This is a genomic window from Paenibacillus sp. NPDC058071 (assembly GCF_042885235.1).
Classification (GTDB): Bacteria; Bacillota; Bacilli; order Paenibacillales; family Paenibacillaceae; genus Pristimantibacillus.
In genome coordinates this window covers 1-57,671 of record NZ_JBHVSK010000007.1, presented here as the reverse complement: position 1 = coordinate 57,671, position 57,671 = coordinate 1, and the positions used below count along the sequence as shown (strand labels likewise).

Here is a 57,671-nt window from a genome sequence, read left to right as displayed (position 1 = left end):
GCTTCGTAATAGACCGCGCCTCCCGGCCTTTTGCGCAGCTTGATTTGAAGAACCCCGTTCTTGACCAGCGCGCGGCAAATTTTCGGCTTAACCGGCTTTGGAAGCTTGACCGTTTCTTTGCGGTCCCCGGGCAAGCCGTCTATCCGAATCCGGTCCTCCCTAACGAACAAGCGGAGCGAATCGCGCTCCACCCCGGACGGCAGCGGAAACTTTACGAACACAAAATGATGCGTTTCGAACACCGACGGCCCGTCATCCTGCTGCTGCATCATGCCGGCGGCTTCGGGAAGCGATTTGGTCATCATTTTACGGACGAATTGCTCGACCCAATCCGGCTCGCGCAGCACGTCGAAGCCTTTCGGAAGCTTTTGCCCTTCCATCCAACGCTCCAGCTCATCCCATTTCGACGTCATCTCTCTGCGCTCACCTCCCGCCGCTTTTTTTCAGCATATGCGTTTCTGGGCGCTCCCGACACTTTAACAGAGACCATCGTCCAACAGACGGCCTCAGTCAGGGAACCTCTGGGCGAATGCCGCATACGATATACCATTAATTCATCAAAAGGAGGGTTTCGCATGCCTTCCATTGTCGGTTTTGTGAAAATCGTCAGCGTAGGTTCCAGCTCCATCGTGCAATTCGGCGACGCCGTACAGCTCACGCCGACCAGCACCTCTAAGACGTATGCCGGCTCGGGCTCTTTCCTAACGGGCAGTCTCGCCAACTCCAACAATGCCGTCAGCGCCACAAATACGCTTGATCCTGATGTGCAGGACAGCTCGCCGAACGAGGTCAATGTCATATGAGTTGGACCGTTCATCAGACGATTACGATTCATGTTCTACGGGTGGACAGCGTGTCGAACAGCTCCGTTCTGCAGGTCGGCAGCGCCGGCTCGATCCGTTCCCTTTCCCAGCTGTACAACACTGGCGGATTTACAAGACCCGCAGCCCAACTGGTCGAGGAAAGTCCGCTCTCTCTCGTTCCTCTGCCTAATCCTTCTTAGAAGGCGGGGTATATACCGATACGAAACAGGAGGCGACCGTCATGCAGCAGCAACCAAACAACCCATCCCCATGGATCGCCTGGTCTCAAGACGTACAGGCGAAGCTAAGTAGACAGGAAGCGCAAATCGCTCAGCTCGAGGAACAACTCGCGGCTATGTGCGCGCAGCTTAAGACGCTGGAGTCGAAACCGACGTACCATATTGACAATTTGCAATATCATTTCGATCAATTAAAGGTGGAAAAGCTGGAAGGGACGCTCAACATCGGCATGACGCCGCCGGGAGCTCCCGAGGCGAAGGGCGAGATCGAGCAGGCCAGCGTCTCTAAGCCGCTCGTCTTTCCAGCAGCCAAGCCCGGCATGACGCCGCCGGAAGGTCCTTACGGCGATATCCGCCAGGAGCTCGATCGTTATCTTGATAATGAGGCAAGCAAGAAACTGATTGAAATGGAGAAACAGGTGGGTATTCCTCTCGATCCGTATCATCGTCGGATGATTATAGAGGATATTCGGAAGCAGCTGCCGACCCGCATCCAGTTTTATGTGAAAAGCGCCGCCGACGGAACGGGCAGCGGCGAGCTGCCAGGCGACAGCAGTAAAGCCGACGTTATCGCCAAAACGCAGCGGGACGCCGATGCCGCTCTGATGCAATATTTGCAGCAGCTGAAAGGCCCGAATTCCAATCCATGAGGTGATAGTGAATGTTTCAGTTTACCGTCCACAATGGACAGCTAACCGTTGGCTCGATTGAAGTACTTGGCGTATCGGCTTCTTCGTCACTGCAAATCGGCGACACGGATCGCATGACGCTTTGCTCCATGTTCGACACGCCGCCCGAATCGGTCATCGTCGGACCGTTAGCGCCTTTTCCGTCGCCCGAGGGCGCAAGCTCGGCGCTTGGCGAGTCTCCGCCATCCGAAAGAGACAATGAGGAATGACCTCCTCCCTGCCCTCATCGGTTAACCGCGCTGACGAATATCCGATCCGCACCGCCGAGATCGGATTTCTTTCCGTCACCGACGTTTCTCTCGCTGCTACCGTTCAGCTCGGAGATCGCGGACTGTATACGCCCAAGCTGTTTGCACTAGCCGTGCAACGGCAAGAGGATCATGCGAAAAGCGGCTCTGTCTACTTCGAATCTTATTCCATTTTTGAGCGTTCGTTCCCCGTTTTTTCCGAGACGGAAGAGGAGGCCGATGAGACGGCATGCCCTGTAATCGTCCGGCACAATCATTGCCCCAGAATCAGCGTCGGCTGCGTTAGCGTCATTGCGCTTGGCGCAGACTCTAGCTTGCTAGCGGGCAATATGATGGAAATGAATGCGGAATCCCGCATTAAACACATTAGACAATACAAGCGTCCTTCCGGTTTGCCGGCAATCGGCTGCTAGATGGTGTGGCAAAGATAGGCATTCGCTGAAAAGCGTTTATACCGGTACAAACGTCCAATACTCTTCACCGCCCGCCTCATACATTATGGATGTGGTCGAATATCACAACTCTAACCATTCAGGAGGTATGAACTGTGGGATACCCTGTAGCAGGCGCTAATGTTGGTTGCGGCGGACCGGTAGGAGGTCTCTGGACGAGCACAGGTGTGATTCTCGTTCTGTTCATCTTGCTCGTAATTATTCTCCGCTCTTGCTTCTTGTAAGAAGCAAAGCAGATCAACCAAAAGAGAACGGGAGTGCATGATGCGCTCCCGTTCTTAATTCCATATTCACCTATCGGACCCTTGCATGACCGCAGCAAATCTAAGCAGCCTTGCCTTCAAGGACTCAGCCGCTTTGGCTACCGGGAGTCTTCTCCTCTATCCTGCTGCTCCAGCAACTGCTTATACTTTGCAGTATATTTGCTGACGCTTTGCACGAATGTCGCATGCGACCATGTGAGAGGAGCCACTGACAACGGCGTGCCGTCATGCGGATTTAGCTGCTCCGGCAGCACGCCGCTTGGCAGCGCATGATCGACGACCCATTGCAAAGTTCGCTTCGGCCCTTCCAGATCGGCCAGCGTCGAGGCGGAATCGATCTCGAAGTTGGCGACCCATAGCGTACATATGATCCACGGATTTCCCGGCACTTTCTCGATCTCGCTCGATTGCTGAAAATAGTAATCGTTTGTGTAGCGAGCAATGCCGCCGATATCAGTCCGAATTTGCAGCCCTTCTTTAATTGCCCGCATCGTCCGAATGACCTTGTCGTCATGAACGGGCAGCACGCCGAACTCCCAGATGCCGAACATGCTGCTCTCCAGCGTCATATCCTTTACCCACCGGTTGTCTTTCTGAATCAAACCGCGGGCGAATCGGCCCGTTTCCTCGTCCCAGAGATGAGTCAGCATACCTTGCTTGATCGTATTAGCCGTATTTTTGTAATGATCGCTTCGCTCGTAATCGCCGAACAATTCGGTGAAGAAAGCGGCCGCCATCAGCCCTGCGTACACCGAAGAGGCCGTATACGTCCAAATTCCGTAGCGCTCCTCCCAGAGATCGTAGCTCGGCAGCGGCAGCGCAAGCGACGGCTCGATATATTCGCTTAGAAACGAAGCCGCTTTGCGGATCAAGTTGCTGTACAGCGATTGCGGCAGCTCAATTACCTGATTGCGCGAGTAGTCCTGCCAGAGCGCGAACAGAACGAGCGCCGTCTCGTCCTCCTGAATCGGCAGCCGTCTGCTTCCCTGTACGATGTATGGATGCCAACTGGAACCAACCGTTCCGTCCGGATTGTACTTGTGGTACAAGTAGCCTTCTGGAGACAGCGCCTGCGCGCAAAAGGTGAAGAACGGCGCGATTACGCTTTGGTAGCCCGCCAGCGACATCGCCTCCGCGATCAATGCCCCGTCGCGCGGCCACATGTAACTGTAGTGATCGCGGTTGTATTGCAAAATATCGGTGTCATTCGCCGCCAGTATCGCTCCTCTTTCGTCCACTTGCGTCCGGACAAGCAGCAAACTGTGTTTAAACATGCGTACGACGCCCTTCGGCAAATCGTACGTGTCCTGTTCCGCGCGGCGCAGCCAGTGCTTCCAGTAAATGACCATCCGGCTGAGCAGCTTTTCCGGATGATTTTCCTGCACATACTGGTTCAGCGCTTTGACTTCCTCCAGGTTGCTGCCGATCGACATCCAGTAATAAACCGTCTTCTCGCTGTTCGGCGGCACAATGGTACGCAAGCTGATCGTGCTGTCGACCGAGCCCTGCGCGATCGTGTTGCCCATCAGCGCCCCGTCCTCTGCGTCCCGCCAGGTTCCTTCCGCCGAGTGGAATCGCTTAATGCCTGTAGAATATTGCATAATGCCGCCTTCGTCGGTTGAGCCGCTGAACATAAAGTAGTTTGAGCGCTTGTAGTGAAACAGCGTGTTATTTTCAGGATAATACGCCGCCGTATCGCCGACTTCCGACCCTTCGATCATCAGATCCTGATGAAAGAACAAACGTGCTTCCCGCGGCTCGTTCCGCCGGTTGCGGATGACGACCCGTTTAATATAGATGCATTCACGTTGATGAATACCGTCGTTGATATGAAGCTCGACGTCCAGTCCTTCGTGCTTCGCAATAATGTTCGTAACGAGCGAGTCCTCGATGTAATCCATCTCGAATTTCCATTCCGGCTCGTCAAGCCAGGAGAACGCTCCTCCGATCCAAATGCCGAAGCGGCAATAGTGGCCGCCAACGTGATTCAATTGACCGACGTATGGATAATAGATATCCCGAATAAAACAGTGCTGATCCAAATTGACCAATAGCTTGCCGTTGCCGATTACGAGATGACGGGCCATGGCTCATTCCCCCTTCGATGAGACAGAAGTTGATCGTATAAGGCGATATAAGCTTTCGCCGACCGATTCCAGCTGTGATCCTCTTTCGCGCCGTTCGCAACGATTCTTTTCCACGTCTGCGGATCACGGTACATCGCTAGCGCGCGCTGTACCGTGTACCAGTAATCGTCTGCGTTGTAGTACGTAAAGCTGAAACCGTTGCCTTCACCCGTAAATTCATTGTAAGACTGGACCGTGTCTTTCAAACCGCCGGTTTCCCGCACGATCGGCACTGATCGGTAACGAAGCGCCAGCAGCTGGCTTAAGCCGCAAGGCTCGAATCGCGATGGCATTAAGTACATGTCGGAGCCAGCGTATATCCGGCGAGCCAGACGGTCGTTGTATCCGAGCCACACGGCCGCCTTGTGCGGATAACGGCCGGCAATCTCGTTCATCAGCTCTTCATAGCGGCGCTCGCCGGAGCCAAGAACGACAAACTGCAGATCTTCCTTCATCATCGACTCAAGCTTGGCTGCTATGAGGTCAAAGCCCTTTTGCTCCACAAGCCTTGTGACGATGCCGATTAACGGCGTCTCTTCCGAGACGGGCAAGCCCATTTCCTGCTGTAAATCGGCCTTGTTTTTCCGCTTTCGAGCCAGCGAATTGCGGTAAGGCGTATGCAGCGCCGCATCGTTCATGGGATCGAACAGCTCCTCGTCGATGCCGTTCACAATGCCGGACAAGTCGCCGGAACGGTAGCGAAGCAGCGCGTCCAGCAATTCGCCGTGCTCCCAGCCCTGTATTTCCTTGGCATACGTCTCGCTGACCGTCGTCAGCTTGTCCGCGTATACGAGACCGCCCTTCATGCAGCTCGCCGCGCCGTGGAATTCCAAGCCGTCGGACCCGAACAGCTCGTCTCCAGCGCCAAGCAAATCCTTCAGCAGCTCGATGCCGAACAGCCCCTGATACTTCAAATTATGAATCGTAAACACCGATTTGACTCCCGACCAAGCCGGATCGTGAGCGTACCTCGTCCGCAGCAGGAACGGGATCAGTCCCGTTTGCCAATCGTGGCAGTGGACGATATCCGGGCGGAAATCGAAGTACCGCGCCGCCTCCATAACGGCGAAGCAGAAAAAGACAAACCGTTCGGCGTCGTCGCCATAGCCGTACAGCCCTCTTCGCTTGAAATAAAATTCGTTATCGATCAAGTAATAGACGGTGCCGTCGATCTCGCCCCGCAGCAGGCCGCAATACTGGTTGCGCCAGCTGAAGTTGACCGTAAACTCCGCCAGCCGCTCAAATTTCTCCAGATACGAAGACGGAATTTCCTCGTATTTAGGCAGAATGACTCTGGCGTCCGCGCGATGCTGCGCGAGCGCCTTCGGCAAAGCGCCGGCAACGTCGGCAAGCCCTCCTGTTTTGGCAAGAGGAACGGCTTCAGACGTTGCGAATAACAGATTCATCGCATTCACCTCGTTGTCGCTCTATCGTATGGATCGCACCTACCGATAAGCCGATGTGCTAGACTATATGATTTTTCTTTTCCCGGCCAGAAACGGACTGTCCGACGAACCTCGTATATCCCGCTCGTTTTGCACATGCACGTCCTTATCCAAAATGCTGTACTGGATCAAGCTGTTCTCGCCGACATCGCCGTTCTGCATGACGATGCTGTTGCGAATAACTGCTCCCTTGCGAACGTGAACGCCCCGGAACAGAATGCTGTTCTCCACCGTTCCTTCGATTCGGCAGCCGTTGGCGATCAACGAGTTGCTGACTTTCGAAGAGGCGGTGTAGCGCGCTGGCGGCTCATCCTTGCCCTTTGTAAAGACGGAGTTTGGCTGAAAGAACAACTCCCGCCATACATCCGGCCGCAGCAAGCTCATATTGCTTTCATAGTAGCTGGCCAGCGTATTGACGACGCTCAAATAGCCTTCGTACATATAGCCGTAAATTTGCAGCTTGTCGATTCGCGAGAAAATCGCATGGCGAACCAAATGATCCTGGCCTTGAGCAAGCGACGTCTCGACCAGTTCCATGAGCAGGTCCTTCTTCATAATGTACATTTCCATCGATGAAATCCGGCTTTGCATTCTGCCATAATGATCCTGGATGGCGGTAATGCGGCCGTCGTCATCCATTTTTACTTTGCGTGCTTTTCCGAGCAGCGCTTCCGTTTGCTCTTTGCATACGACCGTAATGTCGGCGCCCTTTTCCTCGTGAAAATCAATTACCGGCCCAAAATCGAGGTTGCATACCATATGGCTTCTTGTAATCACGACATATTCCAGTGTCGACCGGTTGAAGTAATCCCGGTGCTGATAAAAGTGATACAAGTCGCCGCGGCTAATTTCCTGAATATCGTCGGTCGCCGGCGGCAGCAGGAACAGACCGCTCTGACGATTGCTCAAATCCCAGTGGCTGCCCGAACCCAAATGATCCATCAGCGAGCGGAATTTCGTATGGGCGAACACTGCCACCTTGTTAATGCCGGAATTGACCATGCTGGACAAAACAAAATCGATCAGCCGATAACGAGCTCCGAACGGAACGGTAGCGAGGCAGCGGCTTTCCGTCAGCCGCTCCAGCTCATCCGTTTCGTGGATCAAATTGACGACGCCCATAACGCGATGCTTCATGGCTGCTCCACCTCCAATAAAACAGGATTGCGGCCGACCCGCTCGCCGATCGCGACGACCGTAATGTCTTCGCCATCCGGGTCGCCAACCGTCGCCCCGTCCTCGATCACGGCCCCCTCGCCGATAATAGATCGATATACGCGAGCTCCCTTGCCGATTTTAACGTTCGGCATAACCACCGATTCACTGATCTGGCTTCCTATTTCTGACTCTACGCCGTAGAACAACACAGACCGTTCGACCGTGCCCTCGATAAAGCAGCCTTCTGTCACCATCGAGGAGGTCAGTTCGGCGCCCGGCGCCGCGTACTGGGCCGGACGATTCGGGCTGACCGAGTAAATGCGCCAGTTTTTGTCCGACAGGTCAAGCGACGGCTCGTCTGCCAGCAGATCCATATTCGCTTCCCACAAACTTTCGATCGTGCCGACGTCCTTCCAGTAGCCTTTAAAGGAATAAGCGCTAATGTGCAAGCCGTCTTTCATCATCGCGGGAATAATATCTTTTCCGAAGTCATGGTTCGACGTCCGGTTTGCTTCATCCAGCGACAAATAGTTTTGCAGCGCCGGCCAGGAGAAAATGTAGACGCCCATTGAGGCGATGTTGCTGGTTGGATTTTTCGGCTTTTCTTCAAAGGCCGTGATCCGGTCTTCATCGTCGACATGCATAACCCCGAAACGGCTCGCTTCCTTCCAGTCGACCTCGATGCCGGCAATTGTCAGGTCGGCCCCCCGCCGCTTGTGATGCTGCAGCATCAGCTCGTAATTCATTTTGTAAATATGATCGCCAGATATGATAAGCACATAGCTTGGATTATACCGTTCGATAAACGCCATGTTTTGATAGATGGCATTCGCCGTCCCTTTGTACCACACGCCGCCCTTTTGCTTAACGTATGGAGGCAGTATAGCCATTCCACCGTCCTTCCGGTCCAGCCCCCACGGCGTGCCGATGCCGAGATAGCGATTCAGCTCGAGCGGCTGGTATTGCGTTAGCACGCCAACTGTATCAATGCCCGAATGTGCGCAGTTGCTGAGCGTAAAATCGATAATGCGATACTTTCCGCCGAAATAAACGGCGGGTTTGGCCAAATCCTTCGTCAATACGCCAAGCCTTTTCCCTTCGCCGCCCGCCAGCAGCATGGCGATCATTTCTTTACGGCCCATAGACACCAACTCCTTCTTAGTGTGTGTCCCCCGTTTCAAGGATGAGCAGTTGGAAGGATAAGGGGGGAATCAATAACGAAATGCTTTGGTTGCAGCCGTGCCAAGCGGTAGCTTCGCTTGCCACATGGCGCTGCCTCGTGCCGCGGCCTCCGTAGTGTTCCTCGTCGCTATGCATCCGCACGCGATAGAGACCTTGCTCGGGAACGCCTATCCGGTAGCTGTCATAGCCGGAACGCGAAAAATTCGCGACGATGACCGAAAAACTTTTAGTTCCATAACGTATAAAGGATATGATAGATTGGTCGGCATTATGAACGTCGATCCAACGAAAACCGCCCGATTCGGCGTCTTTCTCCCAAAGCGACGGAAGCTCAGTATACAGAGCGTTCAGCTCCCGCACGTATTGCTGCGTTTTGCGGTGCAGCTCGTAATCGAGCAGCAGCCAGTCAAGCTCTTCGGCATCCTTCCATTCGTCGAACTGACCGAATTCGCCGCCCATGAACAGCAGCTTTTTGCCTGGATGCGTCATCCAATAACCGTAAAACAGCCGCAGCTGCGCGAATTTTTCTTCATATGTGCCTGGCATTTTGTTGAGGAGAGATCGTTTGCCGTGAACGACTTCGTCGTGCGACAACGGTAAGACGTAATTCTCGGAAAAAGCGTATACGAGAGAAAACGTGATTAAGTGGTGGTAGTGCTTGCGGTCGGAAGGATCGTACGACATATAACGCAAAATGTCGTTCATCCAGCCCATATTCCATTTGAAATTGAAGCCCAGCCCGCCTAAGTAGGTAGGAGAGGTGACTGCGGGCCAAGCGGAAGAGTCTTCCGCCAGCATTAGAGCTTCGGGGTAGTAGTGAAAAACCGTTTCGTTCAGCCGCTTCAGAAAGCGCAGCGCATCGAGGTTATCGATGCCGCCAAGCTTGTTCCAAGTGTAAAGCTCCTTCGGCTTATCCATATGAAGATTGATCATACTGGCGACGGCATCGACGCGAAGTCCGTCGATATGGTACATTTCCATCCAATAGACGGCGTTCGAAATAAGAAAGCTGACGACTTCGTTTTTGCCGAAATCGAAGGCTAGCGTACCCCATTGCGGTTTATCCGCCAGCTTCTCGTCCGGCCCTTCGAATATCGGCGTGCCGTCGAATAGGCGTAAGCCGTGATCGTCGCGGCAAAAATGGCCGGGCACCCAATCAAGAATGACGCCAAGACCGCGCTCATGGCAGCAATCTACGAAATGCATCAGCTGCTTTGGCCTTCCATAACGGCTCGAGGGCGCATAAAAACCGGTAATCTGATACCCCCACGACTGATCGAGCGGATGCTCGGCAAGCGGCAGCAGCTCGATATGGGTGTAGCCCATTTCGACGGCGTACGGCAGCAGCTGTTCAGCCAGTTCGTCGTAGGTCAAATAGACCTCTTTCCCTTTCACTCGCCATGAGCCCGCATGAGCCTCGTAAATGAGCAGCGGATTCGAATAAGCATGCTTGCTCCGCTTCTCTTCCAGCCAATTGCCGTCCCGCCAAGGGAAGCCGTTCAGCTCGGTAATGACAGAAGCGGTCAACGGACGCCGCTCGGCATAAAATGCGTACGGATCGGATTTCAGCCGACGCTCGCCCGAAGAGGTGAATACTTCATATTTGTAAAGATCTCCTTCTCCGATACCGGGAACGAACAGCGCCCATATGCCGGTCGATCCGGCTTTGGTCATACTGTGCGATGCGCCGTCCCAGCCATTAAAGCTGCCGGTTACCCGAACCTGCGTCGCATTGGGCGCCCATACGGCGAAACGGACGCCGCTGACGCCCTCCCATTTCATCGGATGAGCCCCCATAAAGCGATAGCTGTGGTGAGAGCTCCCCTCATTGAACAAAAACAAATCAGACATCGACAAGCCGAAAGGCGCCGTTTGCATCAAAATGAACGTTCACCTCCACTGGTGGGATGTATGCCGCAAATGATGGAACGCCTGCTGTTTTGTGGGCGGCGGCGCTTGCTTAATCCTATTATACATATTCCCCTGAAAAATGACACCCCATTTTCATCGGATGTCAAAAAAGCTTACATTAGTGCATTTATTGTTCCTGTCTACTTGCCGATACGCGTTGTATGTAGTAGTGCTTGGAGCAGTAACCTTTCGTCACCGAATCTTTCGTACAATGAATCCATTTGCAAGTTTCTCTCTTTTTTTCTTTCGCCGGCCTCACCGTGAGCGGATCGCCGTGCCGAAGCATCCGTTGATGATGCATAGCGCAAAGCTGCTTAGCTTTGACCGGCCGAGCGCAATCCTCTACGATGCAAATATTCATGATGTACGTTACCCCCTTGTATGTTACGCAAGCAAACCTCTGCATCTTATTATATTAGTAGTAAAAGGCTAGGAAATAAAGTTTGTATAAATAAGATTAAAGCATTCCTTAGCGGCACATTCCCTGTCGTCCGCGCGTTACATGGTTCTCCAGCTTTCAAGTTTAATTAATTAAACAAAAGCCAAGAAATTATTGTAAATACGTCTAAATTATACATGAACTTGTTTGTAAACGAAAGTTTCTTTATACTCGGTTGAGTAACTTTCAGTCAGTCTTCTCCGTCTATACACCACCAAAGTTATCAAGGAGGCAATTAGCTTTGCAGCAACAATTGTTCCATCATATCTTTCAAGAGCTGGAGCAGCCGATGGTCATCGTTCGCGTAACGAGAGACGTTGTCGTATTTTACGAGGTGAATTCCGCCTTTGGACGATTGACCGGGTACACCGGCGAACAATTGAGAAACAAACCGGTAAAAAGCGTAATCGGCCCCTACTCGGATCGGACGGCTGCTCGGCCGTTTAAACGGGAAGGCGCTCTGACAACCGCGCGTAAGCGCATAGTCCCGGTGCGCATGGAAAACAAGCCGCTCGACTACGGTAGCTCGGAAAACGGCCTCACCTTGATGCAGTTCGAAGATTTGAGCGCGCAAAAGTGGATCGACCGGCAAGCGGAGCTCCATCAAGTGCTCGTAAGCGGCGTCGTTGATACGACGTATCATATTCGGTATTTAAGAGATACCCGCACGCGCTCTCTGCTGCAACCGGAAGTGCCTCTGGAAGATGAAACATTTTTCCAATTCATTACGGAATCGGAACTGTCGCGCATTACGGATCTCATACCCGAAACGAACCAAATCAAAAAACTAAATACGATTATCATCCGTACGGTAGAGCTGAACGGCATCCAGTTGGAGCTTACCGTCTCGTTCACGCCGCTTTTCGACGGCTTCGGCAAGCTGAAGGAATATGCGTTCGTTATTTTGGATTACAAACCGGTAAACGATTTCATAGACTCGGCAACTAAGCTGAAAATATGGATGGCGAAGCGGGACATTAGCGCAAATCAGCTGTCCGCTGCCACCAACATTTCACTGCAAACGATCTCGAAGCTGCGCAACGGCAAAATCGAGAAGCCGCAGCGTCTTACCGCCGAACTTATCGCCTCCGAGCTTAGGATAGACGTTAGCGAAATTTGGCCGGAAGTGCGAAAGAGCCGCTAACCATCGGTTAGCGGCTCTGGGCCGGACGATTGCAATCGTCATCTTGCTTTCTGCACGGTCAACCGCCCGAACGCGCCGGACGCCGCTCCGTCAGAAACATCGTCGGCTCCCCGCAATAGAACAGATGCAGTTCATGCATCGCTCTCGTGCAGACGGTATAAAATAGACGCCGCTCGCTTTCCTTGCCGTACGAAGCAGCGGAAGCGTCGCTAATGACGACAGCATCAAATTCGACACCTTTAGCCAAATACGATGGAATGACAACCGTCCCTTTCTCGAAGGTGACGGTTTCTTTTTCGATCAGTCGCAAATCAGCGTAAGCTGTCTTTAACGCGTCGAACAGAGCTTTGCTTTCTTCCGCCGTCTTGCCGATGAGCGCGATCGACGGAACGCCTCTGCTTCGCAATTCGTCCAGCTTAGCCTTAATAAGCAATAATAGTTCCTCTTTATTGCCGGCCCGCTCGACGGTTGGCTCCTCTCCGTTCCGGTTGAACGGGATGATCTCTGCGCCGTTCTCCACCATATCGCTAGTGAATTCGACGATTTGCCGAGTTGAACGATAGCTTCGATGCAGGACGATCTTTTCCGTTTCTTCAGGGGAGAACAAGCCCGAAAGCGGTTCGAATCCTCTGCCATCCGCCGAATGGGCGAAGATCGATTGGTTCAAATCACCGAGCACCGTCATTTTCGCCATCGGAAAAATCCGCTTTAAGTAGTGGAACTGAAACGCCGAATAATCTTGCGCTTCGTCGATGAACAGGTGGCGAACGGACGTATTGGTATGAAAGCCTTCCAGCGATTCCGCCAGATACAAATAAGGCGTCGCGTCCTCATAACCCATTTCCCCTCGATTCAGCCGCTCTTCGGTCAGCTCGCATATCCGATTCCAGTCTGCAGGAACGTCGTCTTCCGTCAGCCGGGCCAGCAGGCCCGCATCTGTGAACAACGCGCGATAAATAGCAGGCATGTCGATGTATTTCATCTTTTTCACGCGCGACCGCAGCCGCTTGAACCGCTCCTGGACAATCATTGCCGACAGCATCTCCTGCTCATGGCGGAAATCGTCAAACGAATCTTCGGTAAATTTATTTTTTCGCTGCAGCTCGTTATAGGCATGGATATAGGCTTCCTTGTCGAGAAGCTCCATTTCGTCCTGCACCCACTTCTTGCTTCGCTCTTCCTTGCCCAGCCGCGTCAATTCCTTCAGCAGCCATTCCGACGTCATGCGCATCCGATTCGGGATCGACAGCGAATCATGGAGGCTGTAGAAATATTCGCTCGTTCGCTCCGCCGGCACAATCGTCCTTCCGCGAAATCGGATCGGCTTGAACTTCAGACCGGATTCGCCGAGCGATTTGGCGTAGCTTTGGACTGCTTCCATGAACGGCACTCCTGATTTATAGCGGATAGAAGCGATTTTCGCCTCATAATCCGGATCGTCCAATGCCCCCAGCGTGTATTCCATTTGTACGAACGGATCCTCAAGCGCAAACGACTCCCCGAGCCTATGCTCAACATACTGCTGATAAGTCGTCTGCTGCATATTTTGCTCGCCCAGTTCCGGAAGTACGGTCGATACATAACTGTTGAACATGGGATTCGGCGAGAACAACACAATTTGATCGGCATTCAGCGTATCGCGGTATCGGTAAAGGAGATAGGCGACCCGCTGCAGCGCCGCAGAAGTCTTGCCGCTTCCCGCAGCTCCTTGCACAATCAGGAGCCTGGCTCGCTCATTGCGGATAATTTGGTTTTGCTCGCGCTGGATCGTCGCGACAATCGTTTTCATCTGCGCGTCGGATTGCTGGCCCAGCACCTCTTGCAGCAGCTCGTCGCCGATGGTTACGCCGGTATCGAACATGCTGGCAATGACGCCGCGCCGTATGACGTACTGCCGCTTCAGCGTCATTTCCCCTTCGATCGATCCTCCCGGTGTCGTATACTCGGCCGGCCCCGGCGGGTAGTCGTAATAAAGGCTTGATACGGGTGCCCGCCAATCATAAATCAAATAATGCGAGCCTGTCTCGTCTAACAGCGACCCGACGCCCAAGTAAATATGCTCCGCACGACCGTCGCTATCGGCCGTGTCTGGGATGAAATCCATTCTGCCGAAATAAGGCGACTGCTCCAGCTTGATGAGCACCTTCAGCTGCTGCTCCGCACGGCCGTGCGCATGTTCGCGCTCCAGCAGCACTTCCGCTTGCTGCTTCATGCTGGCAGCCGTCTCCGCAGCTTCCGCCGCGTCTTCGAAATTGACCGTTACGTCGTCCCAGAAATTTCGGCGAATGTCGACGATCTCTTGCCGCACTACGCCTGTTTTGTCCTGCAGATGGTCGATTTGCTTTCGTATCAGTGCGGTTACCCGGTCTACTCTTTGCTGCTCCAACCGTTGCTCTTCCTGCATGCTTTCATCCACTCCTTCGCAACCGTGATTAGCGCCCTCTTCCTGAGGGTAGGCCTCCCGCCTGTGCAAGCGGCAGAAAAATCGCTTGCCTGCTACCCGCGCAAGGCTTATAATGTCAAAGTCAGAAATACAATAATACACCTTGCAGCTATTCCGCTGCAAGCCGCGGTTCGAAAACTCCCGCGTTATCAAAACTAGGAGGTTGTTTTATCTATGTTTAATTTGTGGCTGGGCATTATTTTTATGCTCGTACACTTCACGCTCTTCTTGCTGTCCTACCGATTTTTCGGCCGGATCGGCATCTATGCCTGGATCGGCATGGCTACCGTACTCGCTAATATTCAAGTCGTCAAGACCGTAGACATGCCGCTCGGCATCGTTATTACGCTTGGCAATACGATGTACGGCACGATCTATCTCGCTTCCGACCTGCTGAACGAGCGATACGGCGAACGCGCGGCCAAGAAAGCCGTTTGGTTCGGCTTCTTTACGCTGCTCGCATCCACCGCCATCATGCAGCTCGCCCTTCTGTTCGAGCCTTCCTCCAACGAGGTTGCCCAGCAGTCGCAGCAGGCGATGAACGCTCTGTTTGGACTGCTTCCGCAAATCGCTTTAGGCAGCCTATGCGCCTATTTTGTCAGCCAATTTCTGGACGTCAGGTTATATTCGCTGCTTATAAAGTGGTTTCCTGCGCGTAACCAGCTCTGGATTCGCAACAATGGCAGCACCGCGGTCAGCCAATTGGTCGACTCTCTTATCTTCTGCACGATCGCTTTCTATAATCTTTATGAGTTCGACATTTGGCTGTCGGTCTTTTTGACGACGTATCTTATTAAATTTATTGTATCGGTATGCTCGACGCCATTTCTATATGCGGCTCGAAACTTTACGTTCAAAGACGAGGACTAACGGATAAAACAAGGTCTCCGGCACAAGCCGGAGACCCTTTCTCGTTTAAATCAATTCCTATTTATTCTGAAAATCCGATATCGTCGAGCATAATTTTGCCGGGGCCTCCGGTGAAGTGGAAAATCACTTCGGTCGGCACCGTCTCGCTCGGGCTTCTATCCCAATCGAAATAACGCAGCGGCAAGCGGAACGTCTGGAAGACAGGCTCGGCGCTTTCCTCGTATTTTCCGTCCTTGATTCGTTTCTCCAGCCAAGGAATTTTCAAATAATCGGCCTCGAACGGCGCCGGCACACTCATCACTTCGCCGAGAGGAAGCTGACCGCTGCTGCCGTCTTCAAGCACAAGCTCTACCTTGATCTCCGGCAGCGAACGGGGAGATGTCTCCGCTCCATCCGCATCTTCTGCCGGCGACTCGGCTTCGGCAGCGTCTTTTTCCGTTTCAAGCTCTGACGTTAAATCGACGAGTGAGAAGGACAGCACGTCCTGCTCCAGATCGAGCTCAGACAGCCGTTCGCCGTACGATTCGGACAGCGATAACGAGTAGGAGCCTTCCTCCTCCCATTGCAGGACGGCGCCTTTCGTTCCTTTATCGACGCTGTCACGATTCTCGGCATCCTCTTCCGTCCATTCGGCGAGCCCTTCGGCCTCCAGCTTGCCGCCTTCCGGAAGCGTTGTTTTTTGCGTATCCTCCTCATATCGCGCGGCGGCCAAAAATGTGGCGTCCTCATAGCGGCTGATATATTCAGTCGAAGATGGAAGCCAAGCCAACCCGCTTCGATAATCGTGAAAAAGCGGCAAATATTCAGCCTTATCGTTCAAGGTCGCTTCGAGAAAGGCGGAAACATACACTTGCGCGATTGATCGTTGTTCTTCCCCAGTCAGCATACCTCGCTGATTCAGCAGCAGGCCGCCCGGCATGCTTTCATCCATCGTTCCCCAATCCGTATTGAACCGGCTGTGATTGGCTTCTGCAATATAGAGCGAAGCTTTGAAATAACCGGCGGCCGGCGTAAAAGAGGTCCGAATATATTGACGATCGCCGTAAAAGCTGTTGACGTCAGCGTCGCGCGCGCCCTGCAGCGTTAAATAATTGACGTCTTGCAGCTCGGCGGATTTGTCGTTCACCTTCCGATCGGTCGGCGCGAGCGCGATAACCGACTTGATTTTCGGCTCAAAGCCGGTTAGCGACTTATCGTCCGAGAACCATTTATCGGCATCGGCGGCCATCGCCACTGCCTGACCTCCCCGGGAATGGCCGAGCAAAGCGACGCGGTCCCAGTCAATACGGCTGTATAGCGCATGGCCCCCCGTTTCACTGAATACATTTAACTGCTGCAAATGCTTAAGCAGCACCCAAGAACGAACCAGCATATCGTTGTCCGGAATGCCGGACCATACCGAATAATTCAAAAAATTTTCATCGACCGATACGGCAATAATGCCCTTGCTGGCCAACAACTCGCCCAAATAACGATAACCGCCGTCCGAGAAATCTTCCATCAAATGATTGCCATGCACCATCAGCGTTATTGGAAAAGGGCCGTCGCCTTCGGGCATCCATACCGTTCCGTTAATCGGCAGCTGCTTCTGGTTGAAGCCCCAATACCATTCCTTCAGCTTATTCCACCGTTTAATGTAGGCGGAGGCGTCAGCAGGCTCAGAGACATAGTCGACCGCTTTGCCAAAACCTTCGCGGTGCTTGTCGGAGCCGCTGCCGTACGTAAATTCCGTATACGCGTAATCGCCGTCTCTCGAAGGATCGAGAACGCTCGGCAAGGTGGACGCCGACGCCAGAACGGTCACCTCGCTGCCGTCCGCACTGTCCGCCTCCGTAATCGAGCTTTGCCCCGGCTGCTGCGGTCCGAACGTTACAATCAACAAAGCGGACAACAAGCCGGAAGCAAAAACGGCGGCGGTCATCAGGGCGATCCCTTTTCCATTCGAGCGCAATAAAAGCCGGATGCCGATACCGGCGAATGATCCCATTACACTCACAATCAATGCAAACGCAATAGAGTCAATTACTCCAAAATTCATGTAATAGCATATCGAATAAACAAGCAATGCCGTGTAAGAAAAAAAGCCAATAAATTGCCGTGGCGCCGGTAAACGAAACATCGAGAGCAGTACGGCAATCAGCTGCGAGACAAGTAGAAGACCCATAGCATTGGCAAGCACGAAACCGCCCACGTCTATTATTTTGCCGAGACCGGTCGGCATGCCCAGAGCAACGAACGCCGCTAAAATCGAACTTAGCACGAGCAGTCCGGCGGAAGCGTAACGCCAAGCTGCATGGTCATATTCAAGCCGAGCGAGTGTCCGCGCCTTCACCCATCGGGCAAAGCGTCTTTTTCGGCTTATCGTTAGTTCGAATTCCATAACGATGGCTCCGTTTGTTTGACAAACAGCCAGTTCCGGCCGTCGCGCCGCTCAATCTCAACCGGGACGTCGAAAAAGCGGCTCATCCTCTCCGATGTCAGCACATCGCTTGTAGCGCCCGATTCGAATACTTCTCCTTTTTTCAACAACAGCGTGCGGGTAAAGCAAGGCAATATTTCTTCTACGTGATGTGTAACGTAAATAACGGTTGGAGCATCAGGACGAGAGACAACCCGGTTGATCATCCCCAGAAGCTGCTCGCGCGCGAATACGTCCAGGCCCGTGCATGGCTCGTCCAGAATGAGCAGCTTCGGATTGGCCATAAGCGCCCGCGCGATCAGCACCCGCTGGCGCTCGCCTTGCGAGAGCGTATCGTAGGTCCGCTCGGCCAAAGACTCGCAGCCGAGACTTTTCATAAGCGCAAGCGCCTGCTCGCTGTCCTCGCTATCAGTCGAATCGTATAAACCTATCGTCGCGAATTTCCCGCTAAGTACAATTCGAAAAGCTGTCTCGCTGCCGTACAATTTCTGCTGCAACGAAGTACTCACCCATCCGATCGTCTTGCGCAGCTCGCGCAAATCGACCTCGCCAAACTTGCGGCCGAGCACCGAAACCGTTCCCGATGTCGGCCATATATATCCGTTAATCATATTAAGCAAGGTTGTCTTGCCTGAACCGTTCAGCCCAAGCAGACACCAGTGCTCACCCTGTGACGCCTGCCAGTTGACTTCCTGCAAAATCCGGGAATCATTTCGTTCCCACGATGCGTTGCGTATATCCAATATCATTGCGAACTTCCCTCCCATTTCCTAAAGTATAGAAAAAATCGGGCGTCGGTTCAATGCTAAAATGTTGAATAAACGCTGCAAGCCGGAAAAAGAGGCATCCTGCTGGATGCCTCTTTTTCCGGCTTGCGCCCTGTATAAGCTATGTGAGCGCATAATATAAGGGAACTACAACGAGCGACAGCAGTACGGCAATTAGTCCAATTGCTATCGCCCATCCACCGATCGTTCTGGCGCCTTGCCAAAAAGCGATGCCGCCCAGCGCAATCGACGTCAGCCCGAGCAGAACGGGCCATACGAACCAGGACGCGACGGCGAATGCCAGCGCCGTCCAGCCGAGGGCCGTTCCTCCCCAGTCCCTGCTGCGCTCCACGGCTTCTGTTTCGTCGCGCGGAACGTAGGAGACAGTGCTGCCTACAGCGAAATCTTGCGCCATTTCTTCATTTAAATCGTTATAATTGCTTTCGGTCATTTCCGGCCGCCCGAATGGAGCCGCTACATTATACGTTGGAGTATCGATTTTATCCGCTTCGATATGCTCAATTTTTTGTTCACGCTCATTTCTTCGATCAATAGCCATCGCTCGCTCACTCCTTCGGTTTGAACGTTTGGCAGCAGGTCGCCGACGATTGGTTCGCAACGTCCTGATGATACAGTCCGAGATCGTCGGCTGCAAACTCTTCACGGAACGATGCGCTCGCATGCTGGTCAATATCAACACTGATGGATGTTGCGGCGCAATTGTTTCCTTCCTTCCAGAACGAACAATTCGACACGCTGCAGGATACGCCGTCAGGCATAAAAAAATCACCTCCGATATCAAGTTTCCCTGATCGGAAGTGATTCATTCCGTCCTATTTTTGCCCTTGCATCCGGCGCTGGGTCATGTAGTCGTTCTCGTAGTAAGCCAGCTCGTCGCGAAGCTCTTCGAAAATTTTCGACATGCCGAGCACGATGTTGCGCGCGTCTCTCGTCGGCTTAAACCGGAAGCGAATCGCGTCTTGGCCTGTGTAGGCATAACGTCCGTCTTCGGAATAGCACTCGTTCTTCGGATAAAAGAATGCGTTCACGCATTGATGATACACTTCATACAAAGCTCGTTCTGCAAAGTCGATATCGAAATTGGGTCTTCTGAGCAGCACTCCCAGTTTTTCTACGGAAACCTCAGAGAACACCAGCAAATGGCGCAAATCGGACAACAGTCCTTTGTAGAACGCTTCCGCTTCTTCCCCCGTTTCTTCACCAAGCAGACGGTTCAGCGAATATTCGTTCAGAAACGGCTCCAATTGTTGAATGGCATCTTTTAATTTGTTGCGTGCAGCTTCGCTTAACGGTTTCACATTAGTCGATGGCATCGATCGTGGTTCCCCTTTCTTCATCCAAAAACAAAAAACTCAGGCATCAACATAGTACCACAAATTGCTTTCGGATGGTACTGGCGTTTCCGACTTCTTTTTCGCATATTTTAATCGGCGCAATCGGAACCTACGGATAAGCGTTTATCCGCTCAATTCCTACGGGAGGTTATTAATGATGAGAAGAAAATGGATCGGCATCTTTGCCGTATTGGCAGCAGCGACGGTGCTTATTCTGGTCGCGCCTCTATTTATCCCAGACAGAGGGCCTTCCGCGCCTAAAATCGCCAGTCTGCAGGCGGACCATGAAAAAGCGCAAAAACTGAAAGTGCTCAATCAAGACATGGATAAGACTTCTTTCCTCTGTACCACGGAGTGCTCCCGCGATTTTTCTAAATTGATGACGGACGGGAGCAAGGGTGAAAAATCAGAAAAAATCGACCGGATGATGGCCGAGCATAAGCATATGTCTTATATCAGCTGGATCTCGGGCGACCGCAGCGTAAATAAAGGCTCCCTTCCGCACGATAAAGACAAGACTTCCGCGAAGTACGTTGCTGAGGCTAAAGCTGCTATTCAAAAAGGGGAAAAGTACGTCTCTAAGCCTTACGTTGCTGCGAACGGCAGCCGATACATCGTGCTTGGCGTGCCGCACGACAAGCATCACGGTATCGGCGTAGCCGGTATCGTCAAACAAGATATCGTAACGCAGGTCGAACGCCATCAGAAACGGAATTTGCGGCTTGTACCGTACCCGGCGGAAGGCAATTACCGAATCGAATCGGTCGTGCCGAATTCGACGATCGACACGACCGTACGAAACGGCGAAGACAACGGCAATGCCAGCCACTATCATAATCGCGACGTTGTCGTTCATTTTGCCGATAAAATGACGGACAAGCAATTGACCGACATTAAACGCAGCATTAACGCTTCCTCCATGCAGCGCATCGGCGATACGTATGTGTTCCGTTCCCACTCCATGGAAGCGGAGCAGATGATGCATTACTTCCAGAAATCGTGGAAAACCGAATATGTTGAACCGCATTACCTGTACATGACGAACGAAAGCATTCCGAATGACGCCCTTTACAAGCAGTACCAATGGAATTTGCCTTCCATTAAGACAGAGCTCGGTTGGGATGTATCCAAAGGCAGCGATCAAGTAACCGTCGCCGTTCTCGATACCGGCGTTCAACTCGATCACCCTGATTTAAAAGGAAAGCTGATTCAAGGCATGAATATCGTCGACACAGCCGCGAAGCCGAGCGACGATGTTGGGCATGGAACCCATGTGGCCGGCATCGTAGGTGCGACGGTCAATAACGGCGAAGGTGTGGCCGGCTTGTCATGGTACAACAAAGTGATGCCGGTCAAGGTGCTTGATTCAAGCGGAGCCGGATCAACCTACTCGGTCGCGCAAGGGCTGATCTGGGCGACGGATAACGGAGCGAAGGTGATCAATATGAGCCTCGGCAACTATGCACAAGCCGATTTTCTGCACGATGCAATCAAGTATGCTTACGATCACGACGTGGTCCTAATCGCCGCCAGCGGCAACGATAACACGGAGCGTCCCGGCTTCCCGGCTGCTTATCCCGAAGTATTTGCCGTTGCCGCAACGGATGCGAACAAAAAGAAAGCCAGCTTCTCGAACTATGGCGATTATATCGACGTGGCGGCGCCGGGCGACAGCATTGCCAGCACCTATCCTGGCGGACAATATGCCGCCTTGTCGGGCACATCCATGGCAAGTCCGCATGTTGCTGCGCTTGCCGGTTTGATCCGTTCGGTTAATCCGGATTTGACCAATGTGCAAGTCATGGACATTATGCGCAGCTCGGCTGCCGATCTAGGCGATCCCGGCAAAGACATTTATTATGGCTACGGATTGATCGACGTCGATAAAGCGCTCAAAGCCGCCGTCAGCGGAGCTACAACGCTTCAGAATTATCCCGGTCAAGTTAAGCGGCGGTTAGAGGCTATTTCACGCCTGCATGCAAAGTGAGGCCGGTTAAGCGTCATAGATCGCACACTGCCAATATGGTCATGTATGAATAGCTGGGAGCTTACGCCAGCTGAATGTTATAAAGAAGGAAAAAAGCTTCCGGCCGAAATGGCCGGAAGCTTTATTTTTCATTCGTATTTAGAATCGTTGCGGAAAGTTTGCCTTAAGCCGGGTTCTGTACTTTCGGTGGTGCGAACGGGAACGACCCTCCCACTATGAAAGCGACAATCATCTATCTAGGCCGCCTATTGCTAGACGGCTCCAGCAACCAACCCGAACGCGCCTCAGGCGAAGGCTGCAGCGCGAAGCTGCCGCGTTCTCTCGGTCTTGCTCCAGATGGGGTTTACCAGGCCTGCAGTCACCTGCACGCCTCGTGGTCTCTTACACCACGGTTCCACCCTTGCCTGTGCCGGCGCGAAGCCGGCCATCGGCGGTCCATTTCTGTGGCACTATCCTTCAGCTCGCGCTGACTGGACGTTATCCAGCATCCTGCCTTGCGGAGCCCGGACTTTCCTCTCGCGGCTTAATACCGCCAGCGATTGTCTGTCAAACTTTCCGATGCACGAATAAGTATACAGGGTCTGGCGCGAAAGCTCAACCCTAATTATCGTTCCAGTCGAACCTAAATGCTCCAATTCTTCTAAAGGAATTGAAATACTTCCGTATTTATCGTAGAAGAGACCGCCTTCGTTTCGCTTTTGCGCTCCTGAAGCTCACGGTTCAACCACTCCGCTACGCGGCTCTTCATAATTTTCTCGACGTTATGGCCAGGATCGATAATCGCTAGTCCCGCCGCCAGCGCGTCATGCGCCGTATGGTAATCGATGTCCCCGGTGATAAGCACGTCCGCCCCTGCGAACATCGCATGGCGAATATACCGGCTTCCTGAACCGCCGAGCACGGCCGCCTTCTTGATCGGTGCGGACAAATCGCCTACGACGCGCAACGCAGGCACATCGAATGCATCCTTAACCCGCTCCGCCAGCTCTCCGAGCGTTACCGGTTCTGTCAGCTTGCCCGCTCTTCCGAGTCCGTAAGAACGTCCTTTCAAATCGACGGCATACAAATCGTAGGCCACCTCCTCGTAAGGATGAGCCTTTAGCATCGCTTGCACAACCTTGCGATGCACGCTGTGCGGCACAATCGTTTCGATGCGCACTTCATCAGCCCGCTCAAGCTTGCCTTGTTCCCCTATAAACGGCTTAGTCCCTTCTCCCGGCAGGAATGTCCCCGTTCCTTCGATATTGAAGCTGCAATGGCTGTAATGGCCGATCGCACCAGCTCCGGCTTGGAATAACGCTTGCAGCACTCGTTCGTGATGATCCTTCGGAACAAATACAACCAGCTTGTAAAGCTTATCGGTATGTACATCCTCCAAGCTTTGGCGGTTATCCGCTGCGATGCCGACCATATCAGCCATCCAATCGTTAATGCCTCCGTCTGTGACGTCCAGATTGGTATGCGCAATATAGACCGCGATATCGTTCTTAATCAGCTTCTCATACAGCTTTCCCGCTGGCGTCGTCGTATCCAGCTTGGCAAGCGGACGGTATATAATGGCGTGATGCGCAATAATGAGCTCTGCTCCGCCAGCTATCGCTTCGTCTACAACGGCGTCCGTAACATCAAGCGCAATGAGCGCTTTCGTTATCGGCTTGTTAAGCGTACCTAGCTGCAAGCCGATTTTGTCGTTCTCCACGGCATAATGCTTAGGTGCCAGCTGCTCGATTAATTGGATGACGGTTTGACCGTTGGCAAACAATTCAGCACCTCCTCAATCGCTTCCATTTCCTTACGGAATTGTTCTCTTCGTTCTTCGCTTTGCGGCTGGTCCGACTGGGAAAGCTGCTGCTCGATCCTTGCCAGCTTGCTCAGCTCAGACCGCCATTTTTTCTCGAAAACAGCTTCCGGCTGTTGGCGCAGCAGATACGGTCCCATTCGAACAAGACGGCTGCGTCCCTCTTCCGGTTCCAGTACAAGCGGCAAAAAGGAACTGCTATACAGCTCCGCGTTACGCCGCTCAAGCTCGGCGGCATCGCCCATTTTCAAGGCATGCAGCACCTCGTAAATTTTACCGTCTTCCTCCAAAATCGTCTCGCCTTGCAAAAACCAGTCTCTGCGCAGCAGCCAGCCGCGCACCAAATCTTCGCCTACATTCGGCTGCAGCACCAGTTCTTTGACGCCTTCCAGCTTTCCGGCGGCAAAGCCTGCTTCCAATATGTCGCTCATCAAGCTGCCGCCCATACCCGCAATCGTCACCGTATCGGCTTCGCCAGGCTGCAGTACGGAAAGTCCGTCTCCTCTTCTGACATTAAGCCTGGACGTCATTCCGGCATCGGAAGCCTGTTTGCGCGCCGCTTCATACGGTCCTTCATTCAGTTCGCCGGCAATTGCCGACGATGCGGTTCCCTTTTGCAGCAAATAGACCGGCAGCAGCGCATGATCGGAACCGATATCGGCTACGCGCGAACCCGGTGTAACGCAATCCGCAATTGTTTGCAGACGTTTTGATAATTTCAGCATATTAAGCAACCCACTCTATCCATTTTTTACGGAAGGAGAACAGAACGGCTCCCCCTATAGCGAATTTGACCAACAATTGCAGCTGCAGCAGTATTGGACCTGCTTGATCGACAAACAGCTGAGCATAAAGCTCTGGCATAAACCAGACTAATCCGGCGGCAATGAACAGCACGGCCGACACTTCCTTGGACCAGCGATGTACGAACCAACTGCTCCAGCCGAACAAAATCGACAGAGGCATCCAGTACAGCTGAACTTGGTACCAAGTCGGAGGCGCGATAAACTGCGACATTAACCACGCGTAAACGAGCAAGGCCGCGATCCAACCGCATAAATGCAGGATTGGAATCCGTGCCGCGATCCCGTATACGATCCAGAAAATCGCGCAAAGTCCGAGTAAGCCCGTTTTCCAGCCCCAATCCTCCAAGCCGTGAAGCTGCAGCAAATATAAACCCGACCCGATGAAAAGCAGCATGCCTCCACCGGAAAAGGCAATTCCCGCCGATGCGTTCCGCTTTTTGAACCGCCCGCCAAGCCAAAGCAAAATAGCCGTTCCCGCGACGCAAATCGCAATTTGCAATACCGGATGAAAAGCGTTAAAATAAAGCACAACAAAGGAAATTAAGGTAAATAATCCAAATGTAAGGAGCCAATGCTTGCCGGATGCCCGTTGAATGGCGGCAACCGCTTTGGCGACCGCATAATTGGATTCCCGCTTCGCGCTTTTTTGTTCCCGATCTTGATCCGCATACAAATTAAGCAGAAAATCGCAATATTGGTCAGGCAGCAATCGGCTGCGCCGCCAATATTCGATCTCTCGTACGATGGTCTGTCTACGTTCTTCGTTCATGATCGTGCTTCCTTTCGGAGGGCGATAATTAATGGAAACGCAGTTATTGTGGAAAAAAAGACCTTGCTGCACGCGCAGTAAGGTCATGATTGAATAACGCTTATTCTAAGAAATCTTTCAGACGTTTGCTGCGGCTCGGATGACGAAGCTTGCGGAGCGCTTTCGCCTCGATTTGACGAATACGTTCGCGAGTGACACCGAACACCTTGCCTACTTCTTCAAGCGTTCTCGTACGTCCGTCGTCCAGGCCGAAGCGCAGTCTCAGCACGTTTTCCTCGCGCTCGGTGAGCGTGTCGAGAACGTCCTCGAGCTGTTCCTTCAACAATTCATACGCTGCTGCGTCAGCTGGCGCCAGCGCCTCCTGATCCTCGATAAAGTCACCCAAGTGGGAATCGTCTTCTTCGCCGATCGGCGTTTCGAGCGATACCGGCTCTTGCGCAATCTTCATAATTTCACGGACCTTATCGGTGCTAAGCTCCATCTCGGCTGCGATTTCCTCCGGCGTCGGTTCGCGCCCGAGCTCTTGCAGCAACTGGCGGGATACTCTTATCAGCTTGTTGATGGTTTCCACCATATGAACAGGAATCCGGATCGTCCGAGCCTGATCGGCAATCGCCCGCGTAATCGCTTGACGAATCCACCATGTAGCATACGTACTGAACTTGAAGCCCTTTTGATGGTCAAACTTTTCAACCGCTTTAATAAGACCCATATTGCCCTCCTGAATCAAATCCAGGAATAGCATTCCTCTTCCCACGTAACGCTTGGCAATACTGACAACGAGCCGCAAGTTCGCTTCGGCCAATCTGCGTTTGGCTTCCTCGTCTCCGTTCTCGATTCTTCTCGCCAATTCAATTTCGTCGTCCGCTGATAGGAGCGGAACGCGGCCGATTTCTTTCAAATACATTCTAACCGGGTCGTTAATCTTAATGCCCGGCGGCAATGCCAAATCATCGTCGAAATTGAAATCGTCCTGCTCTCTATCTTGATCTTCTCCCCGGCCTCCGAGCGGATGATCGCGTTCCTCGTCCCTTTCGTTCAGAACCTCAATCCCCAAGTCGTCCAGCTGTTCGAAAAATTCATCGATCTGTTCGGGGTCTTGATCGAAAGGCGAAAGCTTCTCCATAATCTCTTTGTAAGTTAAAGAGGCTCTCTTCTTGCCTTGCTCGATCAATTGATCCTTGACATGATCCAGTTTTTGTTCGGTTTCTAGTTCAGTATGCTGATCATTCGCCATATTCCGACTCCCTCCTCCCTAGAACCGATCGTCGTGTCGACCTTTCAGCTGTCTTTCTAGGGTAATAATCTCACTTAACATTTGCGCAGCAAGCAGATGATCGCCAGCTCGTTCCGCCTGTACCATTTCTTCTTTTTTCCGATCGATTTCCTTAAACCTCGGAACTTTGACGATATCTTCAATATCGGCATCCAATATTTCCGGGTTAAACGGGAAATCTCCGTCCATCATCAAGATAGAGGCGGTCGCTCTCTCCAAGCGTTCGTCTTGAAGAGTCGAGATGAACCGACCGGCATCCGGATCGTAGCCCTGCGCGTAATAAGCATATAAATAAGCAGCAAGCGCTGCGTGATCCTCACTATTGAACGCTTCGCCCAGTCTCTCATGCACCGTTTGCGCCACTTCCCTGTCGCGAATCATGACGTGAAGCAAACGCCTTTCCGCCTTCATATAGGCAGGCAACAGCGCAGGAGGGCCCGATCTGCGGCGATTTTCATTCCTACCATTATTCCACGAAATATCGTTATTATCCCTTCGGGGATTGTTTTTTTGCAGCTCCTGCCGTTTGTTCAGCACATCCTGCTTGAGTGCTTCAAGCGGAACCTCGAACTCCCGGGACAATTCCTGCAAATGGATTTCGCGTTCAATGGCCGAATCCAACTCCGCAACGATTCCGGCGGCTTGCAATAAATAATTTTTGCGCCCTTCTTCTTTTAGCAGTATATGGTTTTTCCGCGAATATATAAGCTTAAATTTTGTAACGGATACCGGCTCGTCAATCGCTTCCCTGAGGAATGCTTCCGGTCCGTACTCGGCAATATATTCGTCCGGATCCTTGCCCTTTGGCAGTATGGACACCATCGTTCGAATGCCCGCGCCTTCCAGCATCGGAATAGCTTTCATCGCAGCTGCTTGTCCGGCGTCGTCGCCGTCATAGCAAACGATAATCTCTTCCACCTGCCTGGCCAAAAGTTTGCAATGATCGTCCGTAAGAGCAGTTCCCATCGTCGCAAGGCCGTTCTTGACGCCGGCGCTCCACGACTTGATCACATCCATATACCCTTCGAACAGCACCGCCTGCTTGCGCTTGCGAATAGCGGGCCGCGCTTGATGCAAATTGTAAAGCGTACGGCTTTTCGTAAATAGCATCGTCTCAGGGGAATTTAAATACTTCGGCTGCCCATCGCCGATGATGCGCCCCGCGAATGCAATCACTTTGCCGTCTTTATCCCAAATGGGAAAAATAATGCGCGAGCGAAAACGGTCGACGTAACCGCTGCCGTCGCTTTTGGCCGATAAAAGGCCGCCCTTCTCCATCAATGCAGGATCGAACTTCCGGTTCTCAAGAAACCGGCTGAGCGTATCCCATTGTTCCGGCGCGAAGCCGATCATATATTGATCGATCAGCTTGTCCCCCAGACCGCGGCTTTTCAGGTAATCCTTCGCCGCTTTGCCGTGCTGGGTATTGTTCAACAAATAATGATAGAACTTAGCGGACAGTTCGTGAGCTTCCACAAGCAGCGAACGCTCCTTGTCGGCAGCCGACGTTCTAACTCCACCCTCCGGCATCCATGTAATCGGTATGCCAGCTTCCTCCGCCATCACGCGAACCGCTTCGGGAAACGAATAGCCTTCGATCTCTTCCATGAAACGAATGACGTTGCCCGTCTTTCCGCAGCCGTAGCAGTGAAAAATCTGCAACTCCGGCGTCACGGTAAAGCTTGGCGTTTTCTCCGAATGGAAAGGACATAGCCCCTTCATATATTTGCCTTGTTTCGAGAGATGAACGTATTTACCAACCGTATCCACAATGTCGTGACGGCGGCGAACCGCGTCAATTACATCCTCCGGTATTTTACCGTTCGTTGTCATCGTTCATCACCTCTAGTAATCCTTAAATAATATTCGCTATATGTCATCTTTCTCCTGCATGTCTAGCAAAACTTTTGTCAACTTTTGTTGAAACCGGTCCCGGTCTGCGTCGCTCATCGGCTTCGGTCCTTTGGAACGGCCTCCGGCGCGCCTTCTTTTGGCGCTTTCGTGACGCCTTTCCATCAAATACTCGATGTTGCCGTTGGTATATTGCTCGCCTCTCGGAGACAATACGACGGCTCCTTTGCCAAGCGCGATGCTGGCCAGACCGAAGTCTTGCGTGATGACAATATCGCCTTTGACGATATGATTGACAATGTACAAATCGACGGATTGGCTGCTCCGGTCCACTTGCACGACTCGGACGCCCTCCACCGGCTCGATCCGGTGATCGTAGGACGATACCATGACGACCGGCACCCCGCCGGACTTTGCGACTTTCACAATCTCGGCCTTGACGGGACAAGCGTCTCCGTCAACCACAATCGATGAAGATATAGCGCGAATCTCACATCACCGCTCATTCTTTTCACAACGTCCACGTTCCTCGTGAACTCTTGTGCCTGGTTCCGTATATTATATACGGCATGCGATTAAAAAATCCTTCCGCGGCGCCCGTATTGGTATTGATTGGTCGCTCGAGCGAACGTCAATCACAATTCCGGCCGCACGGACCGTACATGTTCCATAATGAGACTGGCGGTTTCCTCCACCGCCCGATAAGAGACGTCGTAGACCACGCAACCAAGCCGCTTCATGATCGATTCGGCGTACTGCAGCTCCTGTTCAATTCGGTCAGTTGCGGCATATAGCGCGCTGTCCGGCAAGCCCAGCGCTTTCAGCCGTTCCTTACGAATGATGTTCAAATAAGGAACTCCAATGGTCAAACCGATAATTTTATGCTTCGGCAGCGTGAACAGCTCTTGCGGCGGCTTGATTTCCGGTACGAGCGGAATATTTGCCACCTTGTATTTTTGATGAGCAAGATACATCGATAACGGCGTTTTGGACGTGCGTGAGACGCCGACCAGCACGATATCCGCTTTCAGTACACCGGACGGATCCTTCGCGTCGTCATAGCGGACAGCAAACTCGACTGCATCGACTTTTTTGAAATAATCCTCGTCCAGCACATGATTCAGCCCCGGCTCCTGCCGGGACTGCCTGCCCGTCCGCTGCTCGAGGCTTTCGATCAACGGACCGAGCAAATCAATCGCCACCACGTCCTCCTCGGCGGCGAGGCGCTTCATCGCTTCCCGCAAATGAGGAATAACTAGCGTATACATAACGATTGCCCCGCATTGCTTGGCATGCAGTACGAACCGTTCAAGCGTTCCTTCGTCGGTGACGAAAGGAGCGCGTCTAATTTCCGCTTGCACCGGGTGAAACTGAGCGACCGCCGCTCTGACGACAAGTTCGCCCGTATCTCCCGCCGCGTCGGATACGACATAAATGATGACTTCCGCCGGTTTGTTCACTGCCAATCAACCTCCGTTTCATATCCCTCATTCAGACTGACGAAGTTGAGCAATGCCGCCGCCGCAAACTGCCGCGGCACGGCAAAAGGCTGTGTAGGTCTTCCTACCAAACCAGCTTCGAGAAATCAGCTACGAGCGCGATGTCATCGGCAATCGCGGCCAACGTTGCCAGACGGTTGATCCGCACGTCGTCCTCTTTCGCCATAACCATCACCGCATCGAAATAGCCGTTAACCGCCTGCTTCAGCGATGAAAGCTGCGCGACAGCCGCCGCGATATCGCCGTCTGCGATCGATTTGGCAATAGCCGGATGAGCCTGCTGCCATTCCGCATAGAGCTTGCTTTCCGCTTCAACCGCGAACAATTCCGGATTCACGCTGCGGCTCTCCGCCTTGGCAGCCAGATTCGATACCCGGTTGAACGCATCAACCGTCAGCTTGAATTCGTTCCGTTCTTCGCCCGCTGCAAGCGATTGGATAACTGCCGCCCGCTCTACCGTTAAGCCAAGATCATCGTAACCAGTTACCATAACAGCATCGACTACGTCGTAACGAATCGCCTGCTCGGACAAGACGTTTTTCACGCGCAGTCCGAAGAAGTCATTCATTTCTTGGCGTACTTCATCGACGTTCCGCTTCATGCCGCGCTGCTGATGAACAGCCAGCGCCGCTTCGAACAGCTGGCTCAGCTTCAAGCCGAGCGACTGCGCAAGCACAATCTGTACAATGCCCGACGCTTGGCGACGCAGAGCGTAAGGATCTTGCGAGCCTGTCGGAATAATGCCGATCGAGAAGCAGCCGGCAATCGTATCAATTTTATCTGCCAAGCTGACGATTGCGCCTGTGAGCGTCGATGGCGCACGATCGCCGGCAAAGCGAGGCTGATAGTGCTCGTTGATCGCTTTGGCGACAACCGCGCTTTCTCCCGCTTTATTGGCGTAATCCTCGCCCATGATGCCTTGAAGCTCAGGAAACTCGTAAACCATTTGCGTAACGAGGTCGAACTTGCAAATATCGGCCGCCCGGCTGACAGACGTCGCCGTGTCGGCATCGACATTCAGAATGGAAGCGATGCGATCGGCGATTGCGCGGATACGTCCTACTTTGTCCGCCACCGTTCCAAGCTCTTCATGATAGACAATGGTCTCAAGCTTGGCCAATGCGTCGGCAATCGCCAGTTTTTGATCTTCTTCGTAGAAAAACTTCGCGTCGGACAAACGGGCGCGAAGCACCTTCTCATTGCCCCTCGCCACTTGCTCGATCGAAGTCCGGTCGCCATTGCGAACCGTTACGAAGAACGGCTGCAGTTGGCCTTCGCCATTCAATACAGGGAAGTAACGCTGATGCTCGCGCATCGACGTAATCAGCACTTCCTGCGGAATGTTCAGGAACGCCGGATCGAACTTGCCGAACAGTACGCTCGGATATTCGACAAGGAACAGCACCTCTTCAAGCAAATCTTCTTTCACTGCAATCTCCCAGCTCTGCTCTTTCGCAAGCTGTTCGATTTGGGAAAGAATAACCTGCTCCCGCTCCGCCACGTCCACAATAACATGCTGCTCGCGCAGACGTTCCTTGTAGTCGGCCGGCTTGGCAATAACCGTCTCTTCACCCAGAAACCGGTGGCCGCGCGATACACGGCCGCTGTTGACGCCCGTCAGTTCAAGCGGAACGATTTCGTCGCCGAACAAGGAAACCAACCATTTGATCGGACGCACGAACTTCAGCTCATAGCTGCCCCAACGCATATTTTTAGGGAACGACATCGATGTGATAATGTGCGTTAGCCCTTCCGGCAATACGTCGGCGGTTTGGCCTCCGACGCTGCTTTTATTGACATATACGTATTCGACGCCGGCAAGTTCCTGAAAGAAGAATTGCTCCGGCTCCGCGCCCTGACTGCGCGCAAAGCCAAGCGCAGCCTTGCTCCAGTTGCCTTGGTCGTCAAGCGCGATTTTGCGCGACGGTCCTTTCACCTGCTCGTTGACATCCGCTTGCTTCTCCTCAACGCTGTGGATCAGCAGCGACAGCCTGCGCGGAGTGGCGAACACTTCCACTTCACCGTGATGAATGCGCGAGTCGACAAGCCATTTCACCGTTTTTTCTTGCAGCTGGTTCATTGCGCCGCGCACAAAGCGGGCAGGCACTTCCTCCAGGCCGATCTCCAGCAATAAATCTTTAGCCATGCTGCTCCACTCCCTTCTTCAGCATCGGGAAGCCGAGACGTTCCCGCTCCTCCAAGTAAGTAGCCGCGCATGCGCGGGCCAAATTGCGGACGCGCATAATGTATCCGGTGCGCTCCGTGACGCTTATCGCGCCTCTCGCATCCAGCAAATTGAAGGTGTGAGAGCATTTCAGCACGTAATCGTAAGCAGGGAATACGAGTTTATGCTCCATCGTCTTTTTTGCTTCTTCTTCGTACATATTGAACAACTGGAACAGCATCGACGAATCCGACGTCTCGAACGTATATTTGGAATGCTCGAATTCAGGCTGCAGGAATACGTCGCCGTAAGTAACGCCGTCTACCCACTCCAGATCAAATACATTTTCCTTGTCTTGAATGTAGGAAGCGAGACGTTCCATCCCGTACGTAATTTCTACTGCTACCGGATTGGCGTCAATGCCGCCGACTTGCTGGAAATACGTAAATTGCGTAATTTCCATGCCGTTCAGCCAAACTTCCCAGCCAAGACCCCAAGCGCCCAGTGTAGGCGATTCCCAGTTGTCCTCAACAAAACGGATGTCATGATGCTTTGCGTCGATACCGAGACGTTTCAAGCTCTCCAGATACAGCTCTTGAATATTATCCGGCGACGGCTTCAAAATGACTTGGAATTGATGATGCTGGTACAGACGGTTCGGGTTTTCCCCGTAACGTCCGTCAGCCGGACGTCTGGAAGGCTCGACGTAAGCGACGTTCCACGGCTCCGGTCCGATCGAACGAAGGAAAGTCATCGGATTCATTGTACCCGCGCCCTTCTCAACGTCGTAAGGCTGTACAAGAATACAGTTCTGCTCAGCCCAAAATTGCTGCAGCGTCAAAATCATGTTTTGAAAATTCATAACTGCTCTCGCTCCTTCATCGTAATCGTGCAGCAGAGGAAGAGACGCCAAAAAAACTCTCGTCCCTACGTCTGCTGCCAGACGTAGGGACGAGAGTCATTGCTCCCGCGGTTCCACCCTACTTGGCTTCCTCTCCATGCTAATTGCTTGGCCGGTATCGGAAACCCTCTTTGTTCGTTATGACTCCGGAGTGCCTGTTCACGCTATGCTCCTGTCCGGGCTCGCACTATCCCCGAATCGCTATTGCAGGCTGCAACCGCTACTTTCTCCATCATAGTCCTTTATTCATATTCACATATATTAAACATTTTTAATGTAAAAGTCAAACGAAAGTTTCGAGTTTGAAACACGCTCGTTTGACGAACGGAGGATTTAACCGCTGCAGCTCTTTAATGACTGTGCGCCTCCGACTGACGAGACTCTCCGCCATCCGAGGAATTCGGCTTTTTGCCCATGAGCTCCCTCATCGAGGAACGACCCATCAGCAAGACGGCAGCAAGCGCTAGAACGGCAGGTACCAACGACCATAGAAAGGTCGTCGAGATGGAATGCGATAGCGTGTTAACGATCTTATCCATCACTTCCTGAGGAATGTTTGCTCTTGTCTCCGGTGCGAGCAGTTGGCGGGCATTGTCAGTTTGCGGCGCTCCCCCGGAGGAACCGAATGCCTCCTTCATCCCGTCAGCGAAGCTGTTTCGCTGAATAATGCCGAAAATAGTAATCCCCACAGTCATACCAAGCGAACGGATGAACGACATCGTCGAGTTTGCCGAGCCCCGCTGGCGAATATCGAAGCTGTGGATGGTGGACATACCTAGAACAGAGAACGAGAAGCCGATGCCGAATCCGGTGATGAACATGTAGATGGACAAAAGCCATTTCGTCGTCTCCGGCGTAATCGTCGACAACAGCGCAATGCCGCCGATAAAGATGACTGCCGAAATGAGCATAACGTTTCGATACGGCATTTTGCTTGCCATAAAACCGCCCGCCTGAGCGGCGAAGACGGAGCCTAGCGTCATCGGGAGCAGCATGAGGCCGGAACTGGTCGCTGTGCCTCCATATACGCCTTGTACAAAAATCGGAATATAAAGCGCAGCTGTAATAAAGGCCGCTCCATAGAACAAGGCAGCGCCCGTACCGGCCGCAAACAACCTTTTGCGGAACATGTTAAAGGCGATAATCGGCTCTGCAACCCTCGTTTCAATCCAAAGGAACAATACGAACAGCACGGCGAAGCCTCCGAACAGCCCCAAGATTTGCGCCGAATCCCAAGCGTATTCGTTGCCCCCAAGCTCCAAAGCGAACATTAAGCAGACGATTGCGCCAACGAGCGTTGCCGCCCCCCACCAATCGATACGCTGCTTGGAGTGCGCCACCGACTCGCGATAGAACAGCAGAATGAACAGCAGCGAAACAATGCCGATCGGCACGTTAATATAAAAGATCCAACGCCAATGAATATGATCGGTGAAATAGGCGCCGACAAGCGGACCAAACAAGCTGGACGTACCGAATACTGCGCCGAACAATCCGCCGATTTTCCCCCGTTTCTCCGCCGGAAAAATATCGAATACGATCGTAAACGCGATCGGCAGCATTGCGCCGCCGCCTATCCCTTGAATGGCGCGGTAAATACTTAGCTGAGTAATCGTCTCCGCCGTGCCGCACAGGATGGAACCCAGCAGAAACATCGCGATACCGAAGACGAAAAACCGCTTCCTGCCATACATGTCGGACAGCTTGCCGAATATCGGCATGCCGGCCATCTCCGTCACCAGATAAGCGGACGTGACCCAGACGAATTTGTCCAGCCCACCCAAATCACTTACGATTGTCGCCATCGCCGTCGAAACGATTGTATTGTCTATGGACGCGACAAAAATGCCTAACAGTAGCCCTGCGACGACAAAGCCGATTCGGCTTTGCTTTGCTTGTGCGGACATTAGGTTTCCTCCTTGTTTCCTCTCTATAATAACCAACATGGATAATCATACTCGAACGCAAAGACAGCGTACTCAGTCTTGAGACCGAGCACGCCGTCTTTTTTACAAGGAATATTTGTCCAGCTGGTCGAGAAAGGCTCTCGACTTCAAAGGTATGCCGAGCTGCGCGTCCATCAGCTTGCGCATGGCCTCTTTCAGCTCGCGTTTCGTTTCCGGCCTCACTTGAATTTCCCCAAGTCTGCGCAGATCCATTCGCCGAAACAGACGCAGCAGCTTGAACGCCCCGTCGCCGAGCTGGTACGCATGCGCGTCCGAAGCGGCGCATCGACGACATACAGCTCCTCCTGCTATCGGGTTGAACCGAAAAGTTCCTTCTTCGCCGCCGCAATGAATGCAAACATCCAGCTCTGGCGCATAGCCAGAAGCTTCCAAGACGCGCATCTCGTAAAGATGCGAAATAATTTGCGCGTCCTTGCCTTCGGATAGACCGGCCAAGCATGCTTTCAGCTGCTCAAATAGAAAAGAGCCGGATTCGTCATCCTGAAGCGCCCTGTCCGTCAGCTCCGCCGCATAGGAGGCGTAGGCGGCGAGGTCGAGCTGCTCCCTCAGCTTATGATGGGACTCGTATATTTCCCCATGATTGAGCGTTCCGAGCCCGCTGTTGCGAAAAAAAGTAAATTCTCCGTATGTAAACGGCTGCGCGAGCGAGGCGTGCTTGCTCCTCACCTTTTTCGCGCCCCGTATCAGCACGCCGGCCTTTCCGTTCGTTGCAGTCAGGAGCGTGATGATCTTATTGGCTTCCCCGTAATCCATACTTCGAATGACGATGCCTTCTACGCGATAAAGCATTTTTCTCCCCCATGCTTGAACCGCCAAGCCAGTCCGGCTTTGGCTATTGCGAGGACGACGGCGGCGAAAGCTCGAGCGCGGCCTCCTCCTCGTCATCCAACCGCTCGCCCGACTGCTCACCGGCGCCAAGCTGATCCATTTCCTTGTAGAGCATGTATGACTCCACATCACCGGTCAATGTAAAATACTTCCACGAAAAATTTCGCATTCGTATTCATCCCTTTCCGCCTCGGAAATGAAGCTCCAGACGGTAATAGGATGCGAATTTCGAACGAATGCTATCCTTGTTAAAAAACGTCAAGCGGCATTAAGCGGATCAATCGTTGCGGAAGCCGAAATCTTTCAATACGCGCTCCTGGTTGCGCCAATCTTTCTTGACCTTCACCCAAAGCTCAAGATAGGTGCGGGAGCCGAGCAGCGCTTCGATATCCCGGCGTGCAAGCTTGCCTACTTCTTTTAGCAATGCCCCTTTTTTGCCGATGATGATCCCTTTCTGCGAATCGCGCTCCACGTAGATGACAGCGCCGATATAAACGACGCCGTTTTCCTGCACGCGCATATCCTCGATTCCGACCGCTATCGAATGCGGTATTTCCTCACGCGTCATATGCAATATCTTCTCGCGAACGAGCTCGGCCACGACGAACTGCTCCGGATGGTCCGTAATTTGATCCGCGGGGTAGTATTGAGGCCCTTCTGGCAAATATTTATCGAGCTGTGCAAGCAGCGTCTCCACGTTGTTGCCCTGCAGCGCCGATATCGGGATGATCTCGGCAAAGTCGTACAAATCCTTGTACTGCACAATGATCGGCAGAAGCTCTTCCGGCTGGACCTTGTCGATTTTGTTCATAACGAGAAACACAGGTGTTTTTACTTTTTTCAGCTGCTCGATAATATAGCGGTCGCCGCCGCCGATGCCTTCCGATACGTCTACAAGGAACAACGCCGCTTCAACTTCCCTAAGCGCGCTTTCCGCCGTTTTCATCATGTAGTCGCCAAGCTTGGACGTCGGCTTGTGAATGCCTGGCGTATCGAGAAACACAATTTGCGAATGGTCGGTCGTATAGACGCCGTGGATTTTATTGCGCGTCGTCTGCGGCTTATCCGACATAATGGCAATTTTTTGCCCGATTAAATGGTTCATCAACGTTGATTTCCCTACATTTGGTCTTCCGATAATAGCGACGAAACCAGAGCGAAACGGTTTGCCGTCTCCGGTTCGATTGCCAAGCTGTTTTTGATTCATATGGCTATTTGCGAGCCCCTTTCTCTAATGAAGACGGCGTAAAAGCGCCCGGAAGCAGCTCCTTCACCGTCATAATCGTCCATTCTCCGCGCAGATTGCCCATCACGACGGGCATATCCGGTGCGCATAATTCTACCATAACTTGACGACATACGCCGCATGGAGCAATCGGACCGTCGGTGTCGCCCATGACTCCGATCGCCAAAAACTGGCCAGGGCGCTTGCCGTCCGCAACAGCGCGAAACAACGCTGTTCGTTCCGCGCAATTGCACGGACCGTAAGCGGCATTCTCGACGTTGCAGCCTGCGTGGACATGGCCTTCGTCGTCCAGCAGCGCCGCCCCGACTTGGAAATTGGAGTAAGGGACATACGCTTTATTCATTGCTTCCCTTGCCTCGTTCAGCAAGTTTGAATAGTCGTCAGACAATCCTTCGAATACAAGCGTCATCACAAATGCTCCTTCCTCTATCGCATTGCCGCAGTAATTATATGCCATAAGGGCGGCCCAAGAATGAGCAGCCCGATCACAATCGCGACTATGGCGGCCAGAAGCACCGCTCCGGCCGCCGTATCTTTCGCCAGCTTCGCGAGCGGATGGATATCCGGACTCGCCAGATCGACCGTTCTTTCAATCGCGGTATTGACCAGTTCAAGACTAATGACTAGTGCGATTACGAGCAGCAGTACCGCCCATTCGATTCGCGTAAGCGGCAGAAACGCCGACACCGCGATAACGACAGCGGCGGCGACTAGATGAACCTTCATATGAAGCTGCGAACGAATCGCCTGCATCATGCCGGACCAAGCTAGCGCTGCGCTTCTCATAAATCGCGCCATTAGCGTGACAAGCCCGCTTTCTGCAGCACCGCTTCTTGTTTGGCTGTCATTTCCGCTTCACCCGGCTCGTCCTCATGATCGTAGCCCAGCAAATGAAGAAAGCCGTGAACGAACAGGAAGCCGATTTCGCGTTCCAGCGAATGACCGTAATCCTCGCTCTGTTCCTTCGCCTTTTCCACCGAAATGACAATATCGCCGAGCATGCCCGATATCGGATCGGCTTCTTCTTCGCTGTCCACCTCGAAAATGATGTCCAGTTCCTCCGTACCCTCGTCCAGCATCGCAAAGCTGAGGACGTCGGTCGGCCGGTCGATATTGCGATAATCGCGGTTCAATTGATGGATTTGCTCATTGTCAGTAAACGTCAGCGTAACTTCGCCGTCCGTCAATCCTTCGGCTTCCCCCGCCAATTGGAGCAGCTGCTCCAATCTGGCAATCCACTCCTCGGGTATATCAAGCTTGTCCTGTTCGTTGCTCCAATCGAGTTGCAAACTCATCTTTAACGCTCCTTCGGTTTGGCGTCTTCCGGATATTCAATACGGGAATGGAAAATGCCGATGACGCTCTCCTTCAAAGAATGAGCGATTTTGTCCAGCTCCTTCATCGTCAGATCGCATTCGTTATATTGATTATCGTCTACACGGCTTTTAATAATTTTTTGAATCATCGCTTCCACTTGCTCGACGGTCGGATTCCGCAAGCTGCGAACAGCCGCTTCTATGCAATCGGCCAGACCGACGACGGCCGCTTCTTTCGACTGCGCTTTCGGCCCCGGATAACGGAAGTCATCTTCGGTGAACACAGGCTCGATTCCCTGCTCCTCCGCTTGCTTTCTTGCCTTGTGATAGAAAAACTTGAGCGAGGTCGTGCCATGATGCTGCTCGGCAATATCGCGAATCGGCTTCGGAATGTTATGTGCCTTCAGCATGTCCACTCCATCCCGAGCGTGCGCCACGATAATTGACTTGCTCAGTTTCGGATCGATTGTATCATGCGGGTTTTCCATATTGGTCTGGTTCTCGATAAAATAATTCGGCCTTTTGGTCTTCCCGATATCATGATAGTAAGAACCGACCCGGCATAGCAAACCGTCCGCGCCTATCGCTTCGGCGGCAGCCTCCGACAAATTGCCGACCATAACGCTGTGGTGATACGTGCCTGGCGTCTCTGTCAATAGCTTGCGCAGCAGCGGGTGATTCGGATTCGACAGCTCGACCAGCTTGAGCGCCGACAAAATGCCGAACGTAATTTCGAAAAACGGCATGAGACCGATGACCAGAATGGCAGTCAGCAAACCGCTTGCAAATGAAAATCCAAGCGAGTAAATGAGCTGCAGCCGGTCGATTTGCTCCGATAGCAGCTTGATCGCTAGAACGGAGATAGAACCGAACAAGCTAACCATAATGCCTGCCTTCAAAATCGTCGAGCGCTGGCTGGCCCGATGAATCGAGAAAATCGCGGCAATCGAAACGACGATGATCACAAATCCAAATTTGAAATCGAATAACTGCGATTGCTGGGTATTCAGAATAATGCTGCCGACGATAGAGAATAGAATCGAGCTGACAAGAGCGAGATGCACGTCAAGCAGCAACGTAATAAGCATCGTGCCAAGTGCAGCCGGCGCCAAAAACCCGACATAAGAAGCCGAATCCGTCTGTGTCAGCGAAATAATTTGCATCGTCAGGATATTGATTAAATAAATGAGCCACAGCATAAGCAGCTGTGAATTGTTATACGTTGGCTTCAAGCCGTCTTTGCCGCCGGACTGATGCAAATAGGCGTATATGCCTAAAATGAACATAAGTGAAATGAGCAGCAGTCCGAGCTGCGGCCAATAATTCCGCTTGTCATGCAGCAGCGACGAGTCCTTAAGCAGTTCATACACTTCCGGTGTTATGGTCTGGCCCCGTTTGACGATAACGTCGCCTTCTTTGATGACAACCGGTGCCGTATTTTTCTTCGCTTGAATTTTCGCCTCGTCGGTCATCTCTTTGTCTAGGAAGCGGTTCGGCATAATCGCGAATCTCGCCAGCTCCTGTACAATTTCGCGGCTTGTCCGGCCTGACAGCTTGCTCGCATTGACATGCTCAGCCACGCGAGTCCGAGCCGTCTCCGCTTCGCGAAGCTGCTCGCTCATCAGCTTCCGCACGATGTCCACGCCAACGGTCCGCATTTCCGACAGTTCCTCAGTTGTCAGCTGAGGGATTTTGTAGAAGGTTTCCTCAGGAATCGTATATTGCTGCTCCTTAATAACGGAGGCCATCTCTTCCAGCAACGTGTTATTGTAGGTTCCGCTGCTCGAATTCTTCTTTACGAAATTATCGACGAACTCCCCATATCGAAGCGGAATTTCATATCGGTAAATGTCAATTTTATTTTGGCTGCTCACTTGGTCATCTTGATTGAGCTGCTCAATGCGTACAAAAATTTGGTCAATCAGTTGATCATTACGCAGCGCAACGTTCGAGTAGCTCGGATCAACGCGATTGGCCGCTTCCTCTTGCGCCTGCAGCGTAGCTTTATTGTCCGCAATCTGATGCTGCGCAACAATATCTTTCTCGCTTGGCGAGCCTTCTTGAATATTATATGTCTCCGGCACCAGATGCGGCGCCAGGCTAAAATAAAACAGCGCTACAAACAAAAACAAGAGCACGAAGCGGACCCCCGCGCTCTGTTTCCACCCTGCAAGCTTTGGCGCCTGCAAGTTCCCCTGTTTACCGACCTGATTCTGATTTTGACTCCGGTTCTGGTTCATGGAGCGGACATTCCTCTCTATGCTTTGTTTTCAGCCTCCAGATTGTAAGCGACTATAATTTTCTGTACCAAGGAATGACGAACGACATCCTGCTCTGAGAAATAAATAAAGCCGATTTCTTCAATATCGCGCAAAATGCGTTGCGATTCAATTAATCCTGAATTTTTGCCCCGAGGCAAATCGATTTGCGTAACGTCGCCGGTAATGACCATTTTGGAGCCGAAGCCGAGACGCGTCAAAAACATCTTCATCTGTTCGGGCGTCGTATTTTGCGCTTCATCCAATATGATAAAAGAATCATCCAGCGTCCGTCCGCGCATATAAGCGAGTGGCGCAATTTCGATCGTGCCGCGTTCGAATGCCTTGGCTGTTTGATCCGGGCCGAGCACGTCATGCAGCGCATCGTATAAAGGACGTAAATAAGGGTCTACCTTTTCTTGCAAATCTCCCGGCAAAAAACCGAGATTTTCGCCGGCTTCGACGGCCGGACGGGTTAATAGAATTCGTTTCACAGACCCTTCCTTCAGCGCGGCAACGGCCAATACAACGGCCAAATACGTTTTACCCGTTCCCGCAGGGCCTATGCCAAACACAACATCCTGCTTCTTGATCGTTTTCACATAATGGCGCTGGCCGATCGTTTTCACTCGGATCGGTTTGCCTCGGAAAGTTGTCGTAATTTCCGCTTTAAACAGGTCCAGCAGTTCTTCCGCCTGCATCGTCCGAGCCAAGTCGAGCGCATAGACGATATCTCGTTCGGAAGGCGTATATCCGCCTCTAAATAATTTGAGCAATACGTCGTACAGCTGCTCCAGCGAGTCTACCTCGCTCTTGTCGCCGGCGATGACAATTTCTGCGTCGCGAGACGTGATGGAAGCCTCCATCTGCTGCTCCACAAGTTTCAGATATTTATCCTGGGGACCGAACACGGCCAGTCCCTCCGCTGCATTCAGGAGCGGAATTTTGACTACTCTCGTCTCATTCTGCAAACAACCTCATTCTCCTTGCATGTGGACTAAGGGCATTTCCTCGATAATCGATTGCTCTACTTCAAAACTAACTTTCATATAAACTTTACCATTGTCCGTCTTTTCATGCAAAACAATTTCGTCCCGAATGACCGCATCAGCGCCAGCTTTCACTAAAATTTCCGATTTTGCTTGCAGTAAACCGATACTTCTCGCTTCTTCGACAGTAATCGACCTTTCGTCCATCCGAACGTCCATAATCGTTTTCTTGAGTCGCCCGAACGGCAGCTTCCATTGCCGCCAAGCGGCCTGCTCTTCGTGGACAACCGTTTCGAATGTTTCGAACGGATTTTTCCCGAAGCCGCTGACTTGCAGCGCTCTGCCGCCGATCATGGCGTACCATTTCGTTTTTTTATCGCCGGTATACACCTTTACCTGCTGCGTAAGCGGCACCGCGATCTCGTAATCATGCCAAACCAGCCCTCGCACCGATCCTTTGGCCACAACGGTTTGCATATAGACACCGCCGCCGATCGTGCCGGAGATAAGCGTTTGGCCTTTCCTTACCTTCATATTTTTTTTGACGACAGCCCGCCCTTTCTCGGCGTAAATTTCCGTAACGACCGCATCGCTCTTCGCAATCAAATGCCGCGGGTTTTCCAGCTCGGCCCGCTCGGGTGTCGTCGCCTCAACGATCTGAATGACGACCCTCGTCCCTTTCTTCTCCACGCCGATCCACGAAGCGTCTGGCAGGCGCTGCAGCAGCTTTTTCGAGAGTACCTCGACCGGTTGCAGCCGAAACTTCCACTGCATCGGAAATAGCCCTTCCTGTTTGGCTGCGGCATATATCCGTTCATCCGTCATTTTCACATTGCCTTTTACTTCAACCGACCAGACGAGCGAAGAAAGCAAGTAAATTCCTGCGATAAACAGCAAGATGCCGGCCACGAACAGCTTCCGCTTCGACAATCTGACCAACCAGAACGGCAAACCTCTCCGGCTCGCTACATGTACCCGGCAGCCTGTCTCTTTTAAATACGGACGAAGGCGGAAAAAGTCGTCAACCGACAGTTCAAATTGCATCAGCCCGCTGCTTGTCCAGCGGATCGAAGAAAGCTGCAGCCCTCCCGCAAGCGCTCCGTTGACCAGCTTTTCCGGCTGTCCTCCCCGTACTTGCACCGTTACATTGCCGCGTATCCATTGGTACCATTGCCCGTCCATTCGCACCCCTCCTACTCGCGTACTTCTATGCTTTTGATTTGTCCCTCGATAAACACTTCTTCCGTCCAAATCGTGCGTATAACGAGCGAAGACCCGGTCACCTCAAGCTCGCCCTTACTCAATGCGAGCTTCAGCTTCTCGCTGGAGAAATGAAGTACGCCGCGATGGTTTTCAATATAGAGCTGACGGTCGCCGATCATCGTCATCCGGGGCAGGTCATAGACGACATCCTGGGGCAAATCCAAAACGTCTGCTGTCCATTTGCGCAATTTACGATTAATGCGGCCCATATTTATCCGTATCCCCCTTACCGTCCAAGCTTCGCTTCCTGGCGCGACGTTATTGCAAACTCATTCATGCAGTTCCAAATCGCTCTGAATCAGCGATAGATCAATTCAATAAACACCTTACTTTCCAAAATATGCGCCAGCACATCGATTTATGAGATAAACCAAGCTTCAGCCGCTCTTTTCGTTTCACTTAAAGACGAAACGCCTTCATCGAAAAACAAAAAGAAAGCCGCCATATCGAATGCGTAATTGCACTCGACATGACGGCTTTCTTTTAATAGCGCCAAGGCGCCGTTATTTGGATCTGCCGTAAGGCTTCTTAGCCCGCGGCGGGCCAAGCACCTCCGCCCAGACGATCGCTTTGCGAAGCTCCTCCGTATCCGTCGGAAGCGCGGCGGCTGCTCGACTGGTCGCTTCTCTGCCTGCTGTAGAGGACTCAAACGGACTGCCTCCGCCAGCCCGCCCTAGCTGTTGTTCGGCTAGAAGCGGCCTCCGCGCTTCAGCGCGATAGTCTGTCGCCAACCTCGCCTCAGTCGCTCGAACGGGCCGTTCCGGTCGTTCTGTACGCCCAAACGTTTCCGGACGTTCGACTGGCCTAACTGGCTCGGGCTGCAGCTCCGTATCCTCGTTCTCCGTTGTTTTCCCTTGGGGACGAAGAGAGCCGCCGCTGCCGAAATCCGGCATGCGGTTGCGACCCCCTCCTTTCGAGCCGGAGCGGCCGAACAGCGAGAGCAGCACACCGCCGACCACGATGACCAAATAGATGTTATCAAATAAAAACGAAATGAGCCGATCCACCTTTACACCTCCAAACACCCTTTCGGGATCAAGCCGAACCAGCAATTAAGAATGGCGCGGCTTCCCGGTTTCCGGTCAAATCGATCTTGCGGTTAGTCTTGATTATCTTCTGGGGCCGAATCCGGCTTGCCGATCGAGCCGCGCATTTGCGTGTCGGCTTCGATATTTTTCAGGTTCATATAATCCATAACGCCGATTTTGCCGTTCTTGAGAGCGTCCGCCATAGCCAGCGGAACTTGCGACTCGGATTCAACTACTTTCGCACGCATTTCGACAACCTTCGCTTTCATTTCTTGCTCATGCGCGACAGCCATCGCCCGGCGTTCTTCGGCTTTCGCCTGAGCGATTCGCTTATCAGCTTCGGCCTGCTCGGTTTGCAGATTTGCGCCGATGTTTTTGCCTACGTCGACGTCTGCGATATCGATGGACAGAATCTCGAACGCCGTACCTGCGTCAAGCCCTTTGCCAAGTACAGTGCGGGAGATCATATCTGGGTTTTCAAGCACATCCTTATGGGAGCTTGCCGAACCTACCGTCGTGACGATACCTTCGCCTACCCGCGCAATAATCGTTTCTTCGCCGGCGCCGCCAACCAATCGTTCAATATTTGCACGTACTGTTACGCGCGCCTTAACTTTTACCTCGATGCCGTCTTTCGCTACCGCCGCAACCGTAGGCGTTTCGATAACGCGCGGGTTAACGCTCATTTGCACCGCTTGCAATACGTCGCGTCCTGCCAAATCGATAGCAGCCGCACGCTCGAACACGAGCGGAATGTTGGCGCGCTGCGCCGCGATAAGTGCGTTGACAACGCGGTCAACGTTACCGCCTGCGAGGAAGTGGCTCTCCAACTGATTAATATTGAGACCTAGCCCAGCCTTTGTCGCTTTAATCAACGGATTAACAATGCGACTTGGAACGACCCGCCGCAAACGCATCGCGACGAGCGTAATAATCCCGATGCGAACGCCGGACGCAAGCGCCGATATCCATAGCATAACCGGGAAAAAGCTGAAAAAGACTGACAGTACGACAATCGCCAATACTGCAATAAGCAGCACCATAACAATCGGATCTAATCCCATATTTCAAAACCCTCCATATCAATTTTATTCTCTCGGTAACGATTTGCTTGTTTCTCTTTTCTTACTCTTTCTTTTCCTTGACGACGATCCAGGTGCCCTCCGCCTTCACGACGACCACCGGTCTGCCCGCCTCGATAAACTCGCCGCCAGTAACGACGTCCAACCGCTGCTCGCCAATTCGGGCTGTTCCGGCGGGCCGCAGCGTTGTAACCGCCACGCCTTCTTGTCCGAGCCACTCGTCCTTAACGTCGGCCGACAAGTAACCCTGCTCGGTCGTCAGCTTTTCCCGAAGGATAAACTTGTTCCAAATGCCTCTGTCCTTGTACTTGCGGATAATAAAGAACAAAATAATAACGGCGGCTACAAGCGCTACAACGAGCGAAACGAAAGCCGTCATCGGATCCGGAGCGGCGGTGACGATGCCTGCAATGAGCGACGCGGTCCCGAGTGTCCCCAAAATACCGAAGCTTGGGACAAATACCTCTATGATGAGCAGCGCTAATCCAATGATGAACAATACAGCCGATTCCATGCCAGCGAATCCGGCGATGTAGTGTCCTAGGAAATAAAGACCGAACGACAATATGCCGACAATGCCCGGTACGCTAAAGCCTGGTATGATCATCTCGAGCACGATGCCGACGATGCCTAGAATTAACAACACCGTCCGAACGATTGGATCGACGAGCCACCTAGCCGCTTTTTCCGCTAGCGAAGGCTCAACATGCACCTGCTGTCTTTCGCCTAACCCCAGCCAAGCGATTGCTTCACCCACTGTTTTCGCCGTATGTTCGGCATAGCCGGCTTTCACCGCTTCGTCAGCCGACAACGATAAAATTTTCCCTTTCGGCTTCTGAATACCTTCGTCGGCAAGCTTTAGCTCGACGTTCGGATCAACCATCGCAGCCGCGATGTCCGGGTTACGCCCGTTCAGCTTGGCCGCCTCGCTCATCGCCTTCACCCAATACGAAACGATCTTCGGATTGTCGATCAGATCGCCCGAGCCGTTGACAACAGACGCTGCGCCAATCGCACTGCCCGGCTGCATCACAATGCTGTCCGCGTTAAGCGCGATGTAGGTGCCGGCCGAAACCGCTTTGCCTTCGACAAAAGCAGTAGTAGGAACGCTGCTTCCGCGCACCAATTCGCCGATTTCCTCTGCGCTCGTTACCTGGCCGCCAAACGTATTGATTACAAGCACAACCCGTTCCGCCTTCGCTTCCTCTGCTTCCTTGTAGGCGCGTTCCAAAAACGCTTTCAAACCGGATTCCACCGTTTGCTTCACAGGAACGATATAGACCGCCGTTCCAATGCCGGAAGGCTGCTTCGCCTGTGCCGCCGCATTCACCGGCAACAAAGCGAGTCCGCCAAATGCAGTCAGCGAGAACGCAACTGCCAGCAGGAAGGAAATGAAGCTAACGGGAGTGCGCCGTGTCTTCGTTTGCAAGTCAGGCTCCTCCTTTGCAATATAATTTCCTTATACGTAAAAATACGCCTTTGGTTTCATTATAACAAAATTAGGGGCGGAATGCCTTCAAAAGGTAAGCAAAAAAGAAAGTAAACATAAAAAAACACCCCTTCGCAGGGGTGTTTTCGTCCGAACATATGTTATTGCAGAAATTGTTGTACATATTTGTTTACTAGTTTACCGTCAGCGCGCCCTTTAGTTTTTGGCATAAGAGCACCCATGACTTTTCCCATCTCGGCTTTGGAAGAAGCACCGAGTTCCTGGATGGTCTGCGTTACTATCGCTTTTATCTCTTCTTCGGTCAACTGAACGGGAAGGTATTGACTAATAATTTCAATTTCTGCCTCAAGATCTGCAACCAGATCATCACGGCCGGCTTTGCTAAATTCTTGGAGGGAATCTTTACGTTGTTTGACCTCGCGACTCAAGATCTCCACCACTTCAGCATCCTCAAGAGGACGCTTCAAATCAATTTCCAAGTTCTTGGCGGCAGCACGAACCATACGGATCGTCGTCAGCTTAAACTTGTCCTGATTCTTCATGGCTTGCTTCATATCGTCGTTCAATCGTTCGCTCAAATTCATTATGGAAGGATCCTCCTAAAACTTTCTCTTACGCGCAGCCTCGGACTTTTTCTTGCGCTTTACACTTGGCTTTTCATAATGCTTGCGTTTTTTCACCTCAGCCAATACCCCATCTTTTGCGATGGAACGTTTAAAGCGGCGAAGCGCAGCATCGATAGTTTCGTTTTTGCGAACTTTAGTTTCAGACACCAGTTTTCCCTCCCTCCGAAACAGACCGTCCAGAGCATTAAACACGGTTTATCAAACCTCATTATATGTCAAAACAATTTCAAGGTCAACTTGCGTTATTTCCGACAAGCGCGCCAAGTTTTTTTCCGCCGAGCAAATGGACGTGCAAATGGTAAACAACCTGCCCGCCGTCGCTGTTTACGTTGTTAACGAGCCGGTATCCGGCCTCCGCAATTCCTTGCTCTTTCGCGATTTGTCTTGCCGCCGCAAACAGCTCGGCGATAACTGCCGCATCTTCGTCCGTAACATCGTTCATCGTCGGAATATGTTTTTTCGGAATGATCACTATATGTACGGGGGCCGCAGGCTGAATATCTTTAAACGCGAGAACGGTATCGCTTTCGTACACTTTCGTCGACGGGATGGAGCCTTCGATAATCTTGCAAAAAATACAATCCATGAATGCCGCTTCCTCCTTTACTATACCAATTTGGCTTGCTGTCTCTTCCTAATCCATTATAAGGGACTCGTCCTCCCGCTTCAAGCTCGCCGGCTCCGGCCGGTCCGGCGCTCGGCAGGAACCGGCCTCCCGCTTTCGTCAATAGTAAGGAAGGGGCGACAAAGCGAGCAGTCCCCCGAGCGGGAATACTTGACGATAAAACCTTCTTCTTGGGTAAAAGGGATACGGAAACAGCCCCGGACCAAACGGCGGATACGGCAAAAAGCCTCTCGCTTCCCATCCGTATGCGTTGCATGGAACGGCCAAGCAAACATATTCATCATCGACATGTTCAACAATGCCGTCGATGCACCAGCCGTCATGGGTTTGCGCAAGCACGTAACGGTGCATATGCCCATTGCAAGTATCCTTCATTTGCTCCGCCGCCGTGAGCGGTTGATTGGACGTTTTGGCGACGGGCGCAATCGCCGCCTGCTTGGCAGCCCCTTTTTTGCCTTTCTCCATCTTCATCAGCCTCCCGTTTACTGCTATCGTATGCAAGGATAGGCATTCGGCTACTGCTGCGAAGAAAATCGAGGAGGCATGCGGGAAAGAGAAATAGACGGACCAGCCGGTCCGTCTATTTGACAGCTCTATTATTTGGTGCGAGCCAGTATAGCAGCGGCCAACTTCTCGGCAATTTCAAAGGAACCGATTCCGCTTGCCATCTGTATGACCGCGCTCCGGCTTTCGACGGCTTCAAAGTTGAATTTACCGATAATGCCATACTGCTCCATCAATTCCTGCTGCTTCTCCGCCAAGTACTGCGTTTGCCATTCGCTGAAAGGCCCCTTGGACGTGCGGATCTCGTCCAGATTTTGTCTCACGTCCTGGAAATATTGCTGCACCTTCGCAAGCTCCTGCAGCTTCTCGCCCTTCGCGGCGTACGCCTCGGCTATAAACGTCGTATCACCAACGGCGCGCAGGGAGGCGCCGTCTGCGGCATAAGGCCCGTAGACGCCTTTTTTATTCAGCTCGCTGAAGCTTTTCATCTCCGTCAAAATTGCTTCGTATTGCGTTTTGGCCGCATTGGCCGTCTCTATAACATGTTGGCCGCTCCGGAACTTGGCTTCCTGCTTGTTCTGCAAATATTGCGAATAGAAAAACACGTTTCCAATCAAGCTGAATACGAGCAGCACCAGTGTAATCGGCAGCGCCAGCGACCGTTTGGCCGGCTCGTTCCGTTGTTCGAACTCTTCCATCTGCGTTTCCTTCCTCGCTCTCTCTTATTTCAATCTGACCGACTGCCCTCCGTCGAAGAAGAACAGATGGCATTCCGCCACGCGTTTGCCTACGACCGCCTCGATTGCCTCGGCATATAGCTCCAGCTGAAACCGATGGCGCTCCGCCGCCGCTTCCCACTGCTTCATGTAAATCCGATCCGTCTTGTAATCCAGCAGCACCAGTCCGCGTTCGTCCTCGAACAGGCAGTCGATAACGCCTTGAATTAATATCGGCTCCTCGGCTTCAGCATCGCCCTGTGAAGCGCCCGGATATACCCGGCCGGCCGGAAGCATGCTGCTGAACGGCACTTCCCTCTGCACGCGGTCTGCAGCGAGCAGACGCTGGCCCAATTCGCTTGCGAAAAAAGCAGCTACGCCGGCCGTATCGATCGATTCCGCCTGCACGGCGGTAAGCAGCTGCCGCTGAATCATGCCGGCCAGCGTCGCTTTAACCGCCTCTTCGTCGACCGGATCGGACAGCGGAACATGCTGCATGAGGAGATGGCTTGCCGTGCCCCTCTCAGCCGCCGTCATTTTCACTTCCTCCATAAACTGCGGACGGCGCAGCCTGAGCTCACCTGTGCCGGACATGCCGGAGGAAGGCTGAGCGGACGGGATTGGCCAGCTCGCCTCATACGCGTTCGCCTCCTCATAGGCGGCTTCGGCGTGCAGCCGTTTCATTTCGGTTACTGACGTTTTGGACGGTATTCGCGTCGAAGCCGTATATTCGTATCGCCATTCGAGTCTCCGGCGCAGCTCCTCGTCCGGCTCTACGCCTTCCAATTGGGCAAGCGACGTTATTCCTTGCAGCCGCTCTTCGCGATCCATTTCCGGCTCTACCGCCTCCGCAGCGGCAGCCGCTTCATTGACGAGCATCGATGCATCCACGATACCAGCCGTCCACTCGTATACCTGCTGCCGTTCTTCTCCTGCAGCGGCAGCTTGATGCTCCTTGCGCACATATGCCGCCGTCGCGAGCGGGCCCAGCCAATCCAGGAATGTCCCTGCCGTAGCAATCCGGTAATCCGGCATGACGCCGCCGGAGCCCAACGCCGTCTGCCAGCGCTTCAGCTTCGTTTCGGCATCGGCCGCCGTTCCGACTAGAAACAGCTTTTCCTTCGGCCTAGTCAACGCGACGTACAAAATGCGCATTTCTTCGGCCAGCATCTCCTGTTTCATGCGCCTCCGAATCGCTAGAAACGGCAGAGTCGGATAACTGATTCGCTGTTCGGGGTCGACGAAACGAGGGCCGAAGCCGAGCTGCTTATGCTTGAGGAAGGAGCTGCGCAAATCTTGCTGGTTGAAGTTTTTGCCTAGCCCAGCCGCAAATACAACCGGAAATTCCAGTCCCTTGCTCTTATGAATGGACATAATGCGCACGACATCTTCGTTTTCCCCGAGCGCTCTGGCAGTGCCGAGATCGCCGCCGCTGTCGCGCATCCGCTCTACAAAACGCAGAAAACGGAATAGTCCACGGAACGAAGTAGCCTCGTACTGCCTCGCTCTGTCGTGCAGCGCCCGCAAATTCGCCTGCCGCTGAGCCCCGCCGGGTAACCCCCCGGCAAAATCGTAGTAGCCGGTTTCGAGGTAAATACGCCAGATCAGATCGGCTAGCGATCCTTGCCTGGACTCGTCTCTCCAGCGGCTCAGCTTGCCCAGAAATCCGTTCAGCTTCCTTCTCGTCTCTTCGGCGATGTTTAGATCGCCGGAAGCGCTCAACACCGCATCGTAATAAGCGGCGTTTGCCGAAGGAATACGGATTAGCGCCAGTTCCTCAGCGTCAAGCCCGAACAGCGGAGAACGAAGCGTTCCAGCGAGCGGGATGTCCTGATACGGGTTGTCAATGACCCGAAGCAGCGAAAGCACCGTCTCTACCTCGGTTGCGTCGAAATAACCGCTGCCAAGCTCCGCATATGCCGGAATGCCGCTCGCCTGCAGCTCTTCGATCATAATCGGCGACCAAGCTTGAGTCGCGCGCAGCAAAATGACGACATCCCGCCATTCCAACGGCCGGCTCGTCTTCTTCTTGCCGTCATAAACGAGAAAGCCGCTCTCGCGCAATTCGTGGATTTGCCGGGCGATCCAGCGCGCCTCCAACTGCGCCGTTTGCAAATCGGCAGCCGATTCGGCTTGTCCGCCGTCTGCTCCCTCTTCGTCGTTGGCGTCGGCTTCCGCCTGCTCCTCCGGCTCTTGCGCGAGTCCCGACGACGATTTGTCGATGACCGCCAGGACGGCGGCGAAGCGTCGCGGATCGGGCGAGGAAGGATAATCGGCTCCGCAGACAAGCTCGGCCCGAGCGTCGTAATCCATTTCCGCCACCGACTCTCTCATAATCGCGCGGAATACATCGTTGACGCCGTCGACAACCTCGGAACGGCTTCTAAAGTTCCTCGCCAAGTCGATTCGCAGACCGCGGCCTTCGCTCGCTTCCGATCCATACGTCCGGTATTTTCGCATGAACAAACCGGGCTCCGCCAGCCGAAAGCGATAGATGCTCTGCTTAACGTCGCCAACCATGAACCGGTTGCCAAGCCTGTCGTCTGCAATAAGCGCGACGATCGCTTCCTGTACCATGTTTGTATCCTGATATTCATCAAGCAGAATTTCGTCAAATTGATTGCGGTACTCCAGTGCCGCGGCAGATGGCTCCGAGCAGACTGGCGTCGATTCCGGCGTTCTTAGAATACGCAAGCAATAGTGCTCAAGATCGCCGAAGTCGAGCAAACCCTTCGCTCGCTTGGCCTGCTCGTACCGCTCGCCGAACTCGATGACCAGTTCCGCGAGCGCGTTCATCAGCGGTGCCAATTCGTTCATTTCTTCGGCAAACTGTTCCGGCGTGCGGCCGAACAACTCCTCTGCAAGCGACCCGATCAGCTTCTTCGCTTGATCGCGCAGCTCTTTCGCCCGCTCCTGCAATTCCTTATCATATTCGTCTCCGCGGATCGCTTTCAGCTTGCCAAACCCGGTGTCTTGAAACGGCTCGAACCACTCCGCCCAGCCTTTGCTGCGGATCATCTCAGAAAGCGACAGGACAAGCGCCAAGTCCTCTTCGAATTGCGCGGCGTATGGAGCGGGTCCTGCCGGCTCACGGGTCAGATCGAGCGCTTGGCGAAGCAGCCCCTCCGCTCCGTTCAGCGCCAATTCGACGTCAGCCTTCAGGCTCGTCGCCCAGGGGCTGTCAGATAACGCCTCTAGCCCTTCAACCGAGAAGGCGGCTGCCGTTTCCCGCAGCCAGTGAGCCGGCCAAGGATGGCTTTGAGCGAAATCGTAAAGCTGTTGAACGAGCCGATACAACGGCTCATCTCCCCGTTCGCCGCCGTAACGGTCGGCCAGCCTCAGAAAGTCGCCGCCGTCGTTCGCGGCTTCGTATTTTTGTTCGAACAGCTCGTCCAGCACGTCGATCCGCATCAATTCGCTTTCCGTTTCGTTGGCGATCCGAAAGCCCGGATCTAGCCCGATCAGCGGGTAATAGCGGCGAATCACATCGAGGCAGAAGGAGTGAAGCGTCGTCACTTGGGCGCGGTTCATCAGCGCAAGCTGCCGTTTCAAATGCTCCGAATCCGGCTTTTTCTCCAGCTCTTTCTCGAGGGCCAGCCGGATACGCTCCTTCATTTCTGCGGCGGCCGCTTTCGTGAATGTGGCGACGAGCAGTCGATCGACGTCGGTTGACGACGAAATGCGCCGGATAATCCGTTCAACGAGCACCGCCGTCTTGCCCGATCCAGCAGCGGCGGCTACCAGTACATCGCTGCCTTCCGTCACAATCGCTTTCCACTGATCATCTGTCCATGTGCTGCCCTCCGGCTTCTCAATCATTGCCGTCATCCGCTTCCTCCCCCTTTCCTTCCAGCTGCCGCCATAGCTCGTCTTCCGCCGGTTTGCGCAGCGTATGATATGCATTGCCCTCAAACAGCGGATCGAACTGGCATACCGGCTTGTAATCGCAATATTGACAAGGCGACTTCGCGCCTAAACGGTATGGCTCGATCGAGACGTTGCCGCAGCGTATTTCCTCGCCGATCCGGCCGATCGTTCGTCTAACGGATCCGCGAAGCACTTCCCACTGCTCAGGCGTCACGACGGAAGAGCTGCTGTAAAAGCCGCCATCGCGCTTCAGCGCCACCGGCAGAAGCTCGGAATACCCCGTCTCCAACAGGCCGTCCATCCGCTTGACCGTGTCGGCATCGGCCGTAACAAGTCCTTTCATCTTGAATCTCTTCATCAGCCGAGCGTTCGTCTCGGCTGCCGGCAATCCGTTGGAAACAGCCATGAGCGGATTGTGCACGTGGAAATAGAGCACTCCGGCAGGCGAGGCGGGCCGCCCCAGCCATGCCGTGGCATGCGTAACCAGTACGTCGAGATATGTCAGCATTTGCAGCGACAGGCCGTATGCTACTTCCTCCAGCCTGATCTGCGTAGCGCTCGATTTATAATCCAGCACCCTTAGAAGCAGTCCTTGCTCCGTTTCCGCCGCGTCTACACGGTCGATGCGGCCGATAATTTCCATCAAGCCGCCGTCTTGCAGCGGGATGATCAGAGAAGGAAGCGAACCGCCGGGACCGAAGTCGACCTCCAGCCCGACCGGCTGGAAGTCGGCTCGCCGCGCATGCTCGCCGAGTATGGCTGCAGCCTGAGCGACAACTTCTTTTAGCTTGCGGGCGATATACTGGAAGCGGCCGCTGCTCAGTAATATTTGCGATTGCAGCCGAGGCGCAAGCTCGTCTACCACACGGGCAGCCTCTTCACGGATCTCGGACTCCGGCATTCGCCCCCAGCGCTGACCGAGTCCGCCGGCCAGCTTGCTTAACGCGGCGTGATACAGCTGACCGACATCCGGCGCTTCCAAGCGGTACATTTTCCGCTCCTTCAGCTTTAACCCGTGAATGACGAAATGCTGAAACGGACAGGATACGAATCGCTCCATCCGCGATACGCTCGCTTTTAAATGGACGCCGTACAGCTTCTGCGCCGTCCCGATAGTAAGCAGCGGCACCTGATTGACATAACCTAGCGAAGAGACGAGCAGCGCCAGCTTATCCTGCCATTCGGGCCTTATCGCGTACCAATTGTACAAATCCCACCAGAACCCGGCGATATCCGAACCTTGCCGCCAAGAGCGCAGCTCCGTTATTAAATAGGAGATGGTCCTTTCGGGATGCTCGATATATTCTCGCTGTTCCACAGACGGCATATTCGGCGACGGCTCAGCGGCAACTTCGGATATCGACAGAAATGGAAACAGCCGGCGGATTTGCCGAATGACCTCTGACGGGAGCAGACTTTTTCCTTCTTCGTCCGCCTGCGCCCAGCTGATCCACAAATGCTCGCTTGGCGTCGTAAGCGCATTGTAGATCATAAAACGCTCGTCCAGCAGCCTGCGCCTGACGCCAGGAGCCATTGATAACCCTTCTTCAGCCAGCCGTTCCCTTTCCTGTTCAGTCAGTACGCCATCCTCCTGAATGCGCCCAGGCATGATGCCGTCGTTCGCTCCAAGCACATAGCAGACGCGAACGGCGCCCGATCGCGTCCGATCCATGCTGCCGATCAACGCCTGATCTAGCGAAGGCGGAACGGCTGCAAGTTTCATGCCCTCCAATCCTGTCTCGACCATGCCGGCAAACATCGCTGGCGGCATCGCCTCATCGCCGACCATTTCGACTAATTGATCGAGCAAGTTCATCACACTGTCCCATAGCTGACGGTGCGAACGGGAGCGCTGCAGCTTCCCGTCCTCCAAATCCCGCCTGCTCCATCGCTCCAGCCGGTCTGCGGCGTCGCTATGATCGAGCAGTCGATACAGCGCCTCGCACATCGCCTTTACGTTTGGCGCTTTCTGCAGCGCGTCGCCAAATCGGCGCAGCGGCGGCACAATCGTTTCTCTGGCCGCCAATACAGCCTCCAGCTCTCGCAGTGCACGGGCGCTCGGCTCCGCCATGGTGACATTGTCGTCCTCTAGCGACTGCGGAACAAGCGGCCGCCACCGCTTCGCATCTAGCCATTTCCAACCGTCGATGCCGCCGGCAAGTACGTAATTTTCCAGCAAGTCATATTGCTCGCGCGGCATGCTCCCGTCGATCGGGAACAGCAGCTCCGTCTTGATGCAGCGGAACACCGCTTCGTATTTCCAGCCGTGCAGCACCGTCTCCAACGCCGAGCGTATAAACTCGACAAGCGGATGGTGAACGGCCGGGCTTTTCTGATCAAGGAAATAAGGAATGCCGTAGTCGCCCAGTACCGCTTCGATATAATCGGTATAGTCTGCCGCATTGCGTACCATAACCGCCATATCCCGCCAGCGCAGTCCTTCCTCTCTTACTCTGCGGGACATATCGCGAGCGACCGCTTCCACTTCCGCCCTGCGGTTCGCGGCGGCGTGCAGCGAGATGCCTTCGCTTACGGACGCATCGCCATTCGCCTGTGCGTTGCCGCTTCCTGGGAGCATCGGCACGCGCATGCCGTAATGGCGCTCCAAATGGGCGAGCATCGGACTACTCGAGAATCGTCCGGCTGTCGCTCCTTCTGGCCGTTCGACTTCTGTGGAAAGCAATACCGGCATATGTACATCGATTCCGGCTGCGGTTGCGAGCTCGGACAGCTTGGCGCAGGTTTCAGCCGTCGGATGGAACAGCTCAAGCTCGTGAGGCCTCTCTCCTTCGCTATACATGCGATCTAGCGTTAAAGCTATCGTTACGTTCGCAGCCGACGAAAGAAGGACGGAAAGCGCTTCGTACTCCTTCGGCGTAAAGCCATAGAAGCCGTCGATCCAAATTTCCGCGCCTTTCATGGAAGGAGCCTCGGCGAAGCCTTGGGCCAATCGGCTCAAATAGTCTTCCGAGTCGATGTACAGTCCAGTAAGCTCACCCTCCAGTTGCGAATAGATCAATTGAAGATCACGCAGCTTCCTGCCTAGCAGCCCTGTGAGCTTGGCGTCGTCGGCACCGTTCGCCTGAGCAGCCTCTGCTGTCCGCTCCGCGTCAATCCCGTAACGCTTCCACTCCGTTAGAAGCTCGCTCAGCTTTTCGATAAAGCCCGGCTGCTCGGCTCCGCTGCGAAACAATTCCAATTGGCTGTCGAGCCTGTTCATTATTTTGTACAGCAGCATATGTTTGCCGTCGTCGCTGATCGGAACGAGCGCAGTGCCGCCCGTCTCCTGCATGACGCGAAACGCGAGCCGCCGGAAGCTGATCGCTTGCGCGCGAATCGAGCCGTTCAGCCCGCTGTCCTTCAGCAAGGCATACTCTGTCTGAAAGGTTGCCTGCTCGGGCACCAGCATAAGCAGCGGCGGCCCATCCGGCCGTTCCTGCAGCCGCTCTCGGATGCGGTCCAGGCAGTAAGTCGTTTTTCCCGAGCCCGAACGGCCGAGTACGAACGTTAACGGCATAGTGATTCCTTCCTTCCGCGCAAGCTCGAATTCTATAATCTATTAATAGTAGCATAAAAGCGCGGCTTTTTCATCCGGACCACAAACGTATGTTCGAGGTAAAAGGTGGATTATCATGAAAATAACTATTGATTTTCCCTATAATCCGAGTATAATACTTGGTATACAGACGCAAAACGATTGGAGGAGCTATCGATGTACAATACCAAGCACACGAAACAACAGTGGATTGACGACCGTCTGGACTTACTTCTATATGCGCAGCAAATTGGCGACTCCGCGTGGCAAGAAGAAATTAAGAGCCAGCTAAGCAAGGCTGATGAATATACGAGTGAGTGGGCTTTTACGCAAAAAATCGAGGAGCTGTGGAAACGTTTTGACGTCATCAACCGGAAAATGACAGAGCTTTATAGCCAGTTGAAAACGACAACGGATGAATACGAAATCCAGCAGCTGACGGAGAAGGTGTGGGCGTTGAAGCTTCAGCGGATCCAACTGAGCAGTCAGCTAAAATCGGAAGTTATGGAAGCCCCATATAAATAAAAAATCCCGCATGCGGTTCGTCCGCTTTGCCGGATAATGGCTTGAATATAAGGCATGCAGGCGACTGCTCTGCCTATGGTTTGCCTGGCGCGTGCAGTGGACTGCTCCGCCGATCAATCGAGATACGCACGGTCAATTGGCAGATTGGTCCGTACGAGAACGATTATATCGAATAATGACACAATTTTCAAGACCGCTTATGTAAGGATGTCTTCTTGGCAGGGACCAACTTACATGGCGGTTTGTTTCATTTCACGCATCATGCCCATCATCATCGTCATCATTTCGTCGCACTCTTGCATTTTGGACATCATCATATCCATATCCATTTCCATCATGCTCATTTTGTCCATTTCCATCATAGCGCCCATCATCATTTTCATGCTGTTCATTTTGCACATCATCTCATCCATACACATAGACATCATCATTTTCATGCTCATCATTTCCATTGATATCGCCTCTTTCCATATATTTTCTGTTCCTCAGTTAGAAGAATACTCCATTAGGAAAAAATTTGCAAGCTATTTTTTAAAATATATATTGCAAAACCAACTATACCTGTGATATTATTTTATATTTAAATTCCATCAATCCCACTTGGGATTATTCCTTTTGTCGGCATTGCCGCCCTGCTCTAGCCGGGATGGCAGTCGTATGTTGTAGGACGGAAACTCCGCCCTATCGAATGCGTCAACGCGTGTGTAAGGCGGAAAACCGGCTTACAGACTCAGATTCGGGGCTGATTGTACCTCTGTCAAGAAAGTAGACACGCTCATTATGCAACCTGGTGCTGCTCGTAGTAACGTTTTTCACACAGATGTGGGGTCATGTAACCAATA

Annotated in this window: 54 protein-coding genes and 1 other RNA gene (1 of these 55 running past the window's edge); 10 read left to right on the top strand and 45 right to left on the bottom strand. The window is 53.1% G+C overall.

Annotated features, from left to right (window positions below; translation table 11 throughout):
• A protein-coding gene (locus ACFVTB_RS13495) for an Hsp20/alpha crystallin family protein (RefSeq protein ID WP_387749556.1) crosses the window boundary here: on the bottom strand, positions 1 to 413 show its 5' portion. The gene continues 16 nt to the left of window position 1, outside the view; 413 of the gene's 429 nt are visible here — the first part of the coding sequence; its start codon is at positions 411 to 413; its stop codon lies off the left edge, out of view.
• Positions 414 to 575: 162 nt separating this feature from the next.
• On the opposite strand from ACFVTB_RS13495, the gene ACFVTB_RS13490 reads away from it, so the two are divergent.
• From ACFVTB_RS13490 to ACFVTB_RS13465, 6 genes are all read left to right on the top strand, one after another.
• Positions 576 to 803: a spore germination protein gene (locus ACFVTB_RS13490; protein WP_387749553.1), complete on the top strand. Its 228-nt coding sequence runs from the start codon at positions 576 to 578 to the stop codon at positions 801 to 803.
• Complete coding sequence (locus tag ACFVTB_RS13485; protein ID WP_387749551.1) at positions 800 to 1,003, top strand: spore germination protein GerPB; 204 nt, start codon at positions 800 to 802, stop codon at positions 1,001 to 1,003. The genes ACFVTB_RS13490 and ACFVTB_RS13485 overlap by 4 nt, the downstream gene beginning before the upstream one ends.
• 41 nt (positions 1,004 to 1,044) lie before the next feature.
• Positions 1,045 to 1,692 carry a spore germination protein GerPC gene (gerPC, locus tag ACFVTB_RS13480; protein WP_387749548.1) on the top strand — a complete coding sequence of 216 codons (648 nt, stop codon included), beginning with the start codon at positions 1,045 to 1,047 and terminating at the stop codon, positions 1,690 to 1,692.
• Between the two features lie 11 nt (positions 1,693 to 1,703).
• On the top strand, positions 1,704 to 1,940 hold the full coding sequence (locus tag ACFVTB_RS13475; RefSeq protein WP_387749545.1) for a hypothetical protein: 237 nt from the start codon (positions 1,704 to 1,706) through the stop codon (positions 1,938 to 1,940).
• The gene (locus tag ACFVTB_RS13470) at positions 1,937 to 2,392 is read left to right on the top strand and encodes a spore germination protein GerPE (protein ID WP_387749542.1); all 456 of its coding nucleotides are present in this window, start codon (positions 1,937 to 1,939) and stop codon (positions 2,390 to 2,392) included. Before ACFVTB_RS13475 ends, ACFVTB_RS13470 begins: the two co-directional genes overlap by 4 nt.
• A gap of 134 nt (positions 2,393 to 2,526) precedes the next feature.
• Positions 2,527 to 2,655, top strand: a complete 129-nt coding sequence (locus tag ACFVTB_RS13465) for a hypothetical protein (RefSeq protein WP_387749539.1) — start codon at positions 2,527 to 2,529, stop codon at positions 2,653 to 2,655.
• A 137-nt stretch (positions 2,656 to 2,792) separates the two neighbouring features.
• Here ACFVTB_RS13465 and ACFVTB_RS13460 read toward each other — a convergent pair whose 3' ends face one another.
• The 6 genes from ACFVTB_RS13460 to ACFVTB_RS13435 all read right to left on the bottom strand — a co-directional run bounded on the left by ACFVTB_RS13460 (position 2,793) and on the right by ACFVTB_RS13435 (position 10,877).
• Positions 2,793 to 4,781, bottom strand: a complete 1,989-nt coding sequence (locus ACFVTB_RS13460; RefSeq protein WP_387749537.1) for a glycoside hydrolase family 15 protein — start codon at positions 4,779 to 4,781, stop codon at positions 2,793 to 2,795.
• Positions 4,763 to 6,226, bottom strand: a complete 1,464-nt coding sequence (gene glgA / locus ACFVTB_RS13455) for a glycogen synthase GlgA (RefSeq protein ID WP_387749534.1) — start codon at positions 6,224 to 6,226, stop codon at positions 4,763 to 4,765. The genes ACFVTB_RS13460 and glgA overlap by 19 nt, the downstream gene beginning before the upstream one ends.
• Positions 6,227 to 6,289: 63 nt before the next feature.
• On the bottom strand, positions 6,290 to 7,402 hold the full coding sequence (gene glgD / locus ACFVTB_RS13450) for a glucose-1-phosphate adenylyltransferase subunit GlgD (RefSeq protein ID WP_387749531.1): 1,113 nt from the start codon (positions 7,400 to 7,402) through the stop codon (positions 6,290 to 6,292).
• A complete protein-coding gene (locus ACFVTB_RS13445; RefSeq protein WP_387749529.1) occupies positions 7,399 to 8,565 on the bottom strand; it encodes a glucose-1-phosphate adenylyltransferase in 1,167 nt (388 codons plus the stop codon). Before ACFVTB_RS13445 ends, glgD begins: the two co-directional genes overlap by 4 nt.
• Before the next feature lie 16 nt (positions 8,566 to 8,581).
• Entirely contained in the window at positions 8,582 to 10,483 is a 1,902-nt protein-coding gene (glgB, locus tag ACFVTB_RS13440) for a 1,4-alpha-glucan branching protein GlgB (RefSeq protein WP_387750178.1), read from the bottom strand.
• 160 nt (positions 10,484 to 10,643) lie between these two features.
• Entirely contained in the window at positions 10,644 to 10,877 is a 234-nt protein-coding gene (locus ACFVTB_RS13435; RefSeq protein ID WP_387749526.1) for a hypothetical protein, read from the bottom strand.
• Between the two features lie 319 nt (positions 10,878 to 11,196).
• Here ACFVTB_RS13435 and ACFVTB_RS13430 point away from each other — a divergent pair, with 319 nt between their 5' ends.
• Positions 11,197 to 12,099 carry a helix-turn-helix domain-containing protein gene (locus ACFVTB_RS13430; protein ID WP_387749524.1) on the top strand — a complete coding sequence of 301 codons (903 nt, stop codon included), beginning with the start codon at positions 11,197 to 11,199 and terminating at the stop codon, positions 12,097 to 12,099.
• A gap of 58 nt (positions 12,100 to 12,157) precedes the next feature.
• Here the strand turns inward: ACFVTB_RS13430 and helD are convergent, their stop codons facing one another.
• Complete coding sequence (helD, locus tag ACFVTB_RS13425; RefSeq protein ID WP_387749521.1) at positions 12,158 to 14,503, bottom strand: RNA polymerase recycling motor HelD; 2,346 nt, start codon at positions 14,501 to 14,503, stop codon at positions 12,158 to 12,160.
• A 213-nt stretch (positions 14,504 to 14,716) separates the two neighbouring features.
• Between helD and ACFVTB_RS13420 the strand changes: the two genes are divergently transcribed.
• Positions 14,717 to 15,412: a queuosine precursor transporter gene (locus tag ACFVTB_RS13420; protein WP_387749519.1), complete on the top strand. Its 696-nt coding sequence runs from the start codon at positions 14,717 to 14,719 to the stop codon at positions 15,410 to 15,412.
• Positions 15,413 to 15,473: 61 nt separating this feature from the next.
• Here ACFVTB_RS13420 and ACFVTB_RS13415 read toward each other — a convergent pair whose 3' ends face one another.
• The 5 genes from ACFVTB_RS13415 to ACFVTB_RS13395 all read right to left on the bottom strand — a co-directional run bounded on the left by ACFVTB_RS13415 (position 15,474) and on the right by ACFVTB_RS13395 (position 19,932).
• Positions 15,474 to 17,792, bottom strand: a complete 2,319-nt coding sequence (locus tag ACFVTB_RS13415) for an alpha/beta hydrolase (protein WP_387749516.1) — start codon at positions 17,790 to 17,792, stop codon at positions 15,474 to 15,476.
• Positions 17,777 to 18,580, bottom strand: coding sequence for an ABC transporter ATP-binding protein (locus ACFVTB_RS13410; RefSeq protein WP_387749513.1), 804 nt, complete (start codon positions 18,578 to 18,580; stop codon positions 17,777 to 17,779). The genes ACFVTB_RS13415 and ACFVTB_RS13410 overlap by 16 nt, the downstream gene beginning before the upstream one ends.
• Positions 18,581 to 18,719: 139 nt before the next feature.
• Positions 18,720 to 19,157 carry a hypothetical protein gene (locus tag ACFVTB_RS13405; protein WP_387749511.1) on the bottom strand — a complete coding sequence of 146 codons (438 nt, stop codon included), beginning with the start codon at positions 19,155 to 19,157 and terminating at the stop codon, positions 18,720 to 18,722.
• 7 nt (positions 19,158 to 19,164) lie between these two features.
• Positions 19,165 to 19,377, bottom strand: a complete 213-nt coding sequence (locus tag ACFVTB_RS13400) for a DUF1540 domain-containing protein (RefSeq protein ID WP_387749508.1) — start codon at positions 19,375 to 19,377, stop codon at positions 19,165 to 19,167.
• A gap of 54 nt (positions 19,378 to 19,431) precedes the next feature.
• Entirely contained in the window at positions 19,432 to 19,932 is a 501-nt protein-coding gene (locus tag ACFVTB_RS13395) for a YpuI family protein (protein ID WP_387749505.1), read from the bottom strand.
• A 175-nt stretch (positions 19,933 to 20,107) separates the two neighbouring features.
• Between ACFVTB_RS13395 and ACFVTB_RS13390 the strand changes: the two genes are divergently transcribed.
• Positions 20,108 to 21,940 (top strand): S8 family peptidase, encoded by a 1,833-nt coding sequence (locus ACFVTB_RS13390; protein WP_387749502.1) that lies wholly within the window; start codon positions 20,108 to 20,110, stop codon positions 21,938 to 21,940.
• A 149-nt stretch (positions 21,941 to 22,089) separates the two neighbouring features.
• On the opposite strand, the gene rnpB is transcribed toward ACFVTB_RS13390, so the two are convergent.
• From rnpB to addB, 31 genes are all read right to left on the bottom strand, one after another.
• An RNA gene (gene rnpB / locus ACFVTB_RS13385) (RNase P RNA component class A) lies at positions 22,090 to 22,495 on the bottom strand.
• An 85-nt stretch (positions 22,496 to 22,580) separates the two neighbouring features.
• Positions 22,581 to 23,702 carry a Nif3-like dinuclear metal center hexameric protein gene (locus tag ACFVTB_RS13380; RefSeq protein ID WP_387749499.1) on the bottom strand — a complete coding sequence of 374 codons (1,122 nt, stop codon included), beginning with the start codon at positions 23,700 to 23,702 and terminating at the stop codon, positions 22,581 to 22,583.
• Positions 23,669 to 24,463 carry a tRNA (adenine(22)-N(1))-methyltransferase gene (locus tag ACFVTB_RS13375; RefSeq protein WP_387749496.1) on the bottom strand — a complete coding sequence of 265 codons (795 nt, stop codon included), beginning with the start codon at positions 24,461 to 24,463 and terminating at the stop codon, positions 23,669 to 23,671. Before ACFVTB_RS13375 ends, ACFVTB_RS13380 begins: the two co-directional genes overlap by 34 nt.
• Before the next feature lies 1 nt (position 24,464).
• Complete coding sequence (locus ACFVTB_RS13370; RefSeq protein WP_387749493.1) at positions 24,465 to 25,313, bottom strand: hypothetical protein; 849 nt, start codon at positions 25,311 to 25,313, stop codon at positions 24,465 to 24,467.
• 100 nt (positions 25,314 to 25,413) lie between these two features.
• The gene (rpoD, locus tag ACFVTB_RS13365) at positions 25,414 to 26,550 is read right to left on the bottom strand and encodes an RNA polymerase sigma factor RpoD (RefSeq protein WP_387749490.1); all 1,137 of its coding nucleotides are present in this window, start codon (positions 26,548 to 26,550) and stop codon (positions 25,414 to 25,416) included.
• 18 nt (positions 26,551 to 26,568) lie between these two features.
• On the bottom strand, positions 26,569 to 28,422 hold the full coding sequence (gene dnaG / locus ACFVTB_RS13360; protein WP_387749487.1) for a DNA primase: 1,854 nt from the start codon (positions 28,420 to 28,422) through the stop codon (positions 26,569 to 26,571).
• A 36-nt stretch (positions 28,423 to 28,458) separates the two neighbouring features.
• Entirely contained in the window at positions 28,459 to 28,920 is a 462-nt protein-coding gene (locus ACFVTB_RS13355) for a YaiI/YqxD family protein (protein WP_387750176.1), read from the bottom strand.
• 155 nt (positions 28,921 to 29,075) lie between these two features.
• Complete coding sequence (locus ACFVTB_RS13350; protein ID WP_387749485.1) at positions 29,076 to 29,900, bottom strand: pyruvate, water dikinase regulatory protein; 825 nt, start codon at positions 29,898 to 29,900, stop codon at positions 29,076 to 29,078.
• A 103-nt stretch (positions 29,901 to 30,003) separates the two neighbouring features.
• Positions 30,004 to 32,085, bottom strand: a complete 2,082-nt coding sequence (gene glyS, locus ACFVTB_RS13345; protein ID WP_387749482.1) for a glycine--tRNA ligase subunit beta — start codon at positions 32,083 to 32,085, stop codon at positions 30,004 to 30,006.
• Complete coding sequence (glyQ, locus tag ACFVTB_RS13340) at positions 32,078 to 32,965, bottom strand: glycine--tRNA ligase subunit alpha (protein ID WP_387749479.1); 888 nt, start codon at positions 32,963 to 32,965, stop codon at positions 32,078 to 32,080. Before glyQ ends, glyS begins: the two co-directional genes overlap by 8 nt.
• A 389-nt stretch (positions 32,966 to 33,354) precedes the next feature.
• Positions 33,355 to 34,911: an MDR family MFS transporter gene (locus ACFVTB_RS13335; protein ID WP_387749476.1), complete on the bottom strand. Its 1,557-nt coding sequence runs from the start codon at positions 34,909 to 34,911 to the stop codon at positions 33,355 to 33,357.
• A 102-nt stretch (positions 34,912 to 35,013) separates the two neighbouring features.
• Entirely contained in the window at positions 35,014 to 35,760 is a 747-nt protein-coding gene (gene recO / locus ACFVTB_RS13330; protein WP_387749474.1) for a DNA repair protein RecO, read from the bottom strand.
• A gap of 43 nt (positions 35,761 to 35,803) precedes the next feature.
• Complete coding sequence (locus ACFVTB_RS13325; protein ID WP_387749471.1) at positions 35,804 to 35,968, bottom strand: YqzL family protein; 165 nt, start codon at positions 35,966 to 35,968, stop codon at positions 35,804 to 35,806.
• 108 nt (positions 35,969 to 36,076) lie between these two features.
• The gene (era, locus tag ACFVTB_RS13320; RefSeq protein WP_387749468.1) at positions 36,077 to 37,006 is read right to left on the bottom strand and encodes a GTPase Era; all 930 of its coding nucleotides are present in this window, start codon (positions 37,004 to 37,006) and stop codon (positions 36,077 to 36,079) included.
• 4 nt (positions 37,007 to 37,010) lie between these two features.
• On the bottom strand, positions 37,011 to 37,454 hold the full coding sequence (gene cdd, locus ACFVTB_RS13315) for a cytidine deaminase (protein ID WP_387749465.1): 444 nt from the start codon (positions 37,452 to 37,454) through the stop codon (positions 37,011 to 37,013).
• A 17-nt stretch (positions 37,455 to 37,471) separates the two neighbouring features.
• Complete coding sequence (locus tag ACFVTB_RS13310) at positions 37,472 to 37,843, bottom strand: diacylglycerol kinase family protein (protein WP_387749462.1); 372 nt, start codon at positions 37,841 to 37,843, stop codon at positions 37,472 to 37,474.
• Entirely contained in the window at positions 37,843 to 38,340 is a 498-nt protein-coding gene (gene ybeY / locus ACFVTB_RS13305) for an rRNA maturation RNase YbeY (RefSeq protein ID WP_387749459.1), read from the bottom strand. The genes ACFVTB_RS13310 and ybeY overlap by 1 nt, the downstream gene beginning before the upstream one ends.
• Positions 38,341 to 38,342: 2 nt before the next feature.
• Positions 38,343 to 40,601 carry an HD family phosphohydrolase gene (locus ACFVTB_RS13300; RefSeq protein WP_387749456.1) on the bottom strand — a complete coding sequence of 753 codons (2,259 nt, stop codon included), beginning with the start codon at positions 40,599 to 40,601 and terminating at the stop codon, positions 38,343 to 38,345.
• A gap of 17 nt (positions 40,602 to 40,618) precedes the next feature.
• The gene (locus ACFVTB_RS13295) at positions 40,619 to 41,590 is read right to left on the bottom strand and encodes a PhoH family protein (protein ID WP_387749454.1); all 972 of its coding nucleotides are present in this window, start codon (positions 41,588 to 41,590) and stop codon (positions 40,619 to 40,621) included.
• A gap of 6 nt (positions 41,591 to 41,596) precedes the next feature.
• Positions 41,597 to 42,790: a sporulation protein YqfD gene (yqfD, locus tag ACFVTB_RS13290; protein WP_387749451.1), complete on the bottom strand. Its 1,194-nt coding sequence runs from the start codon at positions 42,788 to 42,790 to the stop codon at positions 41,597 to 41,599.
• An 11-nt stretch (positions 42,791 to 42,801) separates the two neighbouring features.
• On the bottom strand, positions 42,802 to 43,080 hold the full coding sequence (gene yqfC, locus ACFVTB_RS13285; protein WP_387749449.1) for a sporulation protein YqfC: 279 nt from the start codon (positions 43,078 to 43,080) through the stop codon (positions 42,802 to 42,804).
• Positions 43,081 to 43,374: 294 nt separating this feature from the next.
• Positions 43,375 to 43,878, bottom strand: coding sequence for a hypothetical protein (locus ACFVTB_RS13280; protein ID WP_387749446.1), 504 nt, complete (start codon positions 43,876 to 43,878; stop codon positions 43,375 to 43,377).
• A 92-nt stretch (positions 43,879 to 43,970) separates the two neighbouring features.
• Positions 43,971 to 44,963, bottom strand: coding sequence for a flotillin-like protein FloA (gene floA, locus ACFVTB_RS13275; protein WP_387749443.1), 993 nt, complete (start codon positions 44,961 to 44,963; stop codon positions 43,971 to 43,973).
• Between the two features lie 61 nt (positions 44,964 to 45,024).
• Entirely contained in the window at positions 45,025 to 46,410 is a 1,386-nt protein-coding gene (locus tag ACFVTB_RS13270; protein WP_387749440.1) for an NfeD family protein, read from the bottom strand.
• Positions 46,411 to 46,571: 161 nt separating this feature from the next.
• Positions 46,572 to 47,015 carry a GatB/YqeY domain-containing protein gene (locus ACFVTB_RS13265; RefSeq protein ID WP_387749437.1) on the bottom strand — a complete coding sequence of 148 codons (444 nt, stop codon included), beginning with the start codon at positions 47,013 to 47,015 and terminating at the stop codon, positions 46,572 to 46,574.
• Positions 47,016 to 47,030: 15 nt separating this feature from the next.
• Positions 47,031 to 47,204, bottom strand: a complete 174-nt coding sequence (rpsU, locus tag ACFVTB_RS13260) for a 30S ribosomal protein S21 (RefSeq protein ID WP_005547957.1) — start codon at positions 47,202 to 47,204, stop codon at positions 47,031 to 47,033.
• 85 nt (positions 47,205 to 47,289) lie between these two features.
• Complete coding sequence (locus tag ACFVTB_RS13255; RefSeq protein WP_387749434.1) at positions 47,290 to 47,643, bottom strand: histidine triad nucleotide-binding protein; 354 nt, start codon at positions 47,641 to 47,643, stop codon at positions 47,290 to 47,292.
• A gap of 138 nt (positions 47,644 to 47,781) precedes the next feature.
• Positions 47,782 to 48,147, bottom strand: a complete 366-nt coding sequence (locus ACFVTB_RS13250; protein WP_387749432.1) for a hypothetical protein — start codon at positions 48,145 to 48,147, stop codon at positions 47,782 to 47,784.
• Between the two features lie 131 nt (positions 48,148 to 48,278).
• Positions 48,279 to 48,884, bottom strand: coding sequence for a hypothetical protein (locus ACFVTB_RS13245; RefSeq protein WP_387749430.1), 606 nt, complete (start codon positions 48,882 to 48,884; stop codon positions 48,279 to 48,281).
• 24 nt (positions 48,885 to 48,908) lie between these two features.
• Positions 48,909 to 52,730, bottom strand: coding sequence for a helicase-exonuclease AddAB subunit AddA (gene addA, locus ACFVTB_RS13240; RefSeq protein ID WP_387749427.1), 3,822 nt, complete (start codon positions 52,728 to 52,730; stop codon positions 48,909 to 48,911).
• A complete protein-coding gene (gene addB / locus ACFVTB_RS13235) occupies positions 52,714 to 56,286 on the bottom strand; it encodes a helicase-exonuclease AddAB subunit AddB (RefSeq protein ID WP_387749425.1) in 3,573 nt (1,190 codons plus the stop codon). The genes addA and addB overlap by 17 nt, the downstream gene beginning before the upstream one ends.
• A gap of 195 nt (positions 56,287 to 56,481) precedes the next feature.
• On the opposite strand from addB, the gene ACFVTB_RS13230 reads away from it, so the two are divergent.
• Entirely contained in the window at positions 56,482 to 56,829 is a 348-nt protein-coding gene (locus ACFVTB_RS13230) for a hypothetical protein (RefSeq protein ID WP_387749423.1), read from the top strand.
• Between the two features lie 230 nt (positions 56,830 to 57,059).
• Here the strand turns inward: ACFVTB_RS13230 and ACFVTB_RS13225 are convergent, their stop codons facing one another.
• The gene (locus ACFVTB_RS13225) at positions 57,060 to 57,281 is read right to left on the bottom strand and encodes a hypothetical protein (RefSeq protein ID WP_387749420.1); all 222 of its coding nucleotides are present in this window, start codon (positions 57,279 to 57,281) and stop codon (positions 57,060 to 57,062) included.
• Positions 57,282 to 57,671: the final 390 nt, after the last annotated feature.

What these genes read in the sequence shown, in the direction of transcription:
- dnaG (WP_387749487.1), bottom strand. Translation starts at nt 28,422, where the DNA reads ATGACAACGAACGGTAAAATACCGGAGGATGTAATTGACGCGGTTCGC.
- addB (WP_387749425.1), bottom strand. Translation starts at nt 56,286, where the DNA reads ATGCCGTTAACGTTCGTACTCGGCCGTTCGGGCTCGGGAAAAACGACT.
- yqfD (WP_387749451.1), bottom strand. Translation starts at nt 42,790, where the DNA reads ATGGACGGGCAATGGTACCAATGGATACGCGGCAATGTAACGGTGCAA.
- ACFVTB_RS13400 (WP_387749508.1), bottom strand. Translation starts at nt 19,377, where the DNA reads ATGCCTGACGGCGTATCCTGCAGCGTGTCGAATTGTTCGTTCTGGAAG.
- ybeY (WP_387749459.1), bottom strand. Translation starts at nt 38,340, where the DNA reads ATGAGTTTGCAACTCGATTGGAGCAACGAACAGGACAAGCTTGATATA.
- recO (WP_387749474.1), bottom strand. Translation starts at nt 35,760, where the DNA reads ATGCTTTATCGCGTAGAAGGCATCGTCATTCGAAGTATGGATTACGGG.
- yqfC (WP_387749449.1), bottom strand. Translation starts at nt 43,080, where the DNA reads ATGGGCCGCATTAATCGTAAATTGCGCAAATGGACAGCAGACGTTTTG.
- cdd (WP_387749465.1), bottom strand. Translation starts at nt 37,454, where the DNA reads ATGACGCTTGTATTCGAAGGATTGTCTGACGACTATTCAAACTTGCTG.
- ACFVTB_RS13390 (WP_387749502.1), top strand. Translation starts at nt 20,108, where the DNA reads ATGATGAGAAGAAAATGGATCGGCATCTTTGCCGTATTGGCAGCAGCG.
- glgB (WP_387750178.1), bottom strand. Translation starts at nt 10,483, where the DNA reads ATGCAAACGGCGCCTTTCGGCTTGTCGATGTCTGATTTGTTTTTGTTC.
- ACFVTB_RS13310 (WP_387749462.1), bottom strand. Translation starts at nt 37,843, where the DNA reads ATGGCGCGATTTATGAGAAGCGCAGCGCTAGCTTGGTCCGGCATGATG.
- ACFVTB_RS13445 (WP_387749529.1), bottom strand. Translation starts at nt 8,565, where the DNA reads ATGGGCCGTAAAGAAATGATCGCCATGCTGCTGGCGGGCGGCGAAGGG.
- ACFVTB_RS13420 (WP_387749519.1), top strand. Translation starts at nt 14,717, where the DNA reads ATGTTTAATTTGTGGCTGGGCATTATTTTTATGCTCGTACACTTCACG.
- ACFVTB_RS13265 (WP_387749437.1), bottom strand. Translation starts at nt 47,015, where the DNA reads ATGAATTTGAGCGAACGATTGAACGACGATATGAAGCAAGCCATGAAG.
- ACFVTB_RS13250 (WP_387749432.1), bottom strand. Translation starts at nt 48,147, where the DNA reads ATGGAGAAAGGCAAAAAAGGGGCTGCCAAGCAGGCGGCGATTGCGCCC.
- ACFVTB_RS13300 (WP_387749456.1), bottom strand. Translation starts at nt 40,601, where the DNA reads ATGAACCAGAACCGGAGTCAAAATCAGAATCAGGTCGGTAAACAGGGG.
- ACFVTB_RS13415 (WP_387749516.1), bottom strand. Translation starts at nt 17,792, where the DNA reads ATGGAATTCGAACTAACGATAAGCCGAAAAAGACGCTTTGCCCGATGG.
- ACFVTB_RS13395 (WP_387749505.1), bottom strand. Translation starts at nt 19,932, where the DNA reads ATGCCATCGACTAATGTGAAACCGTTAAGCGAAGCTGCACGCAACAAA.
- ACFVTB_RS13225 (WP_387749420.1), bottom strand. Translation starts at nt 57,281, where the DNA reads ATGGAAATGATGAGCATGAAAATGATGATGTCTATGTGTATGGATGAG.
- glgD (WP_387749531.1), bottom strand. Translation starts at nt 7,402, where the DNA reads ATGAAGCATCGCGTTATGGGCGTCGTCAATTTGATCCACGAAACGGAT.
- gerPC (WP_387749548.1), top strand. Translation starts at nt 1,045, where the DNA reads ATGCAGCAGCAACCAAACAACCCATCCCCATGGATCGCCTGGTCTCAA.
- era (WP_387749468.1), bottom strand. Translation starts at nt 37,006, where the DNA reads ATGAATCAAAAACAGCTTGGCAATCGAACCGGAGACGGCAAACCGTTT.
- glyS (WP_387749482.1), bottom strand. Translation starts at nt 32,085, where the DNA reads ATGGCTAAAGATTTATTGCTGGAGATCGGCCTGGAGGAAGTGCCTGCC.
- glyQ (WP_387749479.1), bottom strand. Translation starts at nt 32,965, where the DNA reads ATGAATTTTCAAAACATGATTTTGACGCTGCAGCAATTTTGGGCTGAG.
- floA (WP_387749443.1), bottom strand. Translation starts at nt 44,963, where the DNA reads ATGGGATTAGATCCGATTGTTATGGTGCTGCTTATTGCAGTATTGGCG.
- ACFVTB_RS13485 (WP_387749551.1), top strand. Translation starts at nt 800, where the DNA reads ATGAGTTGGACCGTTCATCAGACGATTACGATTCATGTTCTACGGGTG.
- ACFVTB_RS13490 (WP_387749553.1), top strand. Translation starts at nt 576, where the DNA reads ATGCCTTCCATTGTCGGTTTTGTGAAAATCGTCAGCGTAGGTTCCAGC.
- ACFVTB_RS13460 (WP_387749537.1), bottom strand. Translation starts at nt 4,781, where the DNA reads ATGGCCCGTCATCTCGTAATCGGCAACGGCAAGCTATTGGTCAATTTG.
- ACFVTB_RS13230 (WP_387749423.1), top strand. Translation starts at nt 56,482, where the DNA reads ATGTACAATACCAAGCACACGAAACAACAGTGGATTGACGACCGTCTG.
- addA (WP_387749427.1), bottom strand. Translation starts at nt 52,730, where the DNA reads ATGACGGCAATGATTGAGAAGCCGGAGGGCAGCACATGGACAGATGAT.
- ACFVTB_RS13475 (WP_387749545.1), top strand. Translation starts at nt 1,704, where the DNA reads ATGTTTCAGTTTACCGTCCACAATGGACAGCTAACCGTTGGCTCGATT.
- ACFVTB_RS13410 (WP_387749513.1), bottom strand. Translation starts at nt 18,580, where the DNA reads ATGATATTGGATATACGCAACGCATCGTGGGAACGAAATGATTCCCGG.
- ACFVTB_RS13335 (WP_387749476.1), bottom strand. Translation starts at nt 34,911, where the DNA reads ATGTCCGCACAAGCAAAGCAAAGCCGAATCGGCTTTGTCGTCGCAGGG.
- ACFVTB_RS13435 (WP_387749526.1), bottom strand. Translation starts at nt 10,877, where the DNA reads ATGAATATTTGCATCGTAGAGGATTGCGCTCGGCCGGTCAAAGCTAAG.
- helD (WP_387749521.1), bottom strand. Translation starts at nt 14,503, where the DNA reads ATGCAGGAAGAGCAACGGTTGGAGCAGCAAAGAGTAGACCGGGTAACC.
- ACFVTB_RS13255 (WP_387749434.1), bottom strand. Translation starts at nt 47,643, where the DNA reads ATGGATTGTATTTTTTGCAAGATTATCGAAGGCTCCATCCCGTCGACG.
- ACFVTB_RS13245 (WP_387749430.1), bottom strand. Translation starts at nt 48,884, where the DNA reads ATGGAAGAGTTCGAACAACGGAACGAGCCGGCCAAACGGTCGCTGGCG.
- ACFVTB_RS13370 (WP_387749493.1), bottom strand. Translation starts at nt 25,313, where the DNA reads ATGAACGAAGAACGTAGACAGACCATCGTACGAGAGATCGAATATTGG.
- rpoD (WP_387749490.1), bottom strand. Translation starts at nt 26,550, where the DNA reads ATGGCGAATGATCAGCATACTGAACTAGAAACCGAACAAAAACTGGAT.
- ACFVTB_RS13405 (WP_387749511.1), bottom strand. Translation starts at nt 19,157, where the DNA reads ATGGCTATTGATCGAAGAAATGAGCGTGAACAAAAAATTGAGCATATC.
- ACFVTB_RS13325 (WP_387749471.1), bottom strand. Translation starts at nt 35,968, where the DNA reads ATGCGAAATTTTTCGTGGAAGTATTTTACATTGACCGGTGATGTGGAG.
- glgA (WP_387749534.1), bottom strand. Translation starts at nt 6,226, where the DNA reads ATGAATCTGTTATTCGCAACGTCTGAAGCCGTTCCTCTTGCCAAAACA.
- ACFVTB_RS13375 (WP_387749496.1), bottom strand. Translation starts at nt 24,463, where the DNA reads ATGCTGAAATTATCAAAACGTCTGCAAACAATTGCGGATTGCGTTACA.
- ACFVTB_RS13470 (WP_387749542.1), top strand. Translation starts at nt 1,937, where the DNA reads ATGACCTCCTCCCTGCCCTCATCGGTTAACCGCGCTGACGAATATCCG.